The following is a 57,671-nucleotide window of genomic DNA, read 5'->3' on the forward strand; positions in this document are numbered from 1 at the left end:
ACGCCGGCGTCGACGGTCTCGCCGTTGTCGCCGTCGTCGACCGATTCGTCGCCTTCCCCGTCGGGCTGCGAGGTGAGCGGCGGCATCGCGACGGCGGGACCGTAGGCGTCGGGAGCCGCGAACCCGTCGGGGTTCACCGCGGTGCCGACGAGGTTCACGGCGAAGACCGCGCCGATCACGAGGCCGATGGCCCCGACCACGACGCCGACGTACGCGGCGGTGCGACGCACGAGCCGCCACTTCGAGGTCGGGGCTCGATTCGGGCGACGCTCGCCGTACTCGTCGTCGTCGAAATCGTCATGCCAGGACATCGGTGTCGCGCTCCGTTCAGGCGTGGGTGCAGGGTTCCCACCGGGTCGATCACCGCAGGCTCTCGAAGCCCGGGGCGATTCGACCCGCTCCTTCACAGTACCCGCGCGCCGCCGCTCCCGCATCAGTCGAAGCCGATGCTCAGGAAGCCCGATGCTGAGGTCGCGGCCAGCGACCGACGACCGACGGCCGTCAGCCGGCTCGGCCGATGCTCAGCCAGCCATCGGGTCCGGGACGCTCCGTCGCACCGCTGCCGGCCTGCCCGCTTCCGCTCTTCAACGCCTGCAACTGGCGATCGATCTCGGCCTGCGCCGAGACGGCGGCGAGCTGACGCTCGATGTCGGCGTCGGGTGCAGCGGTGAGGTCGGTCAGGGCGCCGCTCGCGAGCAGCTCGTCGGTCGCGGCCGCGCGCGCCTGCATCTGCTGGACGCGATCGCGGGCGCGGTCGAGGCTCGATCCGACATCCGTGATCGTGTTGCTGATGCCCGACACCGCCTCGTTGGCTCGCACCTGCGCCTCGGACGCCGTGTAGGTCGCCTTGATCGTCTCCTTCTCGATGCGGAAGGCGGCCACCTGGTCAGTGAGCCGGCGCTCCCGGTCTTGCAGCTGCGCCGTCTGTCGATCGAGCGCGGTGAACTGCTGCTGCAGCTGCGCGACCTGCCCCTCGAGCATGGCCCGGCGTTCGAGCGCGGCTCGCGCGAGGTCTTCGCGCCCCTGCGCGAGCGCCTCGGCGGCTTGCGATCCCAACCGCTGGTAGCGCGTGCCCATCTCCTCGCCCTGCAGTTCGATGCGCTTCTTCGCCGTCGCGACGTCGGCGACCGCGAGCCGCACCTGCTGCAGCAGCTTCACCTGCTGGTCGTAGCTGTCGTCGAGCGTCTCCCGCGGGTCCTCCATGCGGTCGAGCGCCTTCGACGTCTTGCTCCGGAAGATCGTCCGCATCCGCGCCGAATTGCTGTTGGCGTTGCTGCTGCTCATGGTCGGTTCCCCTCGTCTCGGATGATGGAAGTCGTCGGCGGTCTCGTGACATCGACGCGACCGTCGCGGCGGTTGAGTGCCTGGAGTTCTTCGATGCCCGTCTGCAGGGCGGCGACCTCCCGGTCGACGTCGGAGCCGAGCGCGGAGAGCGCGTCGTCGGTCGCACCGGAGAGCCCGGATGCCACGGCGTCGCGCACCCGTCGGACGAGCGCCTCGACCTGCTCGACGCGAAGACGGGCCGCGGGCAGTTCCTGTGCGAGCACGCCGGCGTTCGTCTCGGACTCCATCAGGCGCAGCTGCAGGTCGAGCACGTCACCCTCGTCGCTGATGCGCCGGAAGAGCCGAGGCAGTTCGCCGCGGAATCCGTGGGTGCGGGAGCCGCCCGACGTGCCGGTGAGCTCGACGGCGGCGCGTCCGCTCCGCAGGACGTCGTCGAGCCGCACTCGCAGTGCGAGAACCGTTCGCTGCGGTCCGTGACTCACGCGGGCCCGGGCGCGGAGGGTCGTCGCCCCGAAAGCTCGGCTCCGGCGGACGCGACGCACGAGTGCCCGCACGACGAGCACAACCGTCACCATGACGCCGATCGAGAGCAGCACGATCACGCCGAGCCCGATCAAGATCGCTTCGATGCCGGTCACATGCACCACCCCGCCCAGTTCGACCACTTCGCCGATAACGCGATATAACGCGTGTCGTAAAGATACCCCCGTTTCGCCGGATCCGTGAGTCCCGATGCCGATTCGCAGGGGGCACGCAGGTGGGGCGCGGTGCGACGGCGGCCCGGGATCAGACGCTGATCAGGCGCGGATCAGCCACTGATCAGGCGCTGATCGAGCGAAGCGCGTACTGCCGCACCCGCACGAACCGCGTCGCGGCGCACGTCGACAGCAGGGGTTCGGAGTGCGTCTCCTCCAGGTCCACCACGATGTCGCCAGCACCGGCGGCATGACCGTCAGCGGTGCCCGCATCGGTACCGCCGGCGTCACCCGCCCCGGCCAGTCGCACGCGCCATCCGCTCTCCGCTGCCTCCTCGGCGATCGGCGCGAACGAGTCGATGCGTTCGTCGCCGAAGGCTTCGCGGGCGAAGTGCTGTGCGGCCTGCACGGGGTGCGTCAGCGAGCTGCGACCACGGAACCGCTCGGGCACGATGCGGCCCTCGTCGAAGGCGTCGGCGATGCGCAGGGGGTCGCCGTCGTCGGCATACCCGTAGTAGAGGCCGTGCGGGAAGACCACCATGGTCCCGGCGAACCGGTCGCCGCCGAGGTGCGAGCACTCCCAGGTCTCCTCGGGGCGCGCTTCGGCGAGCGCGGTCACGACCCGGCGGCCGCGCACGGCGCAGCACTGGTCGTGCCTGGCGTGGGTGCAGATGCAGTAGACGGGTCGGGTCGAGGGCGTGCCCGTCGACCCGTCGAGCGGCACGTCGAGCAGCGCCGCGGCATCCGCCACCTCACCCCACACGACACGTTCCCGACCCGGCCGTGAATCGACGATCGCCCACCGCTGCGTCGCCGGGGCGGCGCGCCGACCCGTTCGACGGATGGCGAGCGGCCGCATGCCCGCGCCCTCGATTCGACGCACGAGGGCACGGCCGAGCTCGCGGTCGAACGGCGCGTCGAGCAGGGCGTTCTGCCCCCAGCTGCCCGCGACCTCAATGAGGAACCATCGCAGTCCGCGGGGGCCCGTGCCGACGAGCGGGTCGTGCCGTTCGCGAGCGCGATCGCTGCACGGTGCCCAGTGCTCGACGGCGAGCGTCACGCGGGCGCCACCACGAATCCCTCGCGCACGAGGCGTCGCACCACGACGACCGCGCTCTCGGTGTCGAGGCCCGGCAGCTCGCCGGGCGCGACGACCCCGCCCGCGACGAGCCGTCGCACCGCCGGTTCCGCCTCGACCGGCAGCGACAGCGTCTTCGCGCGCCCCACGATGCGCACCCGGTCATCGATCGTGGTGACCCGCACGGGCAGCGACGCACGCCAGCGCACGGGCGTCGACGCATCCAACGTCGCGAGCGCCGCGAGCGCCTCGAGCGTCGAGAGGGGCGCGATCGGTTCCGCGCGGGTCGCGGCATCGAACCGGTCGGCGAGCACGGCGGCCGGCCGCGAGGCATCCGTCTGCTGCAGCGTCTCGATGAGGGCCTGAATCGTCTGCGCGACGACGGGCGCGATCGCCTCCGTGTCGCGCAGGTCGATGCCGAGCGGAAGCGACCCTCGCAGGGCGGCGTTGTCGCCGACCTCGCCGAGGAGCGTGTCGACGAGGTCGGCGCGCGTGTACGCCGCCATGCCGACGGTCAGGTGCACGGATGTCGCGCCGAGCGCGGTCGCCGAATGGATCCAGCCGCGCGGCAGGTAGAGCGCATCGCCGGGGCGCAGCACCGCGTCGATGACCGGCTCGCCCGTGGCAGCTCGGGCGACCGCACCGCGATGCCGGTCCCACGGCTGGGAGCGCAGCGGGTCGACGAGCACCGGCGCGTGGATGCGCCAGTGCTTCTCGCCCGAGACCTGCAGCACGAACACGTCGTGGGTGTCGTAGTGCGCGTCGAACCCCTGCGACGACGGCGGGGTGACATAGGCGTTGACCTGCGCCGGGTGCCCGAGGTCGTCGATGAGCTCGCGCGTGAAGTCGATGATCGGCGGCCACAGGCGGTGCAGCCCCTGCAGCACGATGGTCGCGCCGCCCGCGAACTCGGCGAGCACCTTGTCGCTCGAGACCTGGTCGGCGATCTCGGCACCGAAACCACCTGGTGCGGTGTACGAAGACGCCGCGAGCACCGAGCCCTCGTTCGCCATGCGGATGAACGGGGTGCGCACCCCGCGACGCGTGATGAGCTCGTCGACGGCGGCGACCGAGAACAGGTCGTCGAAGCCGCGGTCGAGCTCGGCGGCCGGGGAGAGCAGCGGTTGACTGCCCCAGTACCGGGCGGCGAACTCGTCGGCGGGAACGCTGATGCAGCGCGAGAGCGCGGGCCGACTGCTCGACCCGCGCTCCGGGTCGGTCACTCCGCCGAACCGTCCGCGCCGCCGTCGTGGCCGCCGGGGTTCGCGCCGCCGTCGGCGACGCCCTCCCCCGCAGCCGCCGAACCGTCGGCGCCGCCGTCGTGGCCGCCGGGGTTCGCGCCGCCGTCGGCCGTGCCTTCGCCGCCGGCCTCGGCCGACCCGTCGGCGCCGCCGTCGTGGCCCTCGGGGTTGGCACCGCCGTCGGCGGTGCCTTCGCCTTCGGCGCCGGGCTCGCGGGTGATGTCGTCATCGTTGATCGTCATGAGCATTCCTCTCCTCGCCTGCCCGCTCAGCGTATCGAGGGCGTGCCGTCTGCGGAACCGGTTGACGGATCACGTTCGTCGCCTGCACGGCCAGGATCGAACGCGACGAAGGGCGGATGCCACGCGGCATCCGCCCTTCGTTCGCTCGCGCTTGTTCGCGTGCGCCTGGCAGCCCCTGGCCGCTCAGCTCACTGGAACAGCTCGGTCTGGAGCAGCGCGTAGCTCACGGCGTGCACGCGGTCGCGGAGGCCGTTGCCCACGCCGACCGGGTCCTCGTCGTACGCCTGCTTCACCGAGCTGGCGACAGAGCTCGACAGCGGGGCGAGCATGAGGTCGTTGCCGTAGCGCACGGCGAGCGCCGGGTCCATGAACCCGCCGAGCACCGCGTCCGTCGAGACGACGCCGTCGAAGCCCCACTCGCCGCGCAGCACCTCCTGGAGGAGCTGCTCGTTACCGCCCGCCCAGCTGCCGCCGATGTTGATGAACGAGGACATCGCGCCCATCGCGCCGCCCTCCTTCACGCTGATCTCGAAGGGCTTCAGGTAGAGCTCGCGCAGCGCCTGCTCGTCGACGAAGACGTTGACGCCGGGGGCCCGCGCGTTGATCTCCTGGTCGTTCAGCACGAAGTGCTTCATGAAGGTGAGCACGTGCTTGCTCTGCGCGCCCGAGATCATGCCGGCGGCCATCTTGCCCGAGAGCAGCGGGTCCTCCGAGAAGTACTCGAAGTCGCGACCGCCCATCGCGGTGCGGTGCAGGTTCATGCCGGGGGCGTACCAGCCCTCGATGCCGTACGCGTTCGCCTCTGCGCCGACCGATTCGCCGAGTTCGAAGGCGAGCTCGTCGTTCCAGGTCGAGGCGACGACGATCTCGGTCGGGTACGCGGCCGCCGTGATGTCGCCGAAGAAGAAGCTCAGGCCCGACGGGCTGTCGAGCAGCACCGCCGAGGGAACGCCGAGCCGCTCGACCGCCGCGGTCTCGTAGGCCCCCTTCGCGAAGAGGTCGACGAGCTCGTCGCGGGTGAACTGGTCGAGGAACAGTTCCCACTTCGGGTCGTCGTAGTCGAGGCCGGCGAGGTCCACCAGCATGAGGCCGTTGTCGGCCTCGTAGGTGGGCACGTCGCCCTCGGCCGGTGCGATCTCGGGGTCCATCAACGCGAGGGTCTCCTCGGATGCCTCGTGGTCGATGTCGTCGGCGCTCGGGTAGGTGCCCTCCCAGTCGGCGCGCGAGAGGTACTCCACATCGCCTTCCGCGTAGCCGAAGCGGTTCTCGAGCTCCACGCCCGTGGTCTCGTCGGTGCCGTAGACCGTCGTGTCGGCGACCGCGATCGGGAACGCGGCGACGGGCGTGTGCACGTCGGTCGAAACGGAGATGTCGTACTGGCCCGCGTCGAGCACGTAGGCGCCTTCGTCGGTGTTCCACGAGGCGAGGTCGCGCAGGGCGAACTCGACCGTGACCGTCTCCGACGCCCCGGGTTCGAGCGACGAGGTCTTCGCGTAGCCGGCAAGCGTGATCGCCGACTTCTCGACGCCGCCCGGCGTGTACGGCGCCGAGGCGTAGACCTCGACGACATCCTTGCCGGCCGTGTCGCCCGTGTTGGCGACCGTCACGTCGACGCTGACCCGACCCTCGGCGACGACCGGCGTGCTCGCCGTCCACTCGAAGTCGGTGTAGCTCAGGCCGTAGCCGAAGGGGTACTGCACGGCGGCCTGGTAGCCCGCCTCGTCGTCGACGTATCGGGTCTCGTAGTAGCGGTAGCCGACGTAGATGCCCTCGGCGTAGTCGAGGAAGCCGCGCTTGGTGTTGTCGTACTGGAAGTCACCGTAGTTGACCGTCGAGGGCGCGCTCGTGACGTCGTAGGCGTAGGTGTCGGTCAAGCGGCCCGAGGGGTTGACCTCGCCGGTCAGCACCTTCGCGAGCGAGACCGCTCCGCGCGGACCCGGGGTGCCGATCCAGACGGCGCCGGTGATCTGCGGGTACTCGTCGAGGAAGCCGAGCTCCATCTGGTTGCCCGAGTTGACGATCACGACGACCTGGTCGAACGACGCCGTCACGGTGTCGAACAGTTCGCGCTGCTCGTCGGTGAGCGCGAGCTCGCCCGCCGTCATGTCGGCGCTCTCGACGCCGTCGTTGCCGATGACGACGAGCGCGGTGTCGGCGAAGCCCTTCGCCTGCGCTATGACGTCGTCGGTCAGGTAGTCGGGTGCGGGCTCCGTGCCCTTGCCGCTCCCCGACACCATCTGGGCGATCGCGATGAGGCCGTTGGCGGCGCCCTCCTCGGTCTTCGCGCCGGCGTCCTGCATGGCACCGTACAGCTCGGGGTTGTAGGCGACGCCCTGCTCCTCGAGCGCGTCGTAGAGGGTGACGGCGCTCGACTGATCGGAGCCGCCCGAGCCGTTGCCCCCGTACCGCAGGTTGAACGACGCGAAGCTGAAGACGTTGACCTTCTGCTCGGCGAGCGGAAGTACGCCGTCGTTCTTCAGCAGCACGATGCCCTCGTCGGAGATCTGCTCGGCCACCACGGCACCATGCTCGCGAGCGGCGACGCCGTCGGCGGTCGACGAGTCGACGGTGATCGACAGCAGCCGGCTGATGTCCGAGACGACGGGCGCGGCCAGCACGGCCAGGATCGCGACGACGGCGACCACGACGGTCCAGCCGATCGCGCGCTGCGGCCGGTGCTTGACCTTGCGGTACACCCGCTCGCGGCGCGAGTCGAGGCGGCGCTCGGCGCGCGTCATCGTGGCGCGCCGGGCGGCGCGCTCCGCCTTCGCTGCCTTCTTCGCCGCACGGGCCTCAGCCCGGTGGGCGGCCTTCGCGGCCGCGCGCTCCTCGCGCGGCATCGCCTTCAGCTCGGCGCGCCACTGCTTCGCGAGTTCGCGCTCCGCTCTGACGCGGGCCACGGCCTCCTGCTTGATCTCCTTGCGTGTCGCCACGTCTAGTCCTCTCCCCGCGTCCGTGCGGTTCGTCGATGGGTGCGCCATGCGGCCACGAAACGGGCGGCACCGCGCCAGAAGCGGCCGTTGACCGCGATGAGCAGCGCGTCGACCATCTCGTCGCTGACCGATCCGCCCGACAGGCGGGAGATCGATCGGAACGGGAGGTCGAGCGCGAAGCGGATGTTGTTGGCCGTGAGCGGGCGGCCGAGCCGCATGACGAGTCGGCTCGCGCCGTCGATCACGCCGTGCATCAGGCTCGCGAATCCGCCGCGGCCGCGCGTGCGGGCGACGATGTCGTCGCGGGTGAGCGGCTGGTTGGCGGGCCACATCGAGGGCGGCAGCTCGCGACCGAGCAGGGCCGCGTACTCGGCGTCGCCCACCAGCTCGACCCGGCCCGTCGCGTAGTGCGGCAGGGCGGAGGTCCCGGTGGACGGCATCGGCGAACCTGCGACCTCGAGTTCGGCACGCAGACGGATGTCGCGCGACGACGCCGCGGCCAGGACGGAATACCTGCCCCCGATCGTGCGCCAGTCGTCCGCATCGGCGTCGAAGACGTCGAACGCGTGCTCGGCGTACGGGATCTCGACGGTCGCCGATTCGCCGGGCGCGAGGTCGACCTTCGCGAAGCCGCGCAGCTCGCGCGGCGCCCGGATGACTCCCGCCGCGGCATCCGGGGCCTCGACGTAGAGCTGCACCGTCTCGGTGCCCGCTCGATCGCCGGTGTTGACGACGGTGACGATCGCGGACGTCGGGCCGGCGCTCAGGTCGGAGTAGGCGAACGTCGTGTAGCCGAGGCCGTGCCCGAAGGGGTAGCGCACGGCCGCGTCGACCTTGTCGAAGTACCGGTAGCCGACGTAGACGTGTTCGCGGTGCTCCGAGGTGGCCTCGGTGCGTCCGTACGTGGCCGACGACGGGACATCCTCGTATCGGATCGGGTAGGTCTCGGCGAGGCGACCGCCGGGGTTCACTTGGCCCGTGAGCACCTCGGCGACCGCGCGACCGCCGCCCTGGCCGGCCAGGGAGCTGTGCACGATCGCGTCGACGTCATCGGCGAACGGGAGCTCGACGGCTGCGCCGCCCGCGAGCACGACGACGACGGGCACGTCGAGCGCCGTGAGCTCGCGCACGAGCGCGAGCTGGTTCTCGGCGAGGCGCATGTGCGATCGGTCGACGCCCTCGGCCTCGGCCGATTCGTCGAGGCCGAGGAAGAGCAGCACCACGTCGGCGCGTCGGGCCAAGCGGATGGCGCGGCGACGGCAGCCGCTCGATCGCCGGTCCATGCGTGCGAAGCCCGGCTCGTAGCCGATCACGTCGAGCTCGGACTCGCGAAGGGCGTCGAGCGCGGCGTCGATCCTCGTCGGGTTCACGAGCGAACTGCCGGCGCCCTGGTAGCGCGGCCGGGCCGCGAAGTCGCCGATGACGGCGACCTTGCCTGCGCCCTCGCCGAGCGGGAGGATCGAGCGGCGGTTCTCGAGCAGCACGATCGAGCGGCGTGCCGCCTCGACGGCCAGGTCGTGGTGCGCGTCGTAGTCGACGGCGGATGCCTCGACCGGCTGCGTCCGCGTCCGGGCCCGCGTCCGCTCGATGAGCGCGAGCAGTTCGCCGACCCGGTCGTCGAGCACGGCCTCGTCGAGGTCGCCGTGCTCGACCGCATGAACGACCTCCCGGTCGGTCACGCCGTTCGTCGACGGCATCTCGAGGGCGTTGCCGGCGAGGAGCCCGCGCACCCGGTCGTTGTTGCCGCCCCAGTCGGTGACGACGAGCCCGTCGAAGCCCCACCGCTGCCGGAGGATGTCGCCCAGCAGGTGCCGATTCTCGTTCGCGTAGGTGCCGTTGACCTTGTTGTAGGCGCTCATCACTGTCCACGCGTCGCCCTCGGTGATCGCGATGCGGAAGCCCTCGAGGTAGATCTCGTGCAGCGCGCGCTCATCGACGATCTCGTCGATGCTCATGCGGTGCGTCTCCTGGCTGTTGACCGCGAAGTGCTTGACGCTCGCCGCGACGCCGCGGGACTGGATGCCGCGCACCTTCGCCGCGGCCAGCACGCCGGACAGCAGGGGATCCTCGGAGAAGTACTCGAAGTTCCGGCCCGCGAGGGGGTTGCGCTTGATGTTGAGCCCCGGGCCGAGCAGCACGCTCACGCGCTCGGCCGCCGCCTCGTCGCCGAGCGCCTGGCCCACTCGACCGACGAGGTCGCGATCCCAGCTGTTCGCCAAAGCGGCGGCCGGAGGGAAGCAGGTCGCGGGAATGCTCGCGTTGAGCCCGAGGTGGTCGGCGGCGCCGCCCTGCTTGCGCAGGCCGTGCGGACCGTCGGTGAGCATGATCGAGGGCACGCCGAGGCGCGCGACGGGCTTCGTATTCCAGAAGTTCGCGCCCGAGGTCAGCGACGCCTTCTCGGCCAGCGTCATGCGCTCGATCAGTTCAGCGTCGTTGCGTGGAGTGGACACGGTTGCCTACACTAACCCAAGTTCCACCACTTGGTGGAATTTGAGTCGGCTACCCTCGAGAGCTGCCGATTCCACACCGACGAAGGAGCCGATCGTGCCCGAGTTGCCCACCGAGTGGCTCTCCACCGGTTACGCGACCGGCAACGCCACGAAGCGCCTGATCGTCGCCAGGGCGGCCGAGGCCTTCGCCCAGAAGGGCTTCTACGGCGCCTCCCTGCGAGCGATCGCCCGCGAGGCCGGCGTCGACCACTCCACGCTCCTGCACCACTTCGGCAACAAGGTCGCACTCCTGCTCTCCGTCATCGAGTGGCACGACCTGCAGGGCGCCCCGCCCGAGTTCCCCGAGACGATTCCGCCCGCCACGCTCGTCGACGGGTTCGTCGCGGTCGCGAGACAGAACGAGTCGGCGCCGGGCCTCGTGAACCTGCTGTCGACGCTGTCGGCCGAGGCCGGCGCGGCCGCCCACCCGGCCCGCCCCGCCCTGCAGGAGCGGCACCGCGTGCTCACGTCGATCATGGCGTCGACGATCCGCAGCCAGCGCGAGAGCGGGGCGGTCGCCGACGACGGCCTCACCCCCGAGCAGAGCGCCGCCGTCGTGGTGGCGACCTGGGAGGGCCTGCAGGTCTACAGCGCGCTGCACCCCGGCGAGCTCGACGTGCCGGCGCTGCTCGGGCAGACGTTGCAGCGGGCGTTCGGGCTCAGCTGATCCGTGCCGGCGTCTGCTCGGCGCCGGACTCGCGAAGGTCCATAAGGTCACCGACTCGGCGCCGACGCGGCTGCCTGTGCAGGGCACGCGACCTCGACCACGGCAAATGACGTCCATAGCCACAAACACCGTACGTCAAGCACCTTTCATCTCGAATCCGGTGGCTTTCGTCTGCTCCATGCGCAAAACTCGGGGTTTCGTGCATCGACTGTCTCCGAGGAAGTAGACCAATGACTGCGAATCTGCCGGACCCTCCGATCTCCGAACCCGGCCGCGCCCACGCGGCTCGGCCGACTCGGCGCACCGTGCTGCAGGGCGTGGTGCTCGCCGGCGTCGGCGCCTGGGCGATGCCCGCCCCCGCGACGGCTTGGGCTGCGCCCGCAGCATTCGGGGGCTCGGCCGCGGGTGCCGTCGCTGCTCTGCCACGGGCGGTCTCGGGCATCTATCCGACCTTGGCGATGTTCAACACCGAGGGCGAGTGCGGCACCGGTGCCGTCGTTCCCTGGGCCGGGCGCCTGTGGGCGATCACGTATGGGCCGCACCTCGTGCGCGGCTCGAGCGACAAGCTCTATGAGATCACCCCTGAACTGCAACAGGTGGTGCGCCCCGAGAGCGTCGGCGGCACCAACGCCAACCGCATGATCCACGAGGAGTCGAACCAGCTCTTCATCGGCCCCTACGTCATCGCCGCCGACGCGACCGTGCGGGTCATCGACCGATCGGTGATGCCGGGCCGCCTGACCGGCACGTCGCGCCACTGGGCCGACCCGGTGAACAAGGTCCATTTCGCCACGATGGAGGAGGGCCTCTACAGCGTCGACGTCAACAGCCTCGCCGTGTCGGGTGACATCAAAGACGGCAACGGCGGCATCACGAGCCCGACCGATCCCGCGACGATCAGCTCGACCCTTCCCGGCTATCACGGCAAGGGCCTCTACACCCACGGCGACGTGGTCATCTACAGCAACAACGGCGACGCCGCCCCCGCGGCCCAGACCGACCCCACGACCGAGTCGGGTGCGCTCGGCGAGTGGCACGGCAGCGGAGACTGGCAGCTCGTGCGCCGTAACCAGTTCACCGAGGTCACGGGGCCCGCCGGCATCGTCGGCGGCAGCCGAACAGCGGACGACCCGGTGTGGGCGGTCGGCTGGGACTACCGCTCGATCATCCTGCAGATCCGTCGCAACGACGAATGGGTCACGTTCCGTCTGCCGAAGAGCAGCCACAGTTACGACGGCGCCCACGGCTGGAACACCGAGTGGCCGCGCATCCGCGAGGTCGGGCAGGGCGAAGACCTGCTCATGACGATGCACGGTGCCTTCTGGCGGTTCCCGGCGGCATTCGACATCGGCAGCGCCGCCGGCATCCGCCCGCGCAGCAGCTACCTCAAGGTGATCGGAGACTTCGCACGCTGGGGCGACCGCATCGTGCTCGGCAGCGACGATACGGCGCAAGCCGAGTTCTACAACAAGCGCAGACACAAGGGCAACCTGATCGGCCCCGGCCAGTCGCAGTCGAACCTCTGGTTCGTCGATCCCGGCCAGCTCGACGACCTCGGCTTCGCGATCGGCCGTGGTTCCGTCTGGGACGACGACGAAGTGCCCGCCGCCACCCCCTCCGACCCGTTCCTCATCGCCGGCTTCGACCGACGCGTGCTGCACCTCAGCCATGGTTCCAGCGAGCCCGTGACGTTCGACCTCGAACTCGACGCCGACGGTTCGGGCGCGTTCTCCCGCTGGCAGCGCGTGACGGTGCCGGCCAACGGCTACCAGTGGATCCCGATGCCGAGCCACGTGCTCGGCGAGTGGATCAGGCTGACCACCGACCGCGCCGCGACACGGGTGACAGCCACCGTCTCGATGCGGCAGCTCGACGAGCGCCCGGCCGAGGCCGACGCCATGTTCGACGGCCTGGCCGGGATCGGCGACACGGCCGTCACCGGCGGCCTGGTGCGTGCCCGCGGCGGCAACCTGCGCAGCCTCGCCTTCGTCGTCGACCGGCCCACCGCCAACGGGCCGCAGTCGGTCGGCTACTACGAGATGGACGGCAACTTCGAGCTCAAGAAGGTCGAAGATCCCGACTCGGACGCCTGGCACCGTCTCAACTGCGCCATTCCCACCGGCGTCCTCGACGTCGACGCCGCGTCGGTGCTGGTGATCGACGACGCCGGTCGGCGCTGGCGACTGCCCAAGTTCAACGCGGCCTACGAGACATCCGCCCCTCTCGGGCCCGAGCGCATCGACCGCGAGATCTGCACCGAGCGCGACCTGTTCAACGCCCACGGCACGTTCTACGAGGTACCGGCCGAGAACGCCGGTGGGTTCGCGAAGATGCGCCCGATCGCAACCCACGGCCGCCGCATCAAGGACTACTGCTCGTATCGCGGCATGGCCATCCTCACCGGTGTGCGCGACGACGCCCCAGCCGGCGAGCACATCGTTCGCTCGACCGACGGCAAGACCGCGCTGTGGGTCGGCGCGGTCGATGATCTCTGGAAGCTCGGTCGTCCGCGCGGCGTCGGCGGGCCGTGGAAGAACACCTCGGTCGTGGCAGGCCAGCCCTCCGACCCGTACCTGATGACCGCCTACGAGGAGAAGTTCATCGCGCTGTCCCATCAGGGTGAGGCGGCGGTCGACTTCGACGTGCAGGTCGACATCACCGGCGAGGGCAACTGGGTCAGCTACCGCACGTTCACGGTCGAGCGCCAGCTGCGCCACCGATTCCCGGTGCACTTCTCGGCGTACTGGGTGCGGGTGGTCGCGAGTACGAGCGTGGTCGCGAGCGCGCAGCTCACGTACAGCTGAACCGGACGAGGGGGAGCTCTGCAACATCCCCTCACTCGCTCGCGGCGAGCCGCATCGTCGCGCCTGCCCGCGCGGCGAATGCCGTCGCACTCGCCGAGATCGTCTGTCGCATGACCTCGACGGCCGCGGTCGGCGCGACGTCGGTGGGCCGCGCGACGCTGATGGTGCGGTCGAGTGTGGGCTCGCCGAGTCGCACCGGCCGCAGGCCGGGCCGATCGATGAGCACCATCGCGGGCACGATCGCGACCCCGAGCCCGCGTTCGACGAACCGCAGCACGGCGTCCATCTCGGCCCCCTCGAGCACGACCTCGGGCGTGAGGCCGGCGGCCCGGAACGCCGCGTCGGTCGCGCTCCGCAGGTCGTACGTCGCGCTGAAGACGATCTGCGGCAACGCCGCGACATCCGCCAGCTCGATGGTGTCGCGCGCGGTGACCGGCGGTGCGCCGGCCGACGAGATCACCACGAGCTCCTCGACGAGGAGCGGCGTCACGGTGAACCGCTCGGCGGCCGTGGCGTCCGAGGTGGTGATGAGCGCGAGATCGAGCTCGCCGCTCGCGAGCTCGTCGAGGAGGCGGCGCGAGCCCTGTTCCGAGAGGTGCAGCTCGATGCCCGGATGCTCCGCGTGGAACGCACTCAGCACCTCGGCGACGAGGCTGATGCAGAGGGTCGGCGTGGCGCCGAGGCGCACCCGCCCGCGCTCGAGACCGGCCAGCTCGGCGAGTTCGCGGCGCACCGACTCGGCATCGGCGAGCATGCGGCGGGCGAGCGGCAGCAGCGACTCCCCCGCGGTCGTCAGGGTGCTGCCGCCGCGGGCGCGGTGGAAGAGCTCGGCACCCAGATCGTGCTCGAGCGCGGCGATCTGACGGCTCAGCGAGGGCTGGGCGAGGTAGAGCTCCTCTGCGGCCCGGGTGAAGTTGCCGAAGCGTGCCACCTCGACGAAGCTGCGGAGTTGCTCGAGGTTCATGTCGATAACGTACGCGCATCGTCGCCGCGACATCCATGCGGCGCACGGATGCGTCGACGCAGGCATGTCTCGAGCGGATGCCGCGGCGGCTCCTCACCCCCGGATGCCGCGGTCCGCCGGTTACTCAGGGTGCGTCACGCACGACCTGATAGCGTCCATCGAGATCAGGCACCAGGAGGACAGCATGACGACCGACCCTATCCGCGTGCTCTCCGATCACTCGCTCGTCGAGACCCCTGGGCACGAGGGCATCGAGGCGTGCAGCGTCGACAACCCGGCGAGCCGCGTCATTCGCGAGACCCTCGCCCGCGTCGGCGACAAGTGGAGCATGCTCGTCATCGGCGTGCTGCACGACGGCCCGCTGCGCTTCACCGAGCTGCAGCGCAAGATCGACGGCATCTCGCACCGCATGCTCACGCAGACCGTGCGCAGCCTCGAGCGCGACGGGCTCGTCACGCGCACGAGCTACCCCGAGATCCCGCCGCGGGTCGAGTACGCGGCGACGGAGCTCGGCCGCTCGCTCTCGGTGCCGGTCATCGAGCTCGCCCGCTGGGCCGCCGCGCACCACGACGACATCCTCGCCGCCCGGGACGCGTTCGACGACGAGCGCTGAGGGCATGGATCGATAGCGAGAATGCATGATGTCGACGACATAAATGCATTGGAGTAATGGACTGCGCAAACCTAGCGTTGAGTCCATGAGCACCCCGAGCACCTCCAGCAGCGCCAAGCTAGAACGCCAGATCTCCACGACCGTCCTCGTCATCGGCACGGGCGGCTCCGGCCTGCGCGCCGCCATCGAACTCGCCGAGGCGGGTGTCGACGTCCTCGCCCTCGGCAAGCGCCCCAAGTCCGACGCGCACACCTCGCTCGCGGCCGGCGGCATCAACGCGGCGCTGTCGACGATGGACCCCGACGACAGCTGGCAGCAGCACGCCGCCGACACCCTCAAGGAGAGCTACCTGCTCGCCAACCCGCACACGGTCGAGATCGTGACCTCGGGCGCGGCCCGCGGCATCGAGGACCTCGAGCGGTACGGCATGCCCTTCGCCCGCGAAGACGACGGGCGCATCTCGCAGCGCTTCTTCGGCGCCCACACCTACCGCCGCACGGCCTTCGCCGGCGACTACACCGGCCTCGAGATCCAGCGCACGCTCATCAACCGGGCCGCGCAGCTGAACGTGCCGATCCTCGACACCGTCTACGTCACTCGCATCCTCGTGAACGACGACGGCGCGGTGTTCGGCGCGTACGGCTTCGACCTCGAAGACGGCACCCGCTACCTCATCCACGCCGACGCGGTCATCCTCGCCGCCGGCGGGCACAACCGCATCTGGCGGCGCACCTCCTCGCGGCGCGACGAGAACACGGGCGACTCGTGGCGTCTCGCCGTCGAGGCGGGTGGTCGGGTACGCGACCCCGAGCTCGTGCAGTTCCACCCGTCGGGCATCATCGAGCCCGAGAACGCGGCGGGCACGCTCATCAGCGAGGCGGCCCGCGGCGAGGGCGGCATCCTCACCAACGGCCTCGGCGAGCGCTTCATGCACAAGTACGACCCCGAGCGCCTCGAGCTCTCGACTCGCGACCGGGTCGCCCTCGCCTGCTACACCGAGATCAAGGAGGGCCGCGGCACGCCCAACGGCGGTGTCTGGCTGGATGTCTCGCACCTGCCCCGCGAGACGATCATGACCCGCCTCCCACGCGTGTACCAGACCATGCTCGAGCTGCAGATGCTCGACATCACGAAGGAGCCGATCGAGATCGCGCCGACCGCGCACTACTCGATGGGCGGCGTGTGGGTGCGCCCCGACGACCACGGCACGGATGTCCCGGGGCTCTACGCCATCGGCGAGGCATCCAGTGGCCTGCATGGCGCCAACCGGCTGGGCGGCAACTCGCTCATCGAACTGCTCGTCTTCGGGCGCATCGTCGGGCGGGCCGCCGCCTCGTACTCGGCCGCCCTCTCGGCCCAGACGCGTTCAGCCGCCGCGGTGCAGACGGCGCGCGACGAGATCGCGGGGCTGCTCGCCTCCGACGGCACCGAGAACGTGCGCGCCCTGCAACGCGCCATCCGCGACACCATGACCGAGCACGCCGGCGTCGTGCGCGACGAGCAGGGCCTCGTCGCCGGACTCGCCGAGCTCGACGCGATCGAGGCCCGCATCGCCGACATCGGCGTGCACCCCGACATCGCCGGCTACCAGGACCTCGCGCACGCCTTCGACCTCAAGTCGGCCGCGCTGGCGGCCCGCGCAACTCTCGAGGCGGCGCTCGAACGTCGCGAGACGCGCGGCTGCCACAACCGCAGCGACTACCCCGAGACGGATGCCGCGCTGCAGGTGAACCTCGTCTGGTCGCCGTCGACCGGTGTGACGCGCGAGTCGATTCCGCCGATCCCGGCGGAGATCGCGTCCCTCATGCGCGAGGTTTCGGTGGCGGGCAAGCTCGTGGAGTAGCCGGAGTCGGCGGGAGAACGAGCAGCGCGCCTCGTTCATCGACATGTTCTACTGGAAGCCCTTCACTCCCCGCACCACCTCAGGACTGAACATGACCCGCGCCGCTCGCGATGCCGACCTCTACCGGTGGCAGCGGTCGGGCGAGCTCAGCGCGCTCGAGCGCATCGGACACTCGTCGTGGGTCCCCACGCTGCTCGTGGAGCTCTTCGCGCTCGTGATGGTGGTCGTCGTCGCAGCGAGCTGGCTCGTGCCGGCCGTCGTCGCGGGCGTGACCCTCGGTTGGGACACGACCCTCGACGGCGGGCCGCTCCGTGCCGCCTCCATCTCGGGACCGGCATGGATGTACGGCCTGTTCGGCCTCGCCTTCCTCGCGATCGCGGTCGGCGGGCTTCCCTTCATCGTGCGCGAAACCCGGCGGAACCGCCGTCCGACAGCGATCCTGACGCTGGCGCCGGGATTCGTGACGGTGCATGCGGTCCGTGACGTCAGGCAGGGCACGGGTGCCGGCAAGCCACGGCTGCGAGAGTCTCCGACGGTGTTCGAGTGGCACCACATCGACGGGGTCGAACCGAGTGCCGACCCGAACGACGAGCAGCCGATGCTCGTCATCCGCCGCACCGTGGCTGCCGACCGGGGTCTGCCCTTCGACCGCGACGGCGACAGCGACGTGCGGGTCCCCTTCCGCGGGGACGCTCGCGACATCCCGGTCCTCTCCGGCTTCCTGGCGAAGCCTCGCCGGCAGCAACAGCTCGGATCGGTCGAGTCGCTCAGGTTTGCGCAGCAGTTGTCGGGCACCGAGCCTCCCGCCCGCTGACTGACGAGACGAGACGAGGCGCCGACGGACGCCTCATCGGGTCACGGCGTGGCGACGCCCGTCAGCGAGCTGAGCACGGCATCGATCGTGGCGTCGGCGGCTTCTCGCCACGGCACCCCGTCGAGCAGGTCGTCGGTCGCGAGCGCGGCGACGCCGTGCACGGCGGCGAACACGACGAGCGACTGTCGTTCGACGTCGCCCGGCCGCACCTCGCCCGTCGCCTGCGCCGCGCCGACGAACTCGACGACCACGGCCATGCTCGCCCGACTGAGTCCGAGGAGGTCGGGCGACGCGTCGGGATGGTGCTTCGCCTTGTACATCAGGTCGAGGATCGCCGGATGCTCGACCGCGAACCCGATGTAGGCGAGGCCCGCGGCGTGCAGTTGCCCGGCGAACGTCGTCTCGGTCGTCGCCGCCGCGGCGAGCGCGTCGTTCATGCGCGTGAAGCCGGTGACCGCGATCGCGTCGAGCAGTGCCGTGCGGTCGGCGAAATGGCGAGCGGATGCACCGTGGCTGACGCCGACGTCGCGTGCGAGCTGTCGCAGCGACAGGGCGTCGATGCCGTCGTCGTCGATCGTCGCCCACGCGCGCTCGAGGAGCGCCTGACGCAGGTTGCCGTGGTGATAGGCGCGTTCGGTCACTCGTGCACTCTATCGGAAAGTAGACATTGACAACAATGCTGTCACTGTCTACATTAGCGACATGACCATTGACTTCACCGGGACCACCGCCCTCATCACCGGCGCCAGTTCGGGCCTCGGCACCGCCTTCGCGACCGAGTTCGCCCGCCGGGGCGCCGACGTCGTCCTCGTCGCCCGCCGCGAGGAGCGGCTGCGCGAGCTCGCCGATCGCATCGAACGCGAGCACGGTGTGCGCGCGACGCCGATCGCACTCGACCTCGCGACATCCGACGCCCACACAGCGCTGCGGGCCGCGCTCGACGAACGGGGCATCCGCGTCGGCACCCTCGTCAACAACGCCGGCTTCGGGGTGAAGGGCGCGTTCGTCGACGCCGATCCGGCACGCATCGCCGAGATGGTGCAGCTGAACGTCGCCTCCCTCGTGGCGATCACGCGCGAGTTCCTGCCCGACCTCGTGCGCGAGGGTCGCGGCGCCCTGGTGAACATCGCGAGCACCGCGGCGTACCAGCCCTGCCCCGACATGGCGGTATACGGGGCGTCAAAGGCATTCGTGCTGAGCTTCACCGAGGCACTCGCCTACGAGAACCGCGCGTCGTCGCTGCGGGTGCTCACGCTCAGCCCCGGCGCGACGCGTACGGAGTTCTTCGACGTCGTCGGCACCGGCGATGCCGCGGTGGGCAGCTTCCAGTCCCCCGAGGAGGTCGTGGCGCTCGCGCTCCGTCGCCTCGACCGTCGCCGCACGCCCGCAAGCGTCGTCTCCGGCCGGGCCAATGCGATCACGAGCACACTCGTCCGCTTCATGCCGCGACGCCTCGCGCTCTCGGCGAGCGGCCGGGTGCTCGCCGATCCGAAGCGATGAACGCAGCGCCCTGGTAACGCCGAAGGGCGGGTGGCTCACGCCACCCGCCCTTCGTTCGTTGCTGCTGCGACTAGTACTTCGAGATGGTGACGTACCCGGGCGATCCCGAGGCGGGCTTCTCCACGTAGCATCCGGCGTCGTACGCGGCCTGCCATGCGGCATTCTTCGTGGCACCCGAGCTCGGGTAGGCGAAGTTCACCTGGCCGGCGTGGAAGCAGAGCTTGCCCCAGGTGTTGGCGCCGACGATGCCGTCGGCGGTGAGGCGCGCCCAGCCCTGGTACCGCACGACCTGCGTGCGCGTGTTGGGACCGAAGGCGTTGTCGACCGAGAGGCCGTACCCGCCGTAGAGGGAGCCGTAGGTCTGGTTGATGCCGTTCAGCATGCGCTGGATCTGCCCGACGCACGATGCGTAGCCGCCGCTCGAGTACTGGTAGGCGGTGCAGCCCTTGCCCGTCGTGCCGCTTGCCGCGTTCGCCGCGGTGACCGGCGCGATGGCGCACAGGCCTGCGATCGCGATCGCCAGCGCCCCACCGGCGATTCCTCTTCCGAACTTCTTCATCAACGTCCCCTTCTCGGGCGCCGAAGCGGCGCCGGTGTGTTCAGCGCCCCTTGTGCGCGTCATGATCACACCACGAAGCGCGGCCTGCGGAGAATGGGCAGCACTGCCCATCGCGGCACCAGGCCCGACGCAGATGCCCCATGCAGAACGAGCGGCCCGCCGGATCGGCAGGCCGCTCATCTGGTGATCCTCGGATCTCGGAACGTCAGCTCACTGTGCAGCGGTGACGATCTCGAGGAGGTTCGGGTTGTTGGCGTACGCCTCGGCCGCGTTCTCCTTGGTCACGATGACCGGGTCCAGCAGGTAGGCCGGCACGACCTTGACGCCGTTGTCGTACTGCTCGGTGTCGTTGACGTCGGCCTCCTCGCCCTTCTGGAGCTGCTGGATCATCTTGATCGTCTGCTCCACCAGCAGGGTGGTGTCCTTGTTGATGGTCGAGTACTGCTCGCCGGCCATAATCGACTTGACCGATTCGACCTCGGAGTCCTGACCGGTCACCGTGATCTTCGAGATGTCCTTGCCGGCCTGCTTGGCCGACGTGATGATCGCGCGAGCGAGGTTGTCGTTCGGCGAGAGCACGCCGTCGATGTCGGAGCTCGAGTAGGTCGAGGTCAGGATCGAGTCCATGCGGCTCTGGGCGTTCTCAGCTTCCCAGCCCTGCGTCGCGGTCTGCGCGATGTCGGTCTGGCCGGAGGCGACGACGAGGGTGCCGTCGTCGATCTTCGGCTGGAGAACCTCCATGGCGCCGTCGAAGAAGACGGCCGAGTTCGCGTCGTCGGGCGAGCCCGAGAAGAGCTCGATGTTCCACGGCGCGGCGTGGCCGGAGCGTGCCTCGAGGCCCTCGAGCAGCGCCTGGCCCTGCAGCTGGCCGACCTTGAAGTTGTCGAACGCGACGTAGTAGTCGACGTTCTCCGTGTTCTCGATCAGGCGGTCGTAGGCGATGATCTTGACGCCCGCGTCGGCAGCCTGCTGCAGCTGCGTGCCGAGCTGCTTGCCGTCCTTCGCACCGATGACGATGACCTTGGCCCCGTTGGTGACCATGGCCGAGATCTGGTTCTGCTGCTCGGCGACGGTGTTCGAGGCGGGCGCGTACTGCACGTCGCCCTTGAACCCGGCTTCCTCGAGGCCGTCTTCGAACAGGCCGCCCGCGAGCACCCAGTTCTCAGAGGTCTTGTCGGGCAGCGCGACGCCGATCGTGGAGTCGGCGGCGAAACCGGCTGCGTCGGACGCCCCGCCGGCGTCACCACCGCGCTCTCCGCCGGAGCATCCCGACAGGGCGAGTGCAGCGACCGCGGCGAGCGCCGTGGCCGCGAGAGTGATCTTCTTCATTGATCTTTCACTTTCTTGTTGGATTGACGGATTCTCTTGGGATGGGACGGCCGGCGGATGTCGCGGCCGACGTTCCTCAGCGCCGGGTGACGTCCTCGGGCTGCGACGAGAGGTTGGATTGCGAGCTCGGAACCACCGTCGGAGCCTCGTCGGGCGCCTGCGCCTCGAGGCGCGACTTCCGGCGGCTGCCCCAGATGCCGAGGATCGAGGGGCGCCCCTGGCTCTTGCTCCAGACGTCGACGCCGACGGCGAAGAGCAGCACGAGGCCCTTGATGATCTGCACGACGTCGGCGTCCGCGCCGATGAGCTGCAGGCCGTTGTTCAGGAACGCCATCACGAGACCACCGATGACGGACCCGATCACGGTGCCGATGCCGCCCGAGACGGCGGCGCCGCCGATGAAGACGGCGGCGATGGCGTCGAGCTCCCAGCCGTTGCCGTCCTGCGGACCGGATGCGGTCGCACGGGCGACGTAGATCATGCCCGCGACGGCCGCGAGCACCGACATGTTCATCATGACGAAGAAGTCGACCCGGCGATCCTTGACGCCCGAGAGCGTGGCGGCGATGCGGTTGCCGCCGACGGCGTAGATATGGCGGCCGAAGATCGTGTTGTTCGTGATGAACGAGTAGAGGATGACGAGGGCGACGAGGATGATGCCCGAGATCGGGAAGCTCGTGCCGGGGCGCCCGGTCGCGAACAGCCAGGCGGCCCAGAGGATGACGCCGGCGAGCACGACGACCTTCACGATGCTCACCCACACGGGCGCCATCTCGGAGCCCATCTTCTTCTGCACGCGGCGGGCGCGGATCTCGTTCCAGACGATCCATCCGGCGCCGATGACGCCGAGGATCATCGTCAGCACGTTGAAGTTCAGCGGCACCGCGAGCTCGGGGAGGTAGCCGGCTCCGATGATGCCGAACTCCTGCGGAACGGGCGTGGTGGTCGACTGGCCGATGAACTGGTTGCCGCCGCGGAAGATGAGCATGCCGGCCAGGGTCACGATGAACGCCGGGACCCCGATGAACGCGACCCAGAACCCCTGCCAGGCGCCGATCGCGGCGCCGACGGCGATGCCGAGCAGGATCGCCCACGGCCAGGGCAGGTTCCAGTCGGCCATCGACTTCGCGACGATGATGCCGGTGAACGCCGCCACCGAGCCGACCGAGAGGTCGATGTGTCCCATGATGATGACCATCACCATGCCGATCGCGAGGATCAGGATGTAGGAGTACTGGTTGACGACGTTGATGAGGTTCGTCGGCGACAGGGTCAGACCGCCCGTCCAGATCTGGAAGATCAGGATGATGACGATCAGGCTGCCGAGGATGCCGAACTGGCGGAGGCTGGACTGGCCGCCTCCGAAGACCTTGCGCAGGTCGGAGAGTCCGCCCTTCTTCGGGGCGGCCGGGTCGTTCGCCGTCGTGCTCATGCGTTCGCCTTCTTCTTCGCGGAGGTCATGCTGCGCATGAGGGCCTCGGGGTTCGCTTCGTGTGCGGGGATGTTGTCGGTGATCTGGCCTTCGAAGACCGTGTAGATGCGGTCGGCCATGCCGAGCAGTTCGGGCAGCTCGCTCGAGATGAGGATCACGCCCTTGCCCTGCGCGGCGAGCGCCTGGATGATCAGGTAGATCTCGTACTTCGCGCCGACGTCGATGCCGCGGGTCGGCTCGTCGAGGATCAGCAGGTCGGGGTCGGTGAACATCCACTTCGCCAGCACGACCTTCTGCTGGTTGCCGCCCGAGAGCTTCGAGACGCCGGCGTCGACGCTGGGGGTCTTGATGCGCAAGAGCTTCCGGTAGTCCTCGGCGATCCCGAACTCCTGCGAGTCGTCGATGACGCCGCCCTTGGCGATCTTCGTGAGCTTCGCGGCGACGATGGATCGCTTGATCGTGTCGAGCAGGTTGAGGCCGAGCTGCTTGCGGTCTTCGCTCACGTACGCGAGCCCGTGGTCGATCGCGGACTCGACGTCCTTCAGGACGATCTCCTGCCCGTCCTTCACGATGGTGCCCGACAGGTAGTTGCCGTAGGAGCGCCCGAAGATGCTCATCGCAAGTTCGGTGCGCCCGGCGCCCATGAGGCCGGCGATACCGACGATCTCGCCGCGACGCACGTTGAAGCTGGACCCCTTCACCACGAGGCGCTCGGGCACCTGCGGGTGCTGGATGGTCCAGTTCTTCACCTCGAAGAACACGTCGCCGATGCTCGGCGTGCGCTCGGGGTACCGGCTCTCGAGCGAGCGCCCCACCATGCCGCGAATGATGCGATCCTCATCGACCCCGCCGGCGTGCACGTCGAGCGTCTCGATCGCGCGGCCGTCGCGGATGATCGTGATCTGGTCGGCGACGGCCTCGATCTCGTTGAGCTTGTGGGAGATCATGATCGACGCGATGCCCTTGCCCTTGAGCCCCCTGATGAGGTCGAGCAGGTGCTGGGAGTCGTCTTCGTTGAGGGCCGCGGTCGGCTCGTCGAGGATCAGCAGCTTGACCTCCTTCACCAGCGCCTTCGCGATCTCGACGAGCTGCTGCTTGCCGACGCCGAGGTGCTTGATCTGCGTGTCGGGGTCTTCGTCGAGGCCCACTCGTGCGAGGAGGTCGAGGGCCCGCGCCTTCTGGGCGACCCAGTCGATGCGGCCGCCGTGGTTGATCTCGTTGCCGAGGAAGATGTTCTCGGTGATCGACAGCTCGGGGATGAGCGCGAGCTCCTGGTGGATGATCGCGATGCCGGCCTGTTCAGACGAGCGGATGTCCCTGAACTCGACCCGCTGGCCGCGGAACCAGATCTCGCCCGTGAAGGTGCCGGTCGGGTAGACGCCCGAGAGCACTTTCATGAGGGTCGACTTGCCGGCGCCGTTCTCACCGCAGATGGCGTGGATCTCTGCGGGACGCACCGTGATCGAGACATCCGAGAGGGCTTTGACCCCTGGAAATTCCTTCGTGATCGAACGCATCTCGAGGAGCGCGTGCGGTTCGGTGGTCAACTTCATCGTCTTCTTTCGGGAACGAGGCCATGTCAGCGTTGTCATGGCAGGTTTGCACACCCTGATGATCATGTCAATGCGGCGATTCGCCGCCGGTGGCGTGATCGGGTGAGGCGGCGATCGGTCAGCCGGCAGGTGCGGGGATCTCGCCGGAGCCGCGCTTCACGAGGCGGGTCGGCAGCTCGATGCGCCGGATGGGCCCGCCGTGGTGCTCGATGCGCTCGAGGGCGAGGCGGCCGGCCGCGCGGCCGAGTTCGACCGGGTCGTGCGCGACGACCGAGATGCCGAGCATCTCGGCGAGCTCGAAGTCGTCGAAGCCGATGAGGGCGACCGGATCCTCGCGGGTGCGAAGCTCGCGGAGCGCGCCCATGGTCGCGCGGTTGTTGCCCGTGACGATCGCGGTCGGCGGGTCGCTCGAGTCGAGCAGCGAGCGCACCTGCGACTCGGGCGTGATCGACGGATCGTTGCCGAGCCGCTCCCACGGCGTGCTGTCGGCGACCCCGGCCTCCATGAGTGCCTGCCGGTAGCCCGCGAGTCGCTCCGAGAGCGTGTACATCTCGCTCGGGTTGCTCACGAACCCGATCTTGCGATGGCCGTTGGCCGTCAGCGATCGCACCGCGTCGGCCATGCCGCTCCGGTTCGCGAGCACGACAGTGTCGGCGACGAGATCGGTTGCCGGGCGGTCGACGGTGATGATGGGCGTGCCGAGCTGCCGCTCGCCCTCGAGGTAGGACTGGTCGCCCGCGATCGGGATCAGCACGAGCGCACGCACCAACTGGCTGAGCAGGGCGTCGACGACGACGGGCTCGCTGTCGGGGGCATCCCCCGTGCTGGCCCACAGCATCGTGAACCCGCCCTTCGCGAGCTCCTGCTCGATGCCGGCGGCGACGTGGAAGTAGAACGGGTTGTGGATGTCGCCCATCACGAACGCGACCGTGTCGGTCTTGCCGCCCTGGCGGAGGTTGCGTGCCACGGTGTTCGGCCGGAAGCGCAATCGCTTCGCCGCCGCGAGGATGCGCTCGCGGGTCTCGGGGAGCACCCGCGGCGAACCGCTGTACACCCGCGAGACGGTCTTGGCGCTGACTCCGGCGAGCCGCGCCACATCGTGAAGGGTCGCCCTGGACTGAATCGGAATCCTCCATGTCGGCGTGAGGTCGGGGACGTGGGTCTCCGACGGCGCCCGTGGCATCGAGTGCTGTCTTCAGCTTTCCACAATTCGCACCGCGACAGGTAACATGCCACGAAGGGCCGTGTCCAACGTTGACATGCCGAGTCGGCGAACGAGGGCAGTGCGCCGAGGACGACAGGAGAACTGAGGGTGATGGGGGCGGAGGAGATGGCGTCCGTGCGAGCGGACCGTGACCGTACTCCGACACTGGCGGTCGACGCCGGCCAGTCGGGGATCAAGGTCCGGTATCGCGGCGCCGAGCTGCAGCAGTGGTCGCTGCCCGGCATCCGCACGGACCTGCCATTGCGCCCGCAACTCGCCGAGGTGATCCGCGATGCCTTCGAACGCGGCTGCCGGCCGGCCTCGGCCGGCGTCGGCGTGTCGGGACTGACGCGCAGCGAGGCAGACGCCGAAGGGCTCTACCGAACCGGCGCGCACGAACTCGGCGTCGAGTCGATCACGCTCGCGCACGACTCGGTCACCGCGTTCCTCGGCACGCTGGGCGAGGAGCGGGGCGCCGTCGTCGCGGCGGGCACCGGAACCGTCGCGTTCGCGGTCGGTGCTTCGGCGGTCGCACGCATCGACGGGTGGGGCAACCTCATGGGCGACGCCGGCAGCGCGTACTGGCTCGGCCGGGAGGCGCTCGACGCCGCGATGCGCGCCCACGACGGCCGCGGCCCCGAGACGCTGTTGCTCGACGTCGTCAGGGCCGAGTTCCCCGACGTCGAGAGCGCCTACATCGAACTGCAGTCCGACCCGAGCCGCGTGGAACGCATCGCGAGGTACGCGCGGCAGGTCTCCGCCGTCGCCGATGACGATGACGTCGCCCGGTCCATCCTCACGCGTGGAGCACGCGAACTCGCCCTCTCGGCGTTCACGGGGCTCCGCCGCGTCGGCGAGCACCTCGCACCGGCCCCGACCATCCGGGCGACGGGCGGAGTGTTCCGCAGCGCGCACATCGTGGACGAGTTCTCGTCCGAGCTGTACGCCCGCCTGCCGGGCGCCGACATCCGAGTCGCCGACGCGGATCCGCTCGACGGAGCCGAGCTCCTCGCGCAGATCGCGGACTCGAGCGTGCTCGCATCACTCGTCTCCCGCGTACACTCCTGATCTGGACTCCGTGAGCGCGGCCGATCCCGGCACCACCGTCTCATCCCGCACGAAAGGCGCGAAGTGCTGACCGACACCGCTCGAGAGTTCCTCTCGGAGTACCACCTCGCGACGCTCTCGACCCTCGATCGCCACGGCCGCATCCATTCGGTGCCGGTCGGCATCACGTACCTCGACGGCGTCGTGCGCATCATCGGCAGCAGCGGCTCGCAGAAGTTCCTGAACGCCGAGCGCAACGGGCGGGCGAGCGTCAACACGGTCGACGGCGTGCGCTGGATCAGCTTCGAGGGCCCGGCTCGCGTGCACGACGATCCAGAGGCGGTCGCGTTGGCGGTCGAGCTCTACGCCGCGCGCTACCGGCAGCCGCGCCCGAATCCACAGCGGGTCGTGCTCGAGCTCACGGTCGAGCGCGTGCTCGGGTCGGCCGGGATGCGCCCGGCTCGATAGCCTGTTCGTCCACCCCCACGAACACAAGGAGATGCTGTGAGCATTCAGCGCATCGAGCCCGGCGCCCGCATGAGCCAGGCGGTCGTCCACGGCGACACGGTCTACCTCGCCGGTCAGGTGGCCGAGGGCGCCACCGTCGTCGAGCAGAGCCGGGCCGCCCTGCAGCGCGTCGACGAGCTGCTCGCGGGCGTCGGCAGCGACAAGTCGAAGCTGCTCAGCGTCACCATCTACCTCGCCGACATCGCGACCTTCGCCGACATGAACTCGGTCTGGGACGCCTGGGTCGACGGTGCCAATCCGCCCGCCCGCGCCACGGTCGAGGCGAAGCTCGCCACCCCTGACTACTTCGTCGAGTTCGCGGTCACCGCAGCTATCTGAGAGGCAACAGCACGACGGCATCGCAGCGGTTGTCGCGAAGGCCGCCGTCGACCGCACCTACGGCATGTAGACCGGCGAGGCGCCGCCGCCCGACGCGGGCTGACGGCGCACTCAGTGCACGACCGAGCTCAGCCGCTCGCTTCGACGCCGCACCAGCGGGAGCACCGCGGCAGCCGTCACGACGGCGGCTGCGACCAGCACCGCGACGACGAAACCTCCGGCGACCAGCACGGCGGCGATGGTGCCGAACACCGCGACGCCCAGCCCGCCGCCGAGCGCGAACCCCACCTCCTGAATCGCACCCACCTGCCCGGCCTGGTCCTCGGTCGTCACCTCGAACAGCGCGGTCGCGGCGAGCGTCGCGCCGACTCCGAACCCGAGTCCCACGAGCACGAGCGGTATGGCCATGAGACTCGGATCGAGTGCGAGCCAGCCGAGCCCGCCGGCCTGCAGGAGGAGGGCGACGACGGTGAGACGGCTCGCCGACAGCCAGCGGAGGGCGAGGGGTGCCACGACACCTCCGATGGCGATGGCCACGGCTTGCGGCAGCAGCGCGATTCCCGCCTCGGCGGCGTTCTGGCCCCGAGTGTCCTGCAGGTGCAGGCTGACCAGCAGCACCGAGGCAGCGGAGGCACCGCTGCTGGCGATGATGCGGATGGCGGCAGGGCTGAAGCCTGGCACGCGGAACAGGCGGATGTCGAGGAACGGTTCGCTGAGCCGCCATTGCCTGCGCACGAAGAACACGAGCCCCACGACGGCGACGAGTGCACTGACCACCGCCGATGCGGGCGCGACGAGGGCCTCGTGCAGCGCGAAGACGAGAGCCCCGAGCCCGATGATCGAGGAGATGATGCTCGGTGCATCCCACGAGGGCTGCTGCGAGCTGCGCGAGTCGGGCACGAGCCAGAGGGCGAGCAGGCCCGCGATCACGGCGAGCGGAACGCTTCCCAGCATCAACCAGCGCCACCCGGGGCCTTCGGCGAGCAGGCCGCCGATCACCGGGCCGAGCGCGCTCCCCGTGCCGAATGTCGCGGTCCACAGCCCGTATGCGAGCACGCGCTCCCGCTCGTGGAACTTGGCGCCGATCGTCGCGACGACCCCCGCGATGACGAAGGCTTCGGCAACGCCGAGCAGGGCACGGACGAGGATGAGTACGACGCCGCTCGTCGCGAACCCTCCCACTGCGTTGAGCACCGCGAACCCGGCCAGGCCGATGAGGATGATGGTCTTCCGCCCGAAGGCGTCTCCGAACCGGGCCGCCACGATGAGGGTGGCGGCCAGCGACAGTGAGTACACATCGACGAGCCAGAGGCTTTCGGTGTCGGTGAGGGCCAGATCGCCGCGGATTGCGGGAAGGGCGGTGGAGACGCTGCTGATCGCGAGCGCGCCGATGAGGACGCCGAGAAGGAGCGGGACCATCGCGAGCCAGAGGCGGAGGGTCGAACGCTGGCCGACGAGAGTAGGGATTGAAGTCACGCTTTCATTCTGTAAAGTACAGGCAAGAGCAACAAGTACGGTCATTTGTGATACGTACTGACCAAATGGATACCAAGGAGGCTCCGATGCGCGAGAAGACGGCACGGATCATCCACGAGTGGGCGGACTCGTGCGACACCGAGGTTTCGATCGCGGTTCTGGGCGGCGCCTGGAAGCCGAGCATCCTGATGCTTCTCGATGAGCACGGGGTATTGCGCTTCGGCGAGCTCGGACGCCTTCTGCAGGACCCCACCGCGCGCGTGCTCACCCGTCAGCTGCGAGAGCTCGAGGACGACGGCCTGGTCATCCGAACCGTGTATCCGCAGGTGCCGCCCAAGGTCGAGTATCGACTCAGCGAGCTCGGCGCGAGCGCGACACCCGTGCTCGCAGAACTGACCCGCTGGGGCACGCTCTACTCGACCCGGCAGCGTGCGGCCGCGGCGGAAGACGCGGAAGCAGTCGCGACGATGTGACGCCGCGGGCGCGCTCAACCGATTCGCATCAGAATGCGAAGATACAATAAGACTTGACTTATATAAGTCGCGATGCAATTATGGTCGCATGCACGCTCTTGATGTCCTCGGCGATCCGGTACGACGCCGCATCCTCGAACTGATCGCCGACGGCGAGGCGCCGGCCGGCGACGTCGGCCGGGTCATCCAAGCGGAGTTCGGCATCTCCCAGCCCGCGGTCTCGCAGCACCTCCGCGTGCTGCGCGAGTCGGGCTTCGTGACCGTGCGACCCGACGGGGCGCGGCGGCTCTACGCCGTCGACCCCGCACCGCTGGCCCAGGCCGACGCCTGGTTCGACACCTTCCGCAGCTTCTGGCAACCGAAGCTCGACGCCCTCGGCACCGAGCTCGCACGGGGCCGGTTGGCGAAGCGGAAGGCAGCCGACGCCGAACGCGAGCCCAGCGACCCACCCCCGAACGGCGGCCCGACGACTCCCGTCGACCCGCCGCGACCCTGAATGGAAGGAGTACTGAAATGGTTGACGTGAACGCGCAGATCGACGCCGTCACCCGCAGCATCGAGACGAAGGAGGTCGACGACGCGCTCGCCTACGTGCAGACGCTCGCCCAGACCTATCCCTCCCCCATCGACGACGTGTGGGACGCCGTGACCTCCGCCGAGCGCATCCCGCGCTGGTTCCTGCCGGTCAGCGGCGACCTGCGGCTCGGCGGCAACTACCAGTTCGAAGGCAACGCGGGCGGCGAGATCCGGCGCTGCGACCCGCCGAACGGCGGGCAGGCCGGCTACACCGTCACCTGGGGCATGGGCATGGGCGAACCCGCGATCGTGAACGTCCGGCTCGTCGCGGTGGATGCCTCGTCCACTCGCCTCGAGCTCGAGAACGTCGCGACCGCGGCGAGCGTCCCCGAAGGTTTCTGGGAGCAGTTCGGCCCCTCCGCGACCGGCATCGGCTGGGACCAGGGCCTGCTCGGCCTCGCGCTGCACTTCGCCGGCGGCGCCGACGGCATCGCGCCCGAAGAGGCGGCGGCCTGGGTCGCGACCGACGAGGGCAAGTCGTTCATGCGGCGCTCGGCCGACGAGTGGGCTGCCGCTCAACAGCACGACGGCACCGCAGCGGATGTCGCGAAGGCCGCCGCCGACCGCACGTACGGCATGTACACCGGCGAGGTGCCCCCGACCGACATGGGCTGACTGTCACAAATCACCCCGCACGAGGGTCTTTACTGGTGAAGGTCGAGCTGAATCGAGAGGACGCACGAATGAGGATCGCCGTCGCCGGAGGAACCGGAACCGTGGGCCGCCACGTCGTCGATGTCGCGCGTGAGCGTGGACATGACGTCGTCATCCTCTCCCGCTCCACGGGAGTGGATCTCATGACGGGCGCCGGGCTCACCGGGGCGATCGACGGAACGGCTGCCCTCATCGACGTCGCTTCCGTGGCGACGCAATCGGCGAAGAAGTCGATCGAGTTCTTCGAGACCACGACGAACAACCTGCTCGCCGCGGAGCAGGCCGCGGGCGTTCCCCACCACCTCGCGCTCTCGATCGTCGGCAGCGACCGCGCACCCTTCGGCTACTACGCCGGGAAGCAGCGGCAGGAGGAGGTCGTGAGCGCCGGCCCGGTGCCGTGGACGATCCTTCGCGCCACCCAGTTCCACGAGTTCGCCCAGCAGCTCTCCGGGCAGATGAGGTTCGGTTCGATCACGGTCGTTCCCAAGATGGTCTCGCAGCCGGTCGCCGCCCGCGAGGTCGGTGAACGCCTGGTCGCTCTTGCCGAAGGCGGGCCCGCCGGGCGACCTGCCGATCTCGCCGGCCCTGAAGCACTCCGCATGGCGGACATGGTGCGGGCCTATTCTGCAGCGGTCGGCAACACGGGCCCGATCTGGGAGATCGCGCTGCCCGGCGGCTTCGGAAAGGCGCTGCGCGACGGCACCATCCTTCCGGGGCCGTCTGCCGACCACGGCGTTCAGACGTATGCAGACTGGGTCGCCGCCATTCGTCGTCCGTGACGCTCGCGCCGGCTCGCGTGGAATCTCCCTCCGCGTTCCGGTACGGTCATCGTCGTAGACACCTCAGCGCTGCCCACCCCGGCCCCTGCGCCCGCCCCCGTAATCCCATCGGCTCATCGATGGGGTCTTCTTCATGCCCTCGTCGGCGTCGGCATCTTCGTCGCCTGCATCATGGGACCGTCGATCATTCCGTTCGAGTTGATGACGTACCCGGTCTGGCTGGCAGTGAGCATCGCCATGCCCGTGCTCGTCGTCAGTTGGATCGTCTTCGTCTCCCAAAGATGGGGCACCGGCAGCCTCATCCGCGACTACGGTCTCTCGTTCCGGTGGGTCGACCTCCTCGCGATTCCTGTGGCGATCGCCGTGATCTGGTTCGTCGGGCCGATCTTCATCGGCGTCGCGCTGATGATCTTCGGTGACCCCGGCGGGCTCCCCACCAACGTCGTCGTCACCCCCGACCCGATGATCTGGGTACCGATGCTCGTCCTGTCCGTCGTCAGTGCGCCGTTCATCGAAGAGGTCGTCTTCCGCGGCATGCTGCAACCCTCCCTCAAGCGGTGGTTCGACGGGTATGCGCCAGACCAGGACCGCAGCTTCCGGGCAACGAACGCCGCCGTGCTCGTGACCGCGCTGATCTTCGCCTCGCTCCATCTTCCGCAGGTGCTCGGCGGCGTCAACGGCGTCATCCTTGCCGCGGGCACCCTGTTCGCGGGCATCGTCTACGGCGCCCTGGCGATGGCGACCCGTCGCACGGCGCCGTCGATCGTCGCGCACGCCGCGTGGAACCTCCTCGCGACTGCCAGCGCCTACGGGCTCATCAGCTGACCACGCAGCACGCGTGAGCGACGCCCCGGCGCGCCTCAGTGCACGAGCGAGCTCAGCCAGATGACCGCGAGCCCCAGCACCGTCGTGATCGCCGCGCTGAGCAGCCGGAGGTACCAGGCGCCGTTGTTGCGCTCGGAATTGACCCAGCCGATGACGGCGAGACTCACGATCCCGACCCAGAGCGCGATGTAGTACGCGACATACTGGTCGATCCATCCCAGCGTTGCGAGGGCGAGTGCCAGTGCGGGCAGCAGCATCGCCAGCAGCATCCCCACTGAATGCGAGGCGGTGCGAGCGATGGCCCGGCCGATCGGAACCGCGCGCCCCTGTGCCGTGCGGCGGCTCGCCACGACGACGGCATAGATGTGCGTCAGCCAGAACACGCCGACCGTACCGACGATGAACAGCAGCACCTCGAAGTCGGTGTCGAACTTCCACCCGACGGTGATGAGTGCCGTGACGAGCACCAGCCCGTAGACGGCATGCTCGGTGTTGTACGCGTCGAGCACGAACCTCACGGGGCGGGCCGCCGCCACCGCAGCGGTACGACGAGAACGCGCCACCTCTTCCCCCATGCACACAGATTCCCACGCGGCGGTGCCTTCTGGCGAGCACGCGGCGAACTTCGTCGGCGCCAGCACCGCCCGTCAGCTGCCAAGCGTCAGCCGCGCGGCGTCCACCCCGACGGCAGCGGCCCGTCGATCGCCGCCCGCTCCTCGTCAGCCGCGGCAGACCAGCCTTGCGCGGCATCCGTTGTCTCGAAGCCGCCGCGTGCGACACGGAAGCCGACGTCTGGGTGGTGCATGCGCGGGGCGCCGCCGCGGCGCACCGACGCGCGCACGCTCCACGCGTCGTCGGCGAATCCGCCGCCGCGGAACACGCGATACTCGTCGTAGCGGGACGGGTCGAGCAGGTCCCAGCACCACTCCCACACGTTGCCGAGCGTGTCGAAGAGCCCATTGAGGTTCGGATGCTTGCCGCCCACGTCTTGCGGCGCGGTCACGCCGTCGGCGCTCGTCCAGGCGACCTCCTCGAGCGGGCCGTAGTGCGGACGCGTCGAGCCGGCACGACACGCGAACTCCCACTCGGCCTCGGTCGGCAGCCGGAACCCGTCGGAATCGACGTGCCAGGTGACGTCTTCGCCGTCGTACGTGTAGGCGGGTTCGAGCCCTTCCCATTCGGATGCCGCGTTGCAGAAGCGGATCGTCCGCAGCCAGCTCACGTCGGTCGCCGGGCGTCGCGGATGCGTCGCGGTCTCGCCGAGCAGCTCGGCGAGCTGCTCCTGCGTCACCGGATACACCCCGATCTCGAACGGCTCGAGTTCGACGCTCCAGCGCACCTGGCGGCGCGCGTCGTGCAGGGCGACGGCGCCCCCGTCGATGCTCGCCATCTCGATGTCGGTCACCGAGGCAGTCTCGCACGCCAAGAGGTGTATCCGCGGTTCAACGAGTGCTACTCCGCGTCCTTCGTCGAGAAGGACAACGGCCTAGTGCTTCTTGTGCGCCTGGTCTGCCTTATACGCCTCTTGCACCGCATCGGATGCGGCGCTCATGTCGTGTTCGTGCTCCTTGGCGTGCTTCTCAGCGCGCTTCTCCTTGAGCGTCTTGGTGGCCGGCTTCTTGACGTGATGATCGTGCGGCGATTTGTCAGGCATGATCTCTCCCCAATCACCCACTGTACGCCCCACTCCGGCTGTTCGAACGGTTCGCTCCAGCACGAGATCGCGCGGGCGATCGGCCGTCGCAGATCTACGGACCCGCTTGCACATCCAACGGGCGAAGTTCCCGGTTCCCCGTACCCGGGCGCGCGTTCACATGGTGAGCCGATTCTTGATCAGCTGGCCCGATCGGCCATCCGTTGCTCAGCCCGCCGGCGGACTCGACGGCGACGGCGACGGCGACGGACTCGGCGAGGCATCCGGAGCAGTGAGCTCGGCGATCGCGCGCTCGAAGGCGGCGATCGTCGCGGCATCCACCGCACCGGTCGGCTCGACGCCGAGCTCGGTCTGGAGTGCCTGCAGCGCCGCGGTGAGCTCGTCGGTCCACACCCCGTCGACCGGTCCGTCCCAGAACCCTGCGAGCTTCAGCGTCTGCTGCACGGCCGCCGTCGACGCCAGCGACTCCTGCGCGGCTGCACCGCCGAGCGTCACGAGTTCGGCCTGAAGCGCTTCGGCCGTCGCCTTGTCGACCGTGCCCGTGACCGGCAGCCCGTTCGCCTCCTGCAGGTCTTCGATCGCCTGTACGGTCAGCGGCCCCGACACCCCGTCGACCGAGCCGGTGTAATACCCGGCAGTGGCGAGGTCCTGCTGCAGCGCGTACGTGTACGCGGTGACCGACGCCACGGCCTCCACCTGCTGGTCGTCGGTGAGGCAACCGGCATCGGCGAAGAGCCTGAGCCATGCCATCTCGAGCGCGACGACCGCACTGTTGAACTGCTCGGATGCCTCGACCAGCGGTGTCTGCGGGGTGACGGCTGCCTGCGCGTCATCGAAGTCGGCTTCAGCCTGCTTCACGCGGTCGACGGAGGCGGCAGGTGCCAGCGGCGCGCTGGTCGGCACCTCGGTCGGAACGACGGAGGGCGTGCCGGTCGGCCCGGCCTCGGCCGCGGCGAGCGCGACCTGCGCGTCGACGAGTTCCTGCTGGGCGGTCACGAGCGCCTGCTGCGCATCGACCGCGGCTTCGGCGCCGTCGAACGCATCGTCGCGAGGGTCGGCGAGGTCGGTGCCGGCCGTCTGCACGTCGCCGACGGTGATCGCGGTGTCGTGCAGCACGTCGCCGTACACATCGAGCGCGTCGATGTAGTCGCGGCTCGCGCCGCAGAACTCCGCGGATGCCGCGTCGAACTCGGCCTGAGCGGTCGCCAGCGCCTTCTCCTTCGCGGTGACCTGCGCCTGGGCCCGATCCACCGGGTCGGTGCCCTCGGCGCATCCCGCGAGCCCCACCACGACGACGATCGACACCATGGCCGTAGCGAGCAGCCCCGACACCCTCACGCGATCTCTGTTCACGCATATCCCCCGATTGTGATCTGAAACGTGCTCACATCATGGCAGCGGGGCTGGTCGCGGTGCGGGACATCCGCCGTCACGATTCCGGCAACAGGCCTTCGCTCGCCCACCGATCGACGATGCGGTTCGCCCGAGCCGCGTCGGGGCCCTCCAGTCGCTCGAGCAACGGACGCACGACATCGGCGACGAGCGGATCGACGAGCTCTCGCGCTCCTGCCGATCGCAGCAACTGCTCGAGGCGGGTGAAGTCGTTGACGAGCAGCGTCGGCACCTGCCCCTGCAGCAGCACGACCGCGGCGAGCCGGCGCTCGTACACCGGCTCGGCCCACAGCTCAGATGCGAGTGCGGTGACCTCGTCATGAGACAGTTCCGGATGCCGCCGCCGCGCGTCTCTCACCGCGCCCCGTACCGCTCCCACTGATGCACCGTAGAACCGCAGGCCGCCGGCGATGCGCGCGGCATCCGCGGTCGCGCGCTCGTCCGATCCCTCGGCTCGGAGGGTGCGATCGATGAACGCTGCGGCAGCGGTTTCCACTCTGAAATCGTGCCTCATAGGATGGCCGGATGCGCCTCTTCGACCATCTCGGGCTCTCCGTTGAAGACCTGCCCCGCTCGATCGCCCAGTTCGACCCGGTGATGGTCGCACTCGGTTGTACTCGGCAGGACGCCGACGACAGCGTGTCCTGGTCTCTGGGCGAAGACGAGCTCATCCTCTTCCCGACTCGAGAACCGGGCAGCGGTCCGCACCGCCACGGCAAGGTCGGATGGCAGCACCTCGCCTTCCCCGTTGATTCGCGCGAGACGGTCAACCGCTTGCACGCAATCGCGATCGATGCGGGCTGGACGGCCGTCAGTGGCCCGAAGGTATTCACGCGATTCAGCGACCGCTACTACGCGGCGTTCGTCGAAGACGACAACGGCATCCGAATCGAGTTCATGTTCAACCCGCCGAAGGACGTGGCTGCGGACTGACTCTCACCGACGTGTCCTGCCGTCCTGGCGCTGGGCAGCGGCTTCGTTACGCGACGATCCGGTCTTCGATCGCGTCACGATCCCAGTCGATGCCGAGTCCGACGCTCTCGGGCGCGTATGCGCGGCCACTCTCGATGAGCATCTCCTTCTTGGTGACCGCACGCAGCTGAGGGATGTGCTCCACATACCGCCCGTTCGGGACGGCTGCGACCAGGCTCACGTGAAGCTCCATCAGGAAGTGCGGACACACGTCGACGTTGAACGCCTCGGCGAGATGGGCGACCTTCAGCCATGGCGTGATCCCGCCCACCCGGGCGACATCGACCTGGATGATGCTGGCCGCGCCACGGTCGAGGTACTCACGGAACTGGGCGATCGAATACATCGACTCCCCCACTGCGATCGGTGTCGCCGTCGATCGCGACAGGCGCACGTGGCCTTCGATGTCGTCCGCTGGAAGCGGCTCCTCGATCCAACCGAGATTGAGCCCATCGAACAGCCTGGCACGGCGGATCGCCTCCGCCGCGGTCATGGACTGGTTCGCGTCGACCATGAGGTCGAACTGGGATCCGACCGCGTCACGTATGGCGGCCAGCCGCTCGAGGTCCTCTTGGCCATTCGGCTTCCCGATCTTGACCTTCACCCCGCTCAGCCCCTTCCGCTGGGAGCTCAGGGCTCCGTCCACCAACTCGTCGATCGGAAGATGGAGCCAGCCGCCCTCGGTGTCGTAGAGCGGCACGTCGCGTCGGAACCCGCCGGCGAGTCGCCACAACGGCAGCCCGGCTCGCTGGCATGCCACGTCCCACAGCGCGGTATCGATCGCGGCCAGCGCAAGCGATGTGATGGCGCCGGTGGTCGTCGCCCGCGTTGACGCGAATAGACGATGCCAGACCGCCTCGATGCGGTCGGCATCCTGACCGATCAGCACATCGAGGAGGTGCTCGCGCAGCATCGACAGCACCGCCCGGCCACCGGTGCCGATGGTGTATGCGTAGCCGCGGCCATGCAGGCCGTCGCTCGTGGACACTTCGACGAAGATGGTCTCTTGCTTCACGAAGCTCTGCACCGCATCGGTGCGCTCCGTCTCGACAGTGATGTCGACGAGGAAAGCGCGCGCCGTGGTGATGGTGGTTGTCATTGCATCTCTCCGGGGAGGGTCTGGCGGCTCATCTGAGGTCCGCTCTGGAGGTGAGTCAGGTCGCCGCTGAGATGAGTCAGGAGACGATGGTGATCGGTGGCCGGCGGCCGGGCTGTGCGAGCTGGCGCTCCGCTCACTCCTTTACGCCGCCGGCGGAGAGGCCGCTGGTGACGTACTTGAAGGCGAAGAGGATGATCACGAGCGCGGGCACGCCGAGCAGCACGAGCGCTGCGTAGTACTGGGAGGATTCGGCGGGGGTCGGCCCGAACGCACTGCGGATCGTCTGCACCGCCTGCGCCGCTGTTGTGAGCGCGGGCGAGCGGAGGAGCACCGACGGGAAGAGGAAGTCCTGGAGTGACCACATCACGCTCAGCGCGGCCAAGTTGAACAGCGGCCCCCGACAGAGCGGTACTGCAACGTGCCAGAAGACGCCGATGTGGCTCGCGCGGTCGAGGATCGCAGCCTCGACGAGCTGACGGGGAATGTCATCCATCCGATTGCGAAGGAGCAGCACCGCGAACGGCAAGGTGAGGACCGCTTCGGGCAGGGCCACACCGATGTGGGTGTTGAACAGGCCCAGAGTGCCGCTGATGAAGTACACGGGAACGAGGATGGACGTGGCAGGGACCGCAAGGAACAGGAGCACCCCGTAGTACAGCGGTTCGCGTCCCCGAAAGGGGATGAACGAGAACGCATAGGCGGCGAGGGCGCCGATCACGCACACGAGCCCGGCGTGCATGAGCGCGATGATCGCGCTGTTCAGGAAGGTCTGCGGAATCGACACGCCGTTCAAGGTGCGGGTGAGCACCGCCCAGTAGTTGCCGATTCCTCCGACCGCGACTGACATCTGCACGGCATTGATGAGGGGCGCGGCGAACGCCAGGCCGATGATGACGAGGAACCCGTAGATGAGGATCTTGTCGATCCGGCGGCTGCGCAGCGGCAGGGCCTCCTCGTCTGCGGCGTGTTGGGTTTTCATGCGTGCCATGATCACGAGGCCTTCCGTCGCACGATGATCTGCACGACCGAGATGATGAGCGCGATGATCAGCACGATGATGGACGCAGCGGCGGCGTAGCCGACCCGATCCAGGCCGAGCGTCGCTTTGTAGATATAGGTGCCCGTGATGTCGGTGCGCCCACCCGGCTGGCCGCCGGTCGAGAAGTAGATGATGTCGAAAGCGCGGAACGATCCGAGGATGACGGACAGGATCACGGTGATGTGAGTCGTACGCAGCAACGGGAACAGCATGATGCGGTAGATCTGCCACACGGATGCGCCGTCCAAGGTGGCCGACTCCACGATCGAGGCATTCACCTGCGCGACGTCGGTCGTGTAGTACATGATCGGCAGCCCGATCGTATACGTGAGCAGGATGCCGATCGCGACGTAGGCGGCAGTTGGGTCGCCGAGCCAGTCCTGGGCGAGGAAGCCCAGGCCGAGGTTACGCAAGCCATCGTTGATCGCGCCGTCGCGTGTCTCCAGCATCCGGCTGAAGACCGTCGCGAACAGCGACATGGGGATCAACGACGGCAGCAGGAAGACGGTGTAGAACAGTCTGCGCATCCTGACGCCGGACGCGAGCATCATGGCCAGGATGAAGCCCAGGGTCAATGCGACCAGCACGCTGAACAGCCCGAACACGATCGTGTTGATCAGGGAGCGCTGGAACGTGGGGTCCTCGAGAACGAGGACGAAGTTCTGCATCCCGACGTCGACGGCGTTGCGGAACGTCAGTCCCACGCGCTCGGTGCTGACCATCCCGAGGATGCCGAAGCTGTACAGGAAGTACACCCCGTAGAACAGCAGGAGCGGGCCGAGAAAGAGGACGACGTACCATCCCCCGCGGAAAGGCGACCTCCCGCGGCCCCCCCGCGCGGGGGACCGGCGTTGCCGCCGTTCCCCCGCGCGCGTGACGAGAGTGGAGGTCTCGGTCGTCGTCACTGGTCCGAACCGTGCGGGTAGCGGCCGGAGGTCCACTCCTCCTGCATCGTCGCAGCGGCTTCCTCAGCGGTCTTCGTACCGCGAAGGACGTCCAGAATCGCGTTTCCTTCCACCTGGTTCAGGAAGTCCTGCTGGCTGTCCCGCTTGGACGTCGGCGCTCCGATGAGAGTGCTGGCCGTCTGGAAGCCTTGCTGCGCAGCGTCGCTCTCGAGGACGCCGTCGGGAAGGGTGTAGCCGTCGAGGCTCGGAACGAGAACGAGGTCCTTGGCCCAGACGTCCGCGCCGCCGGCTTCCACCATGAACTTGATGAACGCCGTCGCCGCCTCGACGTTCTTCGACGCCGCCGGAATCGCGAGACCGCCCTCGGCCAGCGCCCGGACCGCGGGAGATCCGCCGTCGATCACGGGCAGGCCCGTGACGCCGACGTCCTCGAGCTCGATCCCGTTCTCGGACCGGTAGGCGGCCGACAGGAGGGAGTTCTGCCACGAACCGTCGATGTAGAACGCCGCCTGGCCTGCGGAGAACAGCTCGCTGGGACGGGTGCCCTGCAGACTCAGCACGTCGGTTCCAACGATCCCGTCGTCGAAGATCGACTTGTAGGTGTTGAGGCCTTCGATGAGCGCCGGCTGATCCCACGCGCCGTCGCCGCCGATGATGTCATCGGACAGGCCGGGCGAGTTCTGCTCGGCGATGCCGAACAGCATCTCCTCCTGCCAGTACGGCTCTCCCGTGAAGACGACCGGGGTGACGTCGGGCTTCTGCGCCTTGATCTCGTCGACCGCGACCTTCCACTCGGCTGCCGTCGTGGGCACCTCGATGCCCAGTTCCTCGAGCATCGCGGCGTTGTAGTACATGAGCGGGCTGCCGATGGAGCCCATCGGCACCGAGTAGAGGACCTCATCATCCGCGATCGACGTCGTCTGCTCGACCATCGTGGGGTTGATGTCGGCGAGCCAGTCGCCGGTCCACTCATCAGCCGGGTGCAGGTAGTCCTTGACCGAGTTCGTCATGGCCGAGACCTGCACACCCACCACGTCGATGCTCTCACCGCCGGAGAGAGCGAGCGGAAGCTGCTTCTGGTAATCCGCGGCTTCGAAGGTGCGGAGCTCCACCGTGATGTTCGGGTTCTCCTCCTCGAATGCGGCGATGGCCGCGTCGAGCGTCGCTTGCGGCGGGAACCAAGTCCAATAGTTGATCGTGGCCTTTTCGCCGGTGTTCTGCTCGACGTCATCGCTTCCACCGACTCCACCGTTCGAGCCGCATCCCGCGAGGACCAGCGCGGAGGCTGCGAGGGCTGCCGCGGTGACTGCTGCGTTGCGCAATCTCATGTGATCTGTCCTTTCACTTCATTGTGATCGTGATCCTGCCCGAGGGAAGGATCGCACTGTTGGCGCATCGCAACGACGAGGGCATCAAGCCCGTTCCGCCTCCGATGAGCAGTCGGCTGATTGCCCGGTACACTGTCGCGATACGGTGATGGTACGCGTATCATTTCACAATCGCAACACGAACGAGGGAGTTCATCATCAGCAACGACGTCAACACCGACTGGTTCGCCTCAGCCGGCTTCGGAGTCTTCATCCACTTCGGTCATGCTGCTCACCGCGGATGGGAGTTGTCGTGGCAGATGACCGGAGGTGTCGAGGGGCAGCACCCTCCGCGAGAGCCGGTCGCGTGCGACGAGTATTTCGCGAACGCGGCGGAGTTCGACCCGCAGGATTTCGACGCCGTCGAGTGGGCGCGCATCATCGCCGATTCCGGTGCCGCCTACGCGGTCTTCACGGCAAAGCACCACGATGGATTCGCCATGTTCGACACGGGACTCTCGGACTACTCCATCGCGAAGACGTCGCCGTTCGGGCGAGACCTCACTGCGGAGCTCGTCGCGGCACTGAGGGAGGCCGGCGTTCGGATCGGGCTGTACCTCTCCCTCCCGGACTGGTACCACGCAGAGTATCCACGCATGACAGATGAGACAGTGACGAAGCCGTATCGGATCGGCAGCTACCAACGGGTCTCCGAGGCCCAGTGGAAGCGGTATCGAGCGTTCTTCATCGGCCAACTGACGGAGCTGCTGACCAACTACGGCGTCGTCGACGTTCTGTGGCTGGACGGCGAATTCGAGCACACCCCTGAGGAATGGGATTTCGCGGAGATACGCAGGCTAGTCGCTTCCCTGCAGCCCGGTTGCGTCGTCAATGATCGGTGCGTCGGTTTCGGCGACTTCGCGACCCCGGAGCAACAGATACCCGAGCGGGTGCCGGCCGGCCCATGGGAGATCTGCATGACGATGACGGACTCATGGGGCTGGGTGCCAGATGACGGACCGTGGAAGAGCACGCCCTCCATTCTCGCGACACTCGCCGAGACCGTCTCCTCGGGGGGCAACCTTCTCCTGAACGTCGGGCCCAGGGGCGATGGCCGCATTCCGGAGGAAGCGGCGTCCCGACTCGACGACATCGGGCAGTGGATTCGACGCAATGCGTCAGCGGTCTACGGATCGATCTCACGACCAGCGGACCTCAGGGCGCCGCTCCCGCTGGGGCGGAAGATCGACTCGGATGGCGAGCACGTCTTCGTCTACTGCACGCTCCGACCGTGGGATTCGATCACGGTCTCCAATATTCCGGTCCGACGCATCGAGTCCGTCCACGTCGTCGGCGACTCGCGGACGCTTGATTTCGTCGGAATCGCAAGTCTGCCCGAAGTGCATGCTGGCAAAGCGGACCCTCGTGGCGAGCTCGTCATCACGATCCCACCAGACGTGGCGGACCTGCTGGCGCCGGTGATTGATATCGTGCTGCGTGACGAGCAGTCCCCGACTCCTCTGACGACACACGGCTGAGGCGGAGGTGGGGGCGGTGCCAGAGCCGACCGAGCATCGTAGAAGGTCACGGGCCTTGCAGCATCCGCCCGGGCGCGTTCGCGTACCGGAAGGTGATCGGTGGCCTCTGGGTATCCAGAGTGCGACGCCGACGCTCGGTGTTACGCGTAGCATCGGTGGGCAGGAGCAGGTATGAGAGGGACGATGGCCACGATCCGAGATGTCGCAGACAGGGCCGGCGTCGCCCCGATGACAGTGTCGCGGGTCCTCAACAACCCTGACTCGGTGTCACCGAAGACTCGGTCTCGCGTCGAGGCGGTCATCGCAGAGCTCAAGTACGTGCCGAACATGATCGGCCAGACTCTCCGCACGAATCGGACGATGGTGATTGCGCTCGTCGTTGCCGACATCAGCAATCCCTTCGCCATTCAGCAGATCCGCAGCGTGGGCGACACGGCCAGACGTGATGGCTACACGGTGCTCTTCACCCACACCGAGGCGAGCGAGGAGAACGAGCTGACGCAGCTGCGCGCGCTGGTGCAGCGACGCGTCGACGGCATCGTGCTCGCTCCGGTGACGAACCGACCCGATTCGGTCGACTTCGTCCAGGGCCAGGGATTGCCGATCAGCGTGATCGGCTACCCCATGCCAGGGAACGACGTGGATGTCGTGCGCTGTGACACGGGCACGGCATCACGACAACTCACCGACTACCTCCTCGACCTCGGACACAAGCGGCTCGCCATGTTGTCCGGTCCCAGCGAGATCGTCTCCGCTCTGGAGCGAACAGACGGCTTCATCTCGGCGCTTCGAGGTGCGGGATTGTCGCCCGTCGCATTGCGCAACGCCCCCTTCACGGTCGAAGGCGGCTACCAGATGGCGTTGTCGGTGCTCGGCGGCCACGACCGACCCAGCGCCATGGTGACGGCGAACAACTTCATCGCCATCGGCGCTGCCAAAGCTGCTCGTGAGCTCGGGATGCGGGTGCCAGAGGATGTCTCGATCGCGACCTTCGACAACGCGCGGAGCGACTCGGTCCTCGACCCGTTCTTCACCGGCATCATTCAGCCCGCAGCAGAGATGGCAGAACTGGCAACCGGCATGCTGCTGGGCCGCCTCGCAGGCGACGAAGACGGACCGGGCCGGGAGATCATTCTCCCGACGCGCTTCGAAGTTCACGACTCGACAGCTCCACCGCCCGCGGCGAACTGACAGCCGACAGGCAGGTCGGGCTTGCCCGCAGTCCAGGCTCGGACGTGCGTCCGTAGGGATGGTTCACCTGCGTGCGGGTCGTCGCATCACCGTCCGCCCCTCTCGCGCGACCTCTTGACAGCGCCGTAGCCGCCGGATCATGCTGAGGCGTGGTACGCGTAACATTCCCAGTCAACGACGACGAGAGGTACACACCATGCACCGACGACTTCCACGCGCCGGAGTGGGCTTCTTAGCGCTGATCGCGCTGACGGCCAGCCTCCTGACGAGCGCGAACGCGGCATCGGCCGCGAGCGATCTCCCCCAAGGCGGCCCCGCCGAGCTTCCCCTCAGCACCGTGACCGACGTCGACGGCCAGGTCGTCCTCGGTGCGAACCGTGCTGCGCGCAGCTCCGACTTCACCATGGGCGCTCCCGGCTGGCCGTTCGACCTGTACATGTCCGGATGGACGCGAGCCGACCAGCACTTCACCTGGACGGTCACTCAGCCTGCTGCCCGCACGTACCGCGTACAGTCGCTCATGGCTGCCCCTCAGGGGCAGCAGTTCCAACTGACCGTGCGGAGCGGGGATGCCAGCGGGCCCGTGCTGTCCACGACCCCGGTCACGACGACGATGGCTGAAGGCCGATGGGACCGCCGACTGATCGGTGACGTGGCGCTCCCAGCCGGCACATCGAGCATCACGCTCACGCGAACGGGTTCGCTTTCGGGAACCGCGTCGTTGAAGGCGCTCGAGATGTTCCCGTCCAGCGAATACAGCGCATACCAGGCGGATGTCGCTGCGGCTCGCGCCGATACGAGCGCGTTCACCAGCACGCCGTACGGCCTCTTCTTCCAGTACGGTCCCTGGGGTGGGCCCCGTAGCGGAACGAAGAAGTCGATGGAGCAGCAGACCAACGACTTCGATGTGCCGGCGTTCGTCGAGAAGGTCAAGGCGACCGGCGCCGGATACGTGATCTGGTCCATTTCGTGGTGGACGTATCAGATGTCGGCGCCGATCTCCTCTGTCGATGCGATCCTCGGACACGGCGACCGTACGACGCAGCGAGATCTGATCGGCGAGGTCGCAAGCGCGCTCAAGGCGGACAACATCGGCTTCCATCTCTACTACCACACCGGGCAGGACTGGCATCTCGGCGCGAACACCACCGACTGGTGGCAGAAGCAGCAGTTCCCCAGCACCTACCCCACCCGCGGCTGGGGCGATCGCGCGACCTTCATCGCAAATTGGAAGACTGTGATCGAGGAGATCGGAACCCGCTACGGCAGCGACCTCGACGGGTGGTTCTTCGATGATGGAAACGCCTACTACGGGTACAGCTATCTCGACCTCAAGCAGTCCGCCCGCGCAGGCAACCCCCAGCGCATGGTGAGTTTCAACGGCGGCTGGAATTCCGCTCAGATCACGAACACCGACGACATCTTCTTCGGTGAGATCGCCAGCAACGGCAGCCCGTGGCCGGGGATTTCGGCCCCCAGCGGCAGCGACGGGAAGATCATCGCAGGTCCGGGAGTCGGTGAGGCCGATCATTTGATGAGCATCACAGAGAACAATTGGGGCATCACCGGATCCGGTCAGCAGATCATCACCTCGGCCGAAACGGCGCCTCAACTCCGGGATCGGATCGCGACGATGAATGCGCGTCGCATGCCATTCAGTATGAACGTCATGATGTGGGAGAACGGGGCCTGGGGCAATGCGACCCAGAACCGGTTCGAAGATCTTGCTGCTCTGGTGCATGGCGGCCTCGGGCAGTTGCGCGTCGCGGACACCGACCAGTTCATCACCTATGGGGCCGGGTGGTCCCGCAACGGCGGTCTCGCGCGACCCTTCGGCAACTACAACAGCGACGTGTCGTACGCCACAGCCAACGGCGCGGAATTCAGCTACACCTTCGAGGGAACCGGCATCGAGATCGTCTCGGAGCGGCACCCGACGTACGGGGACATGGACGTGTACATCGATGGCACGCTCGTCCAGACGGTCTCGGCGTACGCCGCCGGCGCGCGACAGGTGAAGCAGGTCGTTTTCAGCAAGCGCGACCTGGCATCCGGCACGCACACGATTCGCGTCGTCAAACGCTCGGGGCAGTACCTCGTCCTCGATGCGCTCCAGGTGCTGCGCCCGACAGTGGTCAACAACCACTCGCCGGCGATCGCCTACGCGGGCAGCGGCTGGTCGACGAGCATCAATCGCGACTTCGGCAACCACAACAACGATGTGGCATACACCACGGTGGACAACTCGTCCGCGACGTTCACGTTCACGGGGAGCCGCATCGGGTTCGTCACCGAGAAGGAACCGAGCTACGGCCTGATCGATGTCTATATCGACGGCCAATTCCAGACGACGGTGGACGCGCGAGCGACGAGCCGGCTTGCAATGCAAGAGGTGTTCTCGACGGCCGTGACGCCGGGCTCGCACACGATCAAGCTCGTCAAGAAGTCAGGATCATTCATGCTGGTCGACGGCTTCCGGGTGACCCCGTCCGGCACCGAGGAGGTCAGCCCGAACGTCGAGGTGACCGTCGATGAGCGCTGCATCGCTGGCAAAGCGTACGTCACGGCTCGCGTGCACAATCTCGAGGCCGTGCCCGTCGACGTGGCGATCACCACGGAGTTCGGTCAGAAGCAGTTCACTGCGGTCGCGGCTGACAAGAACGTCGTGCACGCGTTCAACACCCGTGCGACGACCTTGGATCCGGGTGACCTCACGGTGGCCACTGCCACAGACCTGGGCGCCGGCCCGGTCACCGGCGAGGTCACGGTCGAACACGCCGACCTGACCTGCTGAGCCACCGGGGCTGACACCCGTTCATCGGGTTGAGCCCGTCGAATCACGCACGCACGGTTTCGACGGGCTCAACCCGAAGATTGCAGTACTCGGTTGGCTGGACCTCGGAGGTGCCTTGAATTGTGGACGAGATTCCGGTCCCTCAGCGAACGCTGAGCGCGCGATCCCAGCTCTCGAAGCGGCGCTGCGCCACGATCGTGCTGAGCTCCTCACGCAGTTCGGGATGCTCGGCGTAGAAACGCACCGCGCAGTACAGCAGCACCGCGTCCTGCTCGAAGACGCCCGCGGTGAACTCCAATGGCTCGGCCGTGCCGATACGACTGATGCTGACGCGAGAATGCACGTGCGCCTCGACGCCGCTGATCGTCTCCCACGGCACCCACCGCACGCCCCCGGCGATCAGGTACCGCGCCACGCCATGACGGCTGAGGGTCAGCCCCACCGGGATCCTGCCGAAGGAGGTGTTCTTGCGGTCGAGTACGAGCTGGAGCACCCCGGCCCCGATGGGCACGAGGCAGAGCACGAGCAACGGAACGAACAGGAACAACCACCACAGGCCGCCGGGTGCGCCCAGCACGCCCGGCATCGCCAACCCGAGCAGTACACCGGTGCCGAGCCCCATCACGATCAACCACAGCACGCTCCAGATTCGCACTGGGCGTTCACGGCAGAAGTGCACCCAACCATCGACCGGCCGCGCCGTGGCTCGGCCGAGCGTCACGGCGTTGATCAACTGCGGAGGGCTCCGACGCACGGCGAAGAGGCCGAACACCATCGCGGTCAGTGCAATCAACCCGAAGAGCACAGCGAGCACGACACCCCACACCAACGACCCCGCCGCGGTGAGCAGCGCTGACCCGATGCCGACCGCTACCGCGACACCGCCCACGGCCCAGATGGCCGAGGTCGGGAAGTACTGCGGATCGGGCAGCCATCCTTCAGGCGAAGGATACGGGAGCGACTCCGGCGTCGGATCGGGCCCGTTGGTCAGAAGTCCCAGTCCTCGTCCTCAGTCACGACGGCCTTGCCGATCACGTACGACGAGCCACTCCCCGAGAAGAAGTCGTGATTCTCGTCAGCGTTGGGCGAGAGCGCCGAGAGGATCGCCGGGTTCACGTCGGTGACGGTCTTCGGGAACATCGGCTCGTAGCCGAGGTTCATAAGGGCCTTGTTGGCGTTGTAGTGCAGGAACTTCTTGACGTCTTCGGTCAGGCCGACACCGTCGTAGAGGTCTTGCGTGTACTGCACCTCGTTGTCGTAGAGCTCGTAGAGCAGCGAGAACGTGTAGTCCTTCAGGTCGTCGCGCTCGGCCTGCGAGAGACCTTCGAGACCCTTCTGGAACTTGTAGCCGATGTAGTACCCGTGCACGGCCTCGTCGCGGATGATGAGGCGGATCATGTCGGCGGTGTTGGTGAGCTTCGCCCGCGACGACCAGTACATCGGCAGGTAGAAGCCCGAGTAGAACAGGAAGCTCTCGAGCAGCGTCGAAGCGACCTTGCGCTTCAGCGGGGAGTCGCCCTGGTAGTACTCCATGACGATCGCGGCCTTCTTCTGAAGGTTCTCGTTCTCGACCGACCAGCGGAAGGCGTCGTCGATGTCCTTCGTCGAGCACAGCGTCGAGAAGATCGACGAGTAGCTCTTCGCGTGCACCGACTCCATGAACGCGATGTTCGTGTAGACGGCCTCTTCGTGCGGGGTGATCGCGTCGGGAATCAGCGAGACCGCGCCGACCGTGCCCTGGATCGTGTCGAGCAGCGTGAGCCCGGTGAACACGCGCATCGTCAGCACCTGCTCGTCACGCGTCAGCGTGTTCCACGACTGGATGTCGTTCGACAGCGGGATCTTCTCGGGCAGCCAGAAGTTGTTGACCAGACGGTTCCAGACCTCGAGGTCCTTGTCATCCTGGATGCGGTTCCAGTTGATCGCGTTGACGTGGCTGACGAGCTTCAGCTTGCCGCCCGTGTGGGCGGGGTCGTTGCTGGCGGAGTTCACCGGGTCCGTGAGAGTCATTTCAAATCCTTCAAGAAGAGAGAGCGGATGTCGCGTGGCGACGGGTCTCGATACGCTTCGCTACTCGACCGGCGAAACGTGAGAAATGCTCACAGCATGCATGAGACGCACTCAGTCATGTCCGTGCCCTCAAGCGCGAGCTGACGCAGGCGGATGTAGTAGATCGTCTTGATCCCCTTCTTCCATGCGTAGATCTGCGCCTTGTTGATGTCGCGCGTCGTCGCCGTGTCCTTGAAGAACAGCGTGAGCGAGAGGCCCTGGTCGACGTGCTGCGTCGCCGCGGCGTAGGTGTCGATGACCTTCTCGTAGCCGATCTCGTAGGCGTCCTGGTAGTACTCGAGGTTGTCGTTCGTCATGAACGCAGCCGGGTAGTACACGCGACCGAGCTTGCCTTCCTTGCGGATCTCGATCTTCGACGCGATCGGGTGGATCGAGGCCGTCGAGTTGTTGATGTACGAGATCGAACCGGTCGGCGGCACGGCCTGCAGGTTCTGGTTGTAGATGCCGTGCTCCTGGATGGACGCCTTCAGCGCCTTCCAGTCCTCCTGCGTCGGGATGTGCACGTTGGAGTCGGCGAAGAGCTGCGTGACCTTGGCGGTCGCAGGCACCCACGCGGCATCCGTGTACTTGTCGAAGAACTCGCCCGACGCGTACTTCGAGTCCTCGAAGCCGACGAAGGTCTCGCCACGCTCCTTCGCGATGGCGTTCGACGCCTTCAGCGCGTGGAACAGCACCGTGTAGAAGTAGATGTTCGTGAAGTCGATGCCCTCTTCGCTGCCGTAGAAGATGCGCTCGCGAGCGAGGTAGCCGTGCAGGTTCATCTGGCCGAGGCCGATGGCGTGCGACTTGTCGTTGCCGTCTTCGATCGAGCGCACCGAGGTGATGTGGCTCATGTTCGAGACAGCGGTCAGGCCACGGATGGCGGTGTCGACCGTCTTGCCGAAGTCGGGCGAGTCCATCGTGAGCGCGATGTTCAGCGAGCCGAGATTGCACGAGATGTCCTTGCCGATCTCGTTGTAGCTCAGGTCTTCGTTGTACGTCGTCGGCGTGTTCACCTGCAGGATCTCCGAGCACAGGTTCGACATGTTGATGCGGCCCTTGATGGGGTTCGCCTTGTTCACCGTGTCTTCGAACACGATGTAGGGGTACCCGCTCTCGAACTGGATCTCGGCGATCGTCTGGAAGAACTCGCGCGCGTTGATCTTCGTCTTCTTGATGCGCGGGTTGTCGACCATCTCGCGGTACTTCTCGGTGACCGAGATGTCGCCGAACGGCTTGCCGTAGACCTTCTCGACGTCGTACGGCGAGAAGAGGTACATGTCTTCGCCGTTCTTGGCGAGCTCGAACGTGATGTCGGGCACGACGACGCCGAGCGACAGCGTCTTGATGCGGATCTTCTCGTCGGCGTTCTCGCGCTTGGTGTCGAGGAACCGCATGATGTCGGGGTGGTGCGCGTTCAGGTACACCGCGCCGGCGCCCTGGCGGGCACCGAGCTGGTTGGCGTAGCTGAAGGAGTCTTCGAGGAGCTTCATCACGGGGATGATGCCCGACGACTGGTTCTCGATCTGCTTGATCGGGGCGCCTGCCTCGCGGATGTTCGAGAGCGAGAGCGCCACGCCGCCGCCGCGCTTCGAGAGCTGCAGGGCGGAGTTGATGCCGCGCGAGATCGACTCCATGTTGTCTTCGATGCGGAGCAGGAAGCAGGAGACGAGCTCGCCGCGCTGGGCCTTGCCCGTGTTGAGGAAGGTCGGCGTGGCCGGCTGGAAGCGGCCGCCGATGATCTCCTCGACGAGGTTGACGGCGAGCTTCTCGTCCCCCTGCGCCAGGCCGAGGGCCGTCATGACGACGCGGTCTTCGAAGCGCTCGAGGTAGCGCTTGCCGTCGAACGTCTTCAGCGTGTAGCTCGTGTAGTACTTGAACGCGCCGAGGAACGTCTCGAAGCGGAACTTCTTCGAGTACGCCAGGTCGTTGAGCTTCGTGATGAACTCGAACGAGTACTGGTCGAGCACGGCCTGCTCGTAGTACTCCTTCTCGACGAGGTAGTCGAGGCGCTCTTTCAGCGAGTGGAAGAAGACGGTGTTCTGGTTGACGTGCTGCAGGAAGTACTCGCGCGCCGCTTCACGGTCTTTGTCGAACTGGATCTCGCCGTTCGGGCCGTAGAGGTTCAGCATCGCGTTGAGCGAGTGGTAGTCCATGCCACTGGCCGATCGCGGTGCGTCGATGAGCGCTACGCCGTCAGTTGTCGCTGTGTTTGCCAAAATGCGTCCAATCCATCGTTGACGGCGCGAACGTCGTCTGGTGTTCCGAATACTTCGAAGCGGTAGAGGTGCGGCACCCCGGTCTTGGCGGCGACGATGTCGCCGGCCAGACCGAAGGCCGTACCGAAGTTGGTGTTGCCCGCGCTGATGACACCGCGGATGTTCGAGCGGTTGTCGGGGTCGTTCAGGAAGCGGATGACCTGCTTCGGAACGGCACCCTTGCCGTCGCCGCCGCCATAGGTCGGCACGACGAGCACATAGGGCTCGTCGACGTGCAATGCTGCTTCACGCGCATGCAGCGGGATGCGAGCCGCAGAGCGGCCGAGCTTCTCGATGAAGCGCTTCGTGTTGCCCGAGACGCTCGAGAAGTAGACCAGATTCGTCATGGTGCGTCCTTCGCGACTGCGTTCTCCACCGGTTCACTCCCCCGAGCTCACCGGTGCCTCTTATGCGAGGCGCGAGGCGAGCTCGTCGATCTTGTCGGGACGGAATCCCGACCAGTGGCCTTCGTCGGTGATGACGACCGGGGCCTGCAGGTAGCCCAGCTCTTTGACCTGCGCAAGGGCGCTCTCGTCGACAGAGAGGTCGAGCACTTCGTACTCGATGCCCTTACTGTCGAGGGCGCGATACGTCGCGTTGCACTGGACGCAAGAAGGCTTGGTGTAGACCGTGACCGTCATTGTTTTCCCCTCGTTCTCAGGCTCTGGAGGAGCCCGTCCCCCGGTGTTGCATTTCGTACTTCAATACTACATCTAGTGTTCGAAGAACTCGACTGCCACAACATGCTGTAGTTACATTCGTGTAGTTATCCACGGGGTTATCCACGGGTTATGAACAGCGGATGCCTCGGTGACCGGCGGATTCTCGCGGCTTCGCCGGAGGTTATCCACAGCCGGCGTCTTCGAAATCTCTTGCCCTGTGGACGGATGCCGGGCGTGTCGCGAATCGGAACCCTTGGGGGTGCTTCACCCCGCCGACCCCTACATATGGTGTTGTGACACCCACGATGCCACCACCCACCGACATCCCCGTGGCACGACTCGCCCTGTCGGCGTAGCCTGACCCAGAACCGAGACGAAGGGGCATCTGATGACCGAGTTCGCGACCTCCGCCGACGGCACGCGCATCGCCTACGACCGCCAGGGCTCGGGTCCGCCCGTGATCCTCGTCGACGGCGCGATGCAGTTCCGTGCGTTCGACCCGGCGACCGTCGAGATGGCGAAGGAACTCGCCGGTCACGGATTCACGGTCTACCACTACGACCGGCGCGGCCGTGGCGAGAGCGCCGCCGAAGCGCCCATCACGCTCGCGCAGACGCTCGACGACCTCGGCGCGCTCATCGACGTGGCCACCGAGGGCGCCGATGAGGCCGTCGCCCTCTTCGGCAGCTCCTCGGGCGGGGCGATCGCACTCGCGGCCGCGGCATCCGGTCTCGCGGTCTCGAAGCTCGTGCTGTGGGAAGTGCCGCTGAACGCCGAGCTCGGCACCGACGGCGCCGAGTTCCTCGCGGGCCTGCGCGAACGCATCGCGGCCGGCGACGGCGACGCGACGATCGAGTACTTCATGAAGGACATGCCGCCAGAGTGGCTCGAGGGCGCGAAGGCGAGCCCCGGCTGGCCGATCATGACCTCGATGGGCCCGAGCCTCGAGCCCGACGCCGAGGCGCTCGCTTGGACGCAGAGTGCGCCGCGGCCGGCGCTCTGGGCCGGCGTCACGCAGCCGACGCTCGTGCTGCTCGGCGAGCAGACGCTCGAGTTCATGACGCCGGCCGCCGACTCGCTCATGGCGAGCCTGCCGCACGCGTTCCGCGGCACCGTGCCGGCCGCCGACCACGCGTGGGAGCCGAAGCCGATGGCGCTCGCGATCGCGGGGTTCCTCGTCGACTGACGCATCCGGCCGACCCCGTCCATTGGCCCGGCCGGATGCTCAGCACGACCTGCTGAGCGCAGTCGCGTTCAGCAGGACATCGCCGCGTGCTCGACCGTGTACTCCCCGGTGACCGCGCCGCCGCCGCCCAGGTCGCCGACGGCGGTCACCGTCACCGTGCCGGCGTCGATCGCCGTCGAGCGCGTGTTGAACGCGTGCACGGCGTTCCTCCCCGGAGCCACGGCCGCGAATCGCTTGTCTCCGTAGGCCGTCGAGACCGTCACGTCGACGGACACGTCCTCGAGGTTCGACACCCGTACTGAGAGGAACACCTTGCCGGCCATGCAGCGCTCGCCGACGGTGACCTCGACGTTCGGGCCGCTACTCGGTTCGAACTCCACGACGTCCTTCAGCTCGGCGGGCGGCTCGGGCACGAACCGCGGCTGGCAGTTCGCCTCGGGCACCACGGGCACGCCGGTGCCGTACTGCTCAGCGACCTCGGCGCCCGAGAGCGCCTCGGCGTACACCTGCATGCCCTGGAGCTGCACGAGGCGCGGTGCGGCGAACCACGAGCGGGGCAGCGGGAGCGTCGAGTCGACGGCGCCGACCTGCACGCCGTTCGCGTAGAGCACGGTCGACCCGGCCGTCGACACGAACACGAGTTGCACCCACTGATCGCGCGGTGCCGCGTACGAGAACGAGACGGCGCCGCCATTGTTCACGAAGCCCACCTGCCCCGAGCCGGCGAGCGCGAAGTCGATCGAGCTCGCTTGCGTGCGGAGCACGCCGTCGGCGTCGGGCTTCAGCCACGCACCCGAGCGCGAGTCGAGCAATTGCACGCGACCGGTGACGGATGCCGGCACCTTCACGTTGACCGCATAGCTCCAGTCGCCCGAGACCTCGACGGCGCCCATGTGCCATCCCGCCGCTGCGCCGTTGCCGCCGAGCTGCTTGACCACACCCTGCACGGGATCGGTCACGTCGGAGACGTTCGAGAAGAGCGGCGTCATGCCGTTGAGCCCGCACACCTCGGTGAGCGGCCGACGGTTCGACGTGGAGTGCGCATCGAAGATGCCCGCCGGGAAAGCCGTCTCTGCCGCCACCCAGTCGTGGATCGGGCGCCCGTCATCGGTCGCGGAGACGGGCACGACACCCGTGTAGTCGGGCGCGGTGCCGATCGCCGCCAGTCGTGCCGTGAAGGTCGCGAGCGTCTCCCCGGCCGCAGGCGGGCCGGCATTCCAGGTGCGCTCGGCAGTGGCCGACCTCGGCAGGTAGGCGATGCTCTCGAGGTACTGCCCCTCGGCCCAGCCGAGGTCGTCGCCCCAGATGTGCATGCCGAGCCCGAGGTGCTTGGGGTTCGCCGGGTCGACCTGCATCGCCGCGGGTTCGGCTCCGAAGATCGCGCCGACCTTCGGATACGAGGATCGAGCCGGCACGAGGTAGTAGTGCGACTCGTTGCCCATGATCTTGTCGTACGCCGCGAGACTCGCGGGGTTGTTCGGGCCGGTCCACAGCTGCACGATGACGTCGGTGTCGACCTTCGGCTGGGCGCCCGCCGGCACGCCGTTCTCGAAGCCGTTGTAGGCGACCGTTCGCTTGCCCATGCCCTCGAGGTGCGCGTCGAGCTCGTTGATGAACGCGGCCTCGACATCGGCGAGCGTCTTGATGTCGGGCTGCTGGGCGAACCAGGCCTGCAGGGCGGGGCAGTTGTTCAGCTGGGCCGGTACCTCGTCGCCGCCGATGTGCACCCATGGCGCGTCGAACCAAGGTACGAACTCGTCGAGCATCTCCTTCGAGACCCGCATCGCCTTCGGGTTCATGAAGTTCAGTGTGAAGTCGGGCTTGAGGTGGCTGTGAGTGTACGGCTGCCCGCACGTGTTCGTGGCATCGGCGCCGGTCTCGCGCGGGCCGTAGCCGGGCTCGACCTCGAGCGGGCCGTCGCCCATGCCGATGTGGAAGTACGAGGCCTTGGCCGACACGTGCGCCGGATACTCGAACGCGGGGATGACGGTGACGTTGTGCTCGGCGCCGAGTTCGACGAACCGCTGGATCTGCTCGCGGTCGTAGCTGAACTCGGGGTCGGCGAGGCCCGGGTACGCCGGGCTGTTCAACCGGAAGTACTCGGCATCGTCGAAGTGGAAGATCAGCACGTTCTGCTTCTGCCAGCCCATCTGGCGGATCACGTCCTCGATGTTCCGCGGCTCCCAGTACTCGCGCGACACGTCGATCGTGTTGGCGCGCAGCTCCATGCTGGGCACGTCGAGGCCGCTGCCGTTGCCGAGCGTGCGATGGTCGTCGTGCGCGCGCAGCGCCTGCAGCACGCTGCGACCGCCGTAGTACAGGCCGCTCGTGGTGTTCGCGCTCACCCGCACGATGCCGTCGGCGATTTCGAGCGCATAGCCGTCGCGACCGGTCGACTGCTCAGTGCCCTCGGTGTTCTCAAGGGCGAAGACGATGTCACCGCCGCGCGGCGTGCCGGTGCCGACCTCGGGATCGAGACCCGACACCTCGGCGAGGTCGCGAGCGAACACCTGGGCCGTCTCGGCCGTCGTCTTCTTCGACGCGAACTCGTCGTCGCCGAACGCGACCGCCGCGAGATCGCGGGAGGCCGGATCGATCACGACCCGGGTCGTCTCATCGAGGGTCAGCGACCCCGCGGCATCCGCCCACGTGTCGAACGCCGGCACCGTCGTGCGGCTCATCGACGTGGAGTGCCCGGCCGGCAGCAGCTGCACCTCGGCGAGCGAGAGGTATTGGGTGCCCTCGATCTGGATGCGGAGGTAGCGGGCATCGAGCTCGACCGGGATGGTGACGAACGGCGACGGTGCGGTGGTGACCGTGTGCTCCTCGACGCCGGGCTGCGCGCGCACGACGGCGGGATCGGTCGAGGTGAACGGCTCGGCCGAGAGGAACACCGAGAACGACGCGAGGCGGTTCGAGCAGCAGTCGGTGCGGTTCCACACGACGACGCTCTCGACGTCGACCACCGAGCCGAGGTCGGCCTGCCACCACGGGTTGGCCTCGAGCGCCGTGTGCGAGATCGCCGGCGAGACCCCGCTCGTGTCGCCGTCGATCGCGAGCTCGGGCCCCCAGCTCGGCGAGGCGTCGCCGTCGAGCTTGGAGCTCTGCGAGACGGTCGCGTTCGCGAATGGATCGTCGGTCGACGCGGAAGCGGCCGACGGCTCGGCCGCGTTCGCCGGGTTCGCCGGGTTCGCCGCGTTCGTCGCGTTCGCGGCGTTCGCGGCCGGTGTCGCTGCGAGTGTGAGCCCGGCGATCACGGCCAGGGCCGCGATGGTTGCCGTGAGGCGGCGTGGATGGTTCAGCTGCACGCGGTGACTCCTTCGTCTGGGCACTGCTCTTCGTCTGGCTCTCGACCTCCGGACGACTTTGTTTATATGCTCTACTAACTCGGCCGGTACGTCTAGAGGTCAGACGAAGGAGTCTTCCCATGCACGCGAGTCACGTTCGGGCGATCAGCGCCGCTGCCGCCTTCGCCCTGCTCCTCAGCGGGATAGCCGTCACCGGCGCATCCGCGGCGAGCGCAGAGACATCCGATGATTTCACCTCGATCTCGGCTGCCGGCCGGGCAACGAGCGCGTCCGATCTGCCGCAGCCCGACGGCAACGCATTGCGCATGTGGTACACGAAACCGGTCGTCAACTGGGAGAACGACGCCCTCGTGCAGGGCAACGGCTCGACCGGCCTCATGGCCTTCGGGCAGCCGAGCAAGGATCGCCTGCACGTCAACGAGAAGACCCTCTGGCGGGGCGGCCCAGCCGCCGGCCGGAACTACATCGGCGGCAACCGGGCGACCGCCGTCACGCCCGAGCAGCTCGAGAGCTACCGCGAGGCGCTCGATGACAAGTCCGCGTACGTGTTCGGGCTCCCGGCGACCGGCACCGGCGGTGCCAACCAGCAGCTGACGAACCTCATGTTCGGCAACGGCACGGGCATGGGGCAGTACCAGGACTTCGGCGATATCTCACTCGACTTCGCCGCGGCCGGCATCGTCGACACCGCGGTCACGAACTACGTGCGCGACCTCGACCTGCGCACCGGGGTCTCGTCGGTGAACTTCGACCACGGCGGCGTGCACTACGAGCGCGAGTACTTCGTGAGCTACCCCGACCAGGTCGCCGTGGTGCGACTGCGCGCGTCGGAGGCGGGCAAGCTCTCGTTCACCACCTCGGCAACGTCAGCCGCAGGCCTCACCACCACGAGCACAGCGGATGCCGCGCAGCAGCGCATCACGCTCGCAGGCCGCGTCGACGACAACCAGTTGAAGGCCGAGATGCAGGTGAGGCTCGCGAACGAGGGCGGCACCGTCACGAGCGGCGACGGCAAGACGCTCACCGTCACCGGCGCCGACTCGGTCACCCTCGTCTCCTCGACGGGCACGGACTACGAGAACGTGTACCCCGCCTATCGCGGCGAGGACCCGCACGCCGAGATCACCGAACGCGTCGACGCCGCGGTGGCAAACGGCTACACGCCGTTGCTCGAGCGTCACCTCGCCGACTACCAGGAACTCTTCGACCGCGTGCAGTTCGACGTGGGCGGCGACGCGCCCGACGTGCCGACCGACCAGCTCATGCGCGACTACCGCGCGGGCGACCACGACCTCGCGGTCGATGAGCTGGCCTACCAGTTCGGGCGCTACCTCAGCATCGCCGGCTCACGGGCCGGCGACCTGCCCACGAACCTCGTCGGCTTGTGGATGGTCGGCGAGGCCGGGCGGTTCTGGGGCGCCGACTACCACTTCAACGTCAACGTGCAGATGAACTACTGGCCGGCCATGATCACGAACCTCGCCGAGACGCAGGTGCCCTTCAACGACTACGTCGAATCGCTCGTCGTGCCCGGCCGGCTGACGGCCGAGCGATCGGCGGCCGTGGCGACCGAGGACTTCGCCACGGCGCCCATCGGCACCGGCAACGGCTTCCTCATCAACACCCAGGTCAACCCGTTCGGGCACACGGCGCCGATCGGCTCCCAGGAGTACGGCTGGAACGTCGGCGGGTCGTCGTGGGCACTGCAGAACGTCTACGACTACTACCTCTTCACCGGCGACGAGGAGTTCCTGCGCGAGAGCGCTTACCCGATGCTCAAGGAGATGGCGGCGTTCTGGAACGAGTACCTCTGGTACAGCGACACTCAGGGCCGACTCACCGTCGCCCCCGGCGTCTCGGCCGAGCACGGTCCGACCGCCGTCGGCACCGCCTACGACCAGTCGATCGTGTGGGAGCTGTACGACATGGCGATCGAGGCATCCGAACGCCTGGATGTCGACGCCGACCTTCGAGCCGTGTGGCAGGAGAAGCAGGGCCAGCTCGACCCGATCCTGATCGGCAGCCAAGGGCAGGTCAAGGAGTGGTTCGAGGAGACGACCCTCGGCCGGGCGCAGGCCGGAAGCCTGCCCGAGGAGGCCATCTGGAACTTCGGCGCCGGCGGCAGCGCCAACCAGGGTTCCGTGCACCGCCACACCTCGCAGCTCATCGGGCTCTTCCCCGGCACCCTGATCAACCAGGAGACGCCCGAGTGGATGGACGCGGCGATCACCTCGCTCGAACAGCGCGGTCTCAACGGCACCGGCTGGTCGAAGGCGATGAAGATCAACATGTACGCCCGCACGGGCCTCGCCGACGACACCTACTCGATGGTTCGCGCGATGCTCGGCGGCAACACCGCGGGGCTCCTCGACAACCTGCTCGACTCGCACCCGCCGT

At 68.0% G+C, this 57,671-nt stretch carries 51 protein-coding genes (2 of these 51 running past the window's edge); 20 read left to right on the forward strand and 31 right to left on the reverse strand.

Annotated features, from left to right (window positions below):
• The 8 genes from ASD23_RS01580 to ASD23_RS01615 all read right to left on the reverse strand — a co-directional run.
• Window positions 1-311 carry the start of a lytic transglycosylase domain-containing protein gene (locus ASD23_RS01580; RefSeq protein WP_056005363.1) on the reverse strand. It extends 619 nt beyond the left edge of the window, so the window shows 311 of its 930 coding nt (coding positions 1-311); the start codon lies at window positions 309-311; its stop codon lies off the left edge, out of view.
• 190 nt (window positions 312-501) lie between these two features.
• Window positions 502-1,284 (reverse strand): PspA/IM30 family protein, encoded by a 783-nt coding sequence (locus ASD23_RS01585; RefSeq protein WP_056005366.1) that lies wholly within the window; start codon window positions 1,282-1,284, stop codon window positions 502-504.
• A complete protein-coding gene (locus tag ASD23_RS01590) occupies window positions 1,281-1,922 on the reverse strand; it encodes a hypothetical protein (protein ID WP_157376975.1) in 642 nt (213 codons plus the stop codon). Before ASD23_RS01590 ends, ASD23_RS01585 begins: the two co-directional genes overlap by 4 nt.
• 181 nt (window positions 1,923-2,103) lie before the next feature.
• The gene (locus ASD23_RS01595) at window positions 2,104-3,039 is read right to left on the reverse strand and encodes a sucrase ferredoxin (protein WP_056005372.1); all 936 of its coding nucleotides are present in this window, start codon (window positions 3,037-3,039) and stop codon (window positions 2,104-2,106) included.
• Window positions 3,036-4,280 (reverse strand): cupin domain-containing protein, encoded by a 1,245-nt coding sequence (locus tag ASD23_RS01600; RefSeq protein WP_056005375.1) that lies wholly within the window; start codon window positions 4,278-4,280, stop codon window positions 3,036-3,038. The genes ASD23_RS01595 and ASD23_RS01600 overlap by 4 nt, the downstream gene beginning before the upstream one ends.
• Entirely contained in the window at window positions 4,277-4,540 is a 264-nt protein-coding gene (locus tag ASD23_RS01605; protein WP_056007570.1) for a hypothetical protein, read from the reverse strand. Before ASD23_RS01605 ends, ASD23_RS01600 begins: the two co-directional genes overlap by 4 nt.
• Window positions 4,541-4,728: 188 nt before the next feature.
• Window positions 4,729-7,473: a glycoside hydrolase family 3 protein gene (locus ASD23_RS01610; RefSeq protein ID WP_056005378.1), complete on the reverse strand. Its 2,745-nt coding sequence runs from the start codon at window positions 7,471-7,473 to the stop codon at window positions 4,729-4,731.
• Between the two features lie 2 nt (window positions 7,474-7,475).
• Complete coding sequence (locus ASD23_RS01615) at window positions 7,476-9,923, reverse strand: glycoside hydrolase family 3 C-terminal domain-containing protein (RefSeq protein WP_200941661.1); 2,448 nt, start codon at window positions 9,921-9,923, stop codon at window positions 7,476-7,478.
• A gap of 94 nt (window positions 9,924-10,017) precedes the next feature.
• On the opposite strand from ASD23_RS01615, the gene ASD23_RS01620 reads away from it, so the two are divergent.
• Together ASD23_RS01620 and ASD23_RS01625 are read left to right on the forward strand one after the other, a co-directional pair.
• Window positions 10,018-10,629: a TetR/AcrR family transcriptional regulator gene (locus ASD23_RS01620; RefSeq protein ID WP_056005384.1), complete on the forward strand. Its 612-nt coding sequence runs from the start codon at window positions 10,018-10,020 to the stop codon at window positions 10,627-10,629.
• 230 nt (window positions 10,630-10,859) lie between these two features.
• Entirely contained in the window at window positions 10,860-13,433 is a 2,574-nt protein-coding gene (locus tag ASD23_RS01625; protein ID WP_199470606.1) for a hypothetical protein, read from the forward strand.
• Window positions 13,434-13,464: 31 nt separating this feature from the next.
• Here ASD23_RS01625 and ASD23_RS01630 read toward each other — a convergent pair whose 3' ends face one another.
• Window positions 13,465-14,397 (reverse strand): LysR family transcriptional regulator, encoded by a 933-nt coding sequence (locus ASD23_RS01630; protein WP_056005387.1) that lies wholly within the window; start codon window positions 14,395-14,397, stop codon window positions 13,465-13,467.
• A gap of 184 nt (window positions 14,398-14,581) precedes the next feature.
• Here ASD23_RS01630 and ASD23_RS01635 point away from each other — a divergent pair, with 184 nt between their 5' ends.
• The 3 genes from ASD23_RS01635 (at window position 14,582) to ASD23_RS01645 (ending at window position 17,667) form a co-directional block, all read left to right on the forward strand.
• Window positions 14,582-15,010 carry a winged helix-turn-helix transcriptional regulator gene (locus ASD23_RS01635; RefSeq protein WP_082571090.1) on the forward strand — a complete coding sequence of 143 codons (429 nt, stop codon included), beginning with the start codon at window positions 14,582-14,584 and terminating at the stop codon, window positions 15,008-15,010.
• A gap of 85 nt (window positions 15,011-15,095) precedes the next feature.
• Window positions 15,096-16,853 carry an L-aspartate oxidase gene (locus ASD23_RS01640; RefSeq protein ID WP_056005389.1) on the forward strand — a complete coding sequence of 586 codons (1,758 nt, stop codon included), beginning with the start codon at window positions 15,096-15,098 and terminating at the stop codon, window positions 16,851-16,853.
• Window positions 16,854-16,944: 91 nt separating this feature from the next.
• A complete protein-coding gene (locus ASD23_RS01645; RefSeq protein WP_147305632.1) occupies window positions 16,945-17,667 on the forward strand; it encodes a hypothetical protein in 723 nt (240 codons plus the stop codon).
• Between the two features lie 41 nt (window positions 17,668-17,708).
• On the opposite strand, the gene ASD23_RS01650 is transcribed toward ASD23_RS01645, so the two are convergent.
• Window positions 17,709-18,308 carry a TetR/AcrR family transcriptional regulator gene (locus tag ASD23_RS01650; RefSeq protein WP_056005395.1) on the reverse strand — a complete coding sequence of 200 codons (600 nt, stop codon included), beginning with the start codon at window positions 18,306-18,308 and terminating at the stop codon, window positions 17,709-17,711.
• Window positions 18,309-18,369: 61 nt separating this feature from the next.
• Between ASD23_RS01650 and ASD23_RS01655 the strand changes: the two genes are divergently transcribed.
• Window positions 18,370-19,167 carry an SDR family NAD(P)-dependent oxidoreductase gene (locus tag ASD23_RS01655; protein ID WP_056005398.1) on the forward strand — a complete coding sequence of 266 codons (798 nt, stop codon included), beginning with the start codon at window positions 18,370-18,372 and terminating at the stop codon, window positions 19,165-19,167.
• Window positions 19,168-19,237: 70 nt separating this feature from the next.
• Here ASD23_RS01655 and ASD23_RS01660 read toward each other — a convergent pair whose 3' ends face one another.
• From ASD23_RS01660 to ASD23_RS01680, 5 genes are all read right to left on the reverse strand, one after another.
• A complete protein-coding gene (locus ASD23_RS01660) occupies window positions 19,238-19,726 on the reverse strand; it encodes a peptidoglycan-binding domain-containing protein (protein ID WP_056005401.1) in 489 nt (162 codons plus the stop codon).
• 210 nt (window positions 19,727-19,936) lie between these two features.
• Window positions 19,937-21,055: a substrate-binding domain-containing protein gene (locus ASD23_RS01665; protein ID WP_056005404.1), complete on the reverse strand. Its 1,119-nt coding sequence runs from the start codon at window positions 21,053-21,055 to the stop codon at window positions 19,937-19,939.
• 76 nt (window positions 21,056-21,131) lie between these two features.
• On the reverse strand, window positions 21,132-22,487 hold the full coding sequence (gene mmsB / locus ASD23_RS01670) for a multiple monosaccharide ABC transporter permease (RefSeq protein WP_056005407.1): 1,356 nt from the start codon (window positions 22,485-22,487) through the stop codon (window positions 21,132-21,134).
• Window positions 22,484-24,004 carry a multiple monosaccharide ABC transporter ATP-binding protein gene (gene mmsA / locus ASD23_RS01675; RefSeq protein ID WP_235507641.1) on the reverse strand — a complete coding sequence of 507 codons (1,521 nt, stop codon included), beginning with the start codon at window positions 24,002-24,004 and terminating at the stop codon, window positions 22,484-22,486. Before mmsA ends, mmsB begins: the two co-directional genes overlap by 4 nt.
• Before the next feature lie 154 nt (window positions 24,005-24,158).
• Window positions 24,159-25,136 (reverse strand): LacI family DNA-binding transcriptional regulator, encoded by a 978-nt coding sequence (locus ASD23_RS01680; RefSeq protein ID WP_235507599.1) that lies wholly within the window; start codon window positions 25,134-25,136, stop codon window positions 24,159-24,161.
• Between the two features lie 243 nt (window positions 25,137-25,379).
• Between ASD23_RS01680 and ASD23_RS01685 the strand changes: the two genes are divergently transcribed.
• The 3 genes from ASD23_RS01685 to ASD23_RS01695 all read left to right on the forward strand — a co-directional run bounded on the left by ASD23_RS01685 (window position 25,380) and on the right by ASD23_RS01695 (window position 27,137).
• Window positions 25,380-26,312, forward strand: a complete 933-nt coding sequence (locus ASD23_RS01685) for an N-acetylglucosamine kinase (protein WP_162248714.1) — start codon at window positions 25,380-25,382, stop codon at window positions 26,310-26,312.
• 63 nt (window positions 26,313-26,375) lie between these two features.
• Window positions 26,376-26,759, forward strand: a complete 384-nt coding sequence (locus tag ASD23_RS01690) for a PPOX class F420-dependent oxidoreductase (RefSeq protein WP_082571092.1) — start codon at window positions 26,376-26,378, stop codon at window positions 26,757-26,759.
• A gap of 36 nt (window positions 26,760-26,795) precedes the next feature.
• Window positions 26,796-27,137: a RidA family protein gene (locus tag ASD23_RS01695; RefSeq protein ID WP_056005418.1), complete on the forward strand. Its 342-nt coding sequence runs from the start codon at window positions 26,796-26,798 to the stop codon at window positions 27,135-27,137.
• 111 nt (window positions 27,138-27,248) lie between these two features.
• Here ASD23_RS01695 and ASD23_RS01700 read toward each other — a convergent pair whose 3' ends face one another.
• On the reverse strand, window positions 27,249-28,613 hold the full coding sequence (locus ASD23_RS01700) for an MFS transporter (RefSeq protein WP_158556691.1): 1,365 nt from the start codon (window positions 28,611-28,613) through the stop codon (window positions 27,249-27,251).
• Between the two features lie 86 nt (window positions 28,614-28,699).
• Here ASD23_RS01700 and ASD23_RS01705 point away from each other — a divergent pair, with 86 nt between their 5' ends.
• The 5 genes from ASD23_RS01705 (at window position 28,700) to ASD23_RS01725 (ending at window position 31,920) form a co-directional block, all read left to right on the forward strand.
• A complete protein-coding gene (locus ASD23_RS01705) occupies window positions 28,700-29,086 on the forward strand; it encodes a winged helix-turn-helix transcriptional regulator (protein WP_056005424.1) in 387 nt (128 codons plus the stop codon).
• An 88-nt stretch (window positions 29,087-29,174) separates the two neighbouring features.
• Complete coding sequence (locus ASD23_RS01710; RefSeq protein WP_056005427.1) at window positions 29,175-29,582, forward strand: ArsR/SmtB family transcription factor; 408 nt, start codon at window positions 29,175-29,177, stop codon at window positions 29,580-29,582.
• A 17-nt stretch (window positions 29,583-29,599) separates the two neighbouring features.
• A complete protein-coding gene (locus tag ASD23_RS01715) occupies window positions 29,600-30,277 on the forward strand; it encodes an SRPBCC domain-containing protein (RefSeq protein ID WP_056005430.1) in 678 nt (225 codons plus the stop codon).
• Window positions 30,278-30,345: 68 nt separating this feature from the next.
• Window positions 30,346-31,095: an SDR family oxidoreductase gene (locus tag ASD23_RS01720; RefSeq protein WP_056007584.1), complete on the forward strand. Its 750-nt coding sequence runs from the start codon at window positions 30,346-30,348 to the stop codon at window positions 31,093-31,095.
• 201 nt (window positions 31,096-31,296) lie between these two features.
• Complete coding sequence (locus tag ASD23_RS01725; RefSeq protein ID WP_162248715.1) at window positions 31,297-31,920, forward strand: CPBP family intramembrane glutamic endopeptidase; 624 nt, start codon at window positions 31,297-31,299, stop codon at window positions 31,918-31,920.
• Window positions 31,921-31,955: 35 nt separating this feature from the next.
• On the opposite strand, the gene ASD23_RS01730 is transcribed toward ASD23_RS01725, so the two are convergent.
• The 5 genes from ASD23_RS01730 to ASD23_RS01750 all read right to left on the reverse strand — a co-directional run bounded on the left by ASD23_RS01730 (window position 31,956) and on the right by ASD23_RS01750 (window position 35,462).
• Window positions 31,956-32,483, reverse strand: coding sequence for a hypothetical protein (locus tag ASD23_RS01730; RefSeq protein ID WP_157376977.1), 528 nt, complete (start codon window positions 32,481-32,483; stop codon window positions 31,956-31,958).
• A gap of 98 nt (window positions 32,484-32,581) precedes the next feature.
• Window positions 32,582-33,325, reverse strand: a complete 744-nt coding sequence (locus ASD23_RS01735) for a formylglycine-generating enzyme family protein (RefSeq protein WP_200941662.1) — start codon at window positions 33,323-33,325, stop codon at window positions 32,582-32,584.
• Between the two features lie 81 nt (window positions 33,326-33,406).
• Window positions 33,407-33,574 (reverse strand): hypothetical protein, encoded by a 168-nt coding sequence (locus ASD23_RS01740; protein ID WP_157376978.1) that lies wholly within the window; start codon window positions 33,572-33,574, stop codon window positions 33,407-33,409.
• A gap of 207 nt (window positions 33,575-33,781) precedes the next feature.
• A complete protein-coding gene (locus ASD23_RS01745; protein ID WP_235507600.1) occupies window positions 33,782-34,927 on the reverse strand; it encodes a peptidoglycan-binding domain-containing protein in 1,146 nt (381 codons plus the stop codon).
• 76 nt (window positions 34,928-35,003) lie between these two features.
• Window positions 35,004-35,462, reverse strand: a complete 459-nt coding sequence (locus ASD23_RS01750; RefSeq protein WP_235507601.1) for a DNA alkylation repair protein — start codon at window positions 35,460-35,462, stop codon at window positions 35,004-35,006.
• Between the two features lie 29 nt (window positions 35,463-35,491).
• Between ASD23_RS01750 and ASD23_RS01755 the strand changes: the two genes are divergently transcribed.
• The gene (locus ASD23_RS01755; protein WP_056005449.1) at window positions 35,492-35,899 is read left to right on the forward strand and encodes a VOC family protein; all 408 of its coding nucleotides are present in this window, start codon (window positions 35,492-35,494) and stop codon (window positions 35,897-35,899) included.
• A 46-nt stretch (window positions 35,900-35,945) separates the two neighbouring features.
• On the opposite strand, the gene ASD23_RS01760 is transcribed toward ASD23_RS01755, so the two are convergent.
• The 4 genes from ASD23_RS01760 to ASD23_RS01775 all read right to left on the reverse strand — a co-directional run bounded on the left by ASD23_RS01760 (window position 35,946) and on the right by ASD23_RS01775 (window position 40,309).
• Window positions 35,946-37,037 carry a mandelate racemase/muconate lactonizing enzyme family protein gene (locus ASD23_RS01760; RefSeq protein ID WP_056005452.1) on the reverse strand — a complete coding sequence of 364 codons (1,092 nt, stop codon included), beginning with the start codon at window positions 37,035-37,037 and terminating at the stop codon, window positions 35,946-35,948.
• 133 nt (window positions 37,038-37,170) lie between these two features.
• Window positions 37,171-38,025 carry a carbohydrate ABC transporter permease gene (locus tag ASD23_RS01765; protein WP_235507642.1) on the reverse strand — a complete coding sequence of 285 codons (855 nt, stop codon included), beginning with the start codon at window positions 38,023-38,025 and terminating at the stop codon, window positions 37,171-37,173.
• A 2-nt stretch (window positions 38,026-38,027) separates the two neighbouring features.
• Window positions 38,028-38,981: a carbohydrate ABC transporter permease gene (locus ASD23_RS01770; RefSeq protein WP_147305634.1), complete on the reverse strand. Its 954-nt coding sequence runs from the start codon at window positions 38,979-38,981 to the stop codon at window positions 38,028-38,030.
• Window positions 38,978-40,309 carry an ABC transporter substrate-binding protein gene (locus tag ASD23_RS01775; protein ID WP_082571095.1) on the reverse strand — a complete coding sequence of 444 codons (1,332 nt, stop codon included), beginning with the start codon at window positions 40,307-40,309 and terminating at the stop codon, window positions 38,978-38,980. Before ASD23_RS01775 ends, ASD23_RS01770 begins: the two co-directional genes overlap by 4 nt.
• A 197-nt stretch (window positions 40,310-40,506) precedes the next feature.
• On the opposite strand from ASD23_RS01775, the gene ASD23_RS01780 reads away from it, so the two are divergent.
• From ASD23_RS01780 to ASD23_RS01790, 3 genes are all read left to right on the forward strand, one after another.
• Window positions 40,507-41,826 carry an alpha-L-fucosidase gene (locus ASD23_RS01780; RefSeq protein WP_268753190.1) on the forward strand — a complete coding sequence of 440 codons (1,320 nt, stop codon included), beginning with the start codon at window positions 40,507-40,509 and terminating at the stop codon, window positions 41,824-41,826.
• 183 nt (window positions 41,827-42,009) lie between these two features.
• Entirely contained in the window at window positions 42,010-43,017 is a 1,008-nt protein-coding gene (locus tag ASD23_RS01785) for a LacI family DNA-binding transcriptional regulator (protein ID WP_056005463.1), read from the forward strand.
• Between the two features lie 196 nt (window positions 43,018-43,213).
• On the forward strand, window positions 43,214-45,811 hold the full coding sequence (locus ASD23_RS01790; protein WP_162248716.1) for an alpha-L-fucosidase: 2,598 nt from the start codon (window positions 43,214-43,216) through the stop codon (window positions 45,809-45,811).
• A 142-nt stretch (window positions 45,812-45,953) separates the two neighbouring features.
• Here the strand turns inward: ASD23_RS01790 and ASD23_RS01795 are convergent, their stop codons facing one another.
• The 5 genes from ASD23_RS01795 to nrdH form a co-directional block, all read right to left on the reverse strand.
• The gene (locus tag ASD23_RS01795; RefSeq protein WP_056005469.1) at window positions 45,954-46,700 is read right to left on the reverse strand and encodes a hypothetical protein; all 747 of its coding nucleotides are present in this window, start codon (window positions 46,698-46,700) and stop codon (window positions 45,954-45,956) included.
• A gap of 98 nt (window positions 46,701-46,798) precedes the next feature.
• Window positions 46,799-47,821 carry a class 1b ribonucleoside-diphosphate reductase subunit beta gene (gene nrdF, locus ASD23_RS01800; RefSeq protein ID WP_056005472.1) on the reverse strand — a complete coding sequence of 341 codons (1,023 nt, stop codon included), beginning with the start codon at window positions 47,819-47,821 and terminating at the stop codon, window positions 46,799-46,801.
• A gap of 89 nt (window positions 47,822-47,910) precedes the next feature.
• Window positions 47,911-50,016, reverse strand: coding sequence for a class 1b ribonucleoside-diphosphate reductase subunit alpha (gene nrdE / locus ASD23_RS01805; protein ID WP_056005476.1), 2,106 nt, complete (start codon window positions 50,014-50,016; stop codon window positions 47,911-47,913).
• A 32-nt stretch (window positions 50,017-50,048) separates the two neighbouring features.
• A complete protein-coding gene (gene nrdI, locus ASD23_RS01810; RefSeq protein ID WP_056005479.1) occupies window positions 50,049-50,465 on the reverse strand; it encodes a class Ib ribonucleoside-diphosphate reductase assembly flavoprotein NrdI in 417 nt (138 codons plus the stop codon).
• A 60-nt stretch (window positions 50,466-50,525) separates the two neighbouring features.
• Window positions 50,526-50,759, reverse strand: a complete 234-nt coding sequence (nrdH, locus tag ASD23_RS01815; RefSeq protein ID WP_056005481.1) for a glutaredoxin-like protein NrdH — start codon at window positions 50,757-50,759, stop codon at window positions 50,526-50,528.
• 409 nt (window positions 50,760-51,168) lie between these two features.
• Here nrdH and ASD23_RS01820 point away from each other — a divergent pair, with 409 nt between their 5' ends.
• On the forward strand, window positions 51,169-51,966 hold the full coding sequence (locus ASD23_RS01820) for an alpha/beta fold hydrolase (RefSeq protein WP_056005484.1): 798 nt from the start codon (window positions 51,169-51,171) through the stop codon (window positions 51,964-51,966).
• Between the two features lie 68 nt (window positions 51,967-52,034).
• On the opposite strand, the gene ASD23_RS01825 is transcribed toward ASD23_RS01820, so the two are convergent.
• Window positions 52,035-55,274 carry a family 20 glycosylhydrolase gene (locus ASD23_RS01825; RefSeq protein WP_056005488.1) on the reverse strand — a complete coding sequence of 1,080 codons (3,240 nt, stop codon included), beginning with the start codon at window positions 55,272-55,274 and terminating at the stop codon, window positions 52,035-52,037.
• A 119-nt stretch (window positions 55,275-55,393) separates the two neighbouring features.
• Here ASD23_RS01825 and ASD23_RS01830 point away from each other — a divergent pair, with 119 nt between their 5' ends.
• Window positions 55,394-57,671 carry the 5' portion of a glycosyl hydrolase family 95 catalytic domain-containing protein gene (locus ASD23_RS01830; RefSeq protein WP_162248717.1) on the forward strand. The gene runs 1,121 nt beyond the window's last position, so only the first 2,278 of its 3,399 coding nucleotides appear in the window; the start codon lies at window positions 55,394-55,396; the stop codon falls past the right edge of the window.

The organism is Agromyces sp. Root1464 (assembly GCF_001427265.1).
In the GTDB taxonomy this organism is placed as follows: domain Bacteria; phylum Actinomycetota; class Actinomycetes; order Actinomycetales; family Microbacteriaceae; genus Agromyces; species Agromyces fucosus.

Excerpts from the sequence above, each read along its gene's own strand:
- nrdF (WP_056005472.1), bottom strand. The coding sequence starts at position 47,821 with ATGACTCTCACGGACCCGGTGAACTCCGCCAGCAACGACCCCGCCCAC.
- ASD23_RS01715 (WP_056005430.1), top strand. The coding sequence starts at position 29,600 with ATGGTTGACGTGAACGCGCAGATCGACGCCGTCACCCGCAGCATCGAG.
- ASD23_RS01645 (WP_147305632.1), top strand. The coding sequence starts at position 16,945 with ATGACCCGCGCCGCTCGCGATGCCGACCTCTACCGGTGGCAGCGGTCG.
- ASD23_RS01790 (WP_162248716.1), top strand. The coding sequence starts at position 43,214 with ATGCACCGACGACTTCCACGCGCCGGAGTGGGCTTCTTAGCGCTGATC.
- ASD23_RS01605 (WP_056007570.1), bottom strand. The coding sequence starts at position 4,540 with ATGACGATCAACGATGACGACATCACCCGCGAGCCCGGCGCCGAAGGC.
- ASD23_RS01665 (WP_056005404.1), bottom strand. The coding sequence starts at position 21,055 with ATGAAGAAGATCACTCTCGCGGCCACGGCGCTCGCCGCGGTCGCTGCA.
- ASD23_RS01755 (WP_056005449.1), top strand. The coding sequence starts at position 35,492 with ATGCGCCTCTTCGACCATCTCGGGCTCTCCGTTGAAGACCTGCCCCGC.
- nrdI (WP_056005479.1), bottom strand. The coding sequence starts at position 50,465 with ATGACGAATCTGGTCTACTTCTCGAGCGTCTCGGGCAACACGAAGCGC.
- nrdH (WP_056005481.1), bottom strand. The coding sequence starts at position 50,759 with ATGACGGTCACGGTCTACACCAAGCCTTCTTGCGTCCAGTGCAACGCG.
- ASD23_RS01640 (WP_056005389.1), top strand. The coding sequence starts at position 15,096 with ATGAGCACCCCGAGCACCTCCAGCAGCGCCAAGCTAGAACGCCAGATC.
- ASD23_RS01740 (WP_157376978.1), bottom strand. The coding sequence starts at position 33,574 with ATGCCTGACAAATCGCCGCACGATCATCACGTCAAGAAGCCGGCCACC.
- ASD23_RS01635 (WP_082571090.1), top strand. The coding sequence starts at position 14,582 with ATGACGACCGACCCTATCCGCGTGCTCTCCGATCACTCGCTCGTCGAG.
- mmsB (WP_056005407.1), bottom strand. The coding sequence starts at position 22,487 with ATGAGCACGACGGCGAACGACCCGGCCGCCCCGAAGAAGGGCGGACTC.
- ASD23_RS01710 (WP_056005427.1), top strand. The coding sequence starts at position 29,175 with ATGCACGCTCTTGATGTCCTCGGCGATCCGGTACGACGCCGCATCCTC.
- ASD23_RS01720 (WP_056007584.1), top strand. The coding sequence starts at position 30,346 with ATGAGGATCGCCGTCGCCGGAGGAACCGGAACCGTGGGCCGCCACGTC.
- ASD23_RS01765 (WP_235507642.1), bottom strand. The coding sequence starts at position 38,025 with ATGGCACGCATGAAAACCCAACACGCCGCAGACGAGGAGGCCCTGCCG.
- ASD23_RS01760 (WP_056005452.1), bottom strand. The coding sequence starts at position 37,037 with ATGACAACCACCATCACCACGGCGCGCGCTTTCCTCGTCGACATCACT.
- ASD23_RS01785 (WP_056005463.1), top strand. The coding sequence starts at position 42,010 with ATGGCCACGATCCGAGATGTCGCAGACAGGGCCGGCGTCGCCCCGATG.
- ASD23_RS01725 (WP_162248715.1), top strand. The coding sequence starts at position 31,297 with ATGACGTACCCGGTCTGGCTGGCAGTGAGCATCGCCATGCCCGTGCTC.
- ASD23_RS01775 (WP_082571095.1), bottom strand. The coding sequence starts at position 40,309 with ATGAGATTGCGCAACGCAGCAGTCACCGCGGCAGCCCTCGCAGCCTCC.
- mmsA (WP_235507641.1), bottom strand. The coding sequence starts at position 24,004 with ATGCGTTCGATCACGAAGGAATTTCCAGGGGTCAAAGCCCTCTCGGAT.
- ASD23_RS01630 (WP_056005387.1), bottom strand. The coding sequence starts at position 14,397 with ATGAACCTCGAGCAACTCCGCAGCTTCGTCGAGGTGGCACGCTTCGGC.
- ASD23_RS01660 (WP_056005401.1), bottom strand. The coding sequence starts at position 19,726 with ATGAAGAAGTTCGGAAGAGGAATCGCCGGTGGGGCGCTGGCGATCGCG.
- ASD23_RS01625 (WP_199470606.1), top strand. The coding sequence starts at position 10,860 with ATGACTGCGAATCTGCCGGACCCTCCGATCTCCGAACCCGGCCGCGCC.
- ASD23_RS01585 (WP_056005366.1), bottom strand. The coding sequence starts at position 1,284 with ATGAGCAGCAGCAACGCCAACAGCAATTCGGCGCGGATGCGGACGATC.
- ASD23_RS01820 (WP_056005484.1), top strand. The coding sequence starts at position 51,169 with ATGACCGAGTTCGCGACCTCCGCCGACGGCACGCGCATCGCCTACGAC.
- nrdE (WP_056005476.1), bottom strand. The coding sequence starts at position 50,016 with ATGGACTACCACTCGCTCAACGCGATGCTGAACCTCTACGGCCCGAAC.
- ASD23_RS01655 (WP_056005398.1), top strand. The coding sequence starts at position 18,370 with ATGACCATTGACTTCACCGGGACCACCGCCCTCATCACCGGCGCCAGT.
- ASD23_RS01705 (WP_056005424.1), top strand. The coding sequence starts at position 28,700 with ATGCGCGAGAAGACGGCACGGATCATCCACGAGTGGGCGGACTCGTGC.